Raw genomic sequence first — 45,121 nt, 5'->3', positions numbered from 1 at the left:
CACTTCCTCGACACCATTAAAATCATCGCTTACCGCGCCGAGTCGGCAATGGTTAACATTGTCCGTGAATTCCTACCCAAACCCGATCAGGCTCGAGCGTTTTTGCGCGCCTTATACGCCACCGAAGCCGACCTCTTGCCCGACTACCTCAACAAAACCTTGACCGTCCGTTTGCACCACAGCGCACGTGCACATACTGATGAGGTCATCGCTAAGCTCTGCGAGGAGCTCAATGCTACTGAAACCTTCTTTCCTCGATCAGAATTTCGTCTGATCTTTAAATTGGGGTCATCTTAAAATCGCTGGGATCAGGTGGTCTGTCCTTAAACAGAATGGCCGGGCTGCGGTGGTCGTGCCGGATAACGTGTTGTTCGAGGATGGGGCGGGTGAGGCTATCCGCCGCAAACTGCTGCATGAATGCGATGTGCATACTTTGCTGCGGTTGCCGACGGGCTTGTTTTATGCTCAAGGCGTGAAGGCCAATGTGTTGTTCTTCGACAAGAAGCCCGCATCTGAAACGCCGTGGACCAAGCAGCTATGGATCTATGACCTGCGCACCAATATGCATTTTACCCTCAAAACAAACCCGTTGAAGAGAGCGAATCTGGATGAGTTCGTGAAATGCTACCAGCCTGGAACAGGCATAACCGTACATCCACATGGCACCCAGAAATGGATTCCAGCGCGGAGTCCGGAATGACGGGGAAAGGGAAGGAGAAAGGCAGCGCCCTTCACCCCAACCCTCTCCCAAATGGAGAGGGGAGAGGGGAGAGGGGATAGGCGGTCGCTGGCGTGCCTTTGATTATGAGGAACTGATCAAGCGCGACAAGATCAGCCTGGATATTTTCTGGCTGAAAGATGAATCGTTGTCGGATTCCGATAATTTGCCCGCCCCGTACGTGATAGCGCAGGAGATTGTTGACGGTCTGGAAGTAGTAGCACTGGAGTAGTTTCGTGAGCTTCTCTGCGATACTGAATATCGATCAAGTCGTAAGACATGAAGAGGGGGTAGCATAATACTTGAAGCAGGCAGAAAAATACCATTGTTCTGATAAACGATTCAAACGCTACGCTTTATCATTCTGAACGATGATTGGTGGTGTCCGTTATTATCAATGGAGGAAAGCGGCCAGGTTTGCTATTCTTCGGATAAAAAGCGGGTCATTCAATTTTTCATTTTAATCGCATACCGAATACCGCAAAGAATGATAATACATAGCCTAAAACCGTTCACAATTTCTGACCGCTTCAAGTAATCACATGCGAATACTGCACATACTGGATCATTCTATACCGTTGCATAGCGGCTACACTTTCCGGACGCTGTCTATCCTGAAGGCACAACGCGCACGCGGCTGGGAAACATTTCATCTGACGGGCGCCAAGCAGGGTGCAACGCATCAGCTCGAAGAGACGATCGATGGTTGGCATTTTTACCGGACACCAGCGGGTAGCGGCTTGTTCGGCAGGTTGCCGATATTGAATCAGCTTTCGGTTATTCAGAGCTTGTCTCGGCGGTTGAATGAAGTTATCGGCACTGTCAAGCCCGATATTTTGCATGCCCATTCACCTGTATTGAATGCAATGGCAACGTTGCAAGCCGGACGGCGCTTCAACCTGCCTGTCGTGTACGAAGTTAGAGCTTTTTGGGAAGACGCCGCGGTCGATCACGGCACCAGCCGCGAGTGGGGGTTACGCTATCGTTTGACACGGGCACTGGAAAGTTATGCTTTGCGTCGCGCCGATGCCGTGACCACGATTTGTGATGGGCTGCGCAATGACATCGTGGGCAGGGGGTTGCCTGCTGAAAAAATCACCACTATCCCGAATGCGGTCGATATCGAGACGTTTTCGGTCGGTAAAGAAGCTGATGATACGCTTAAAAATCAACTTGGACTCGGTGGCAAGCGTGTCATTGGATTCATTGGTTCATTTTATGCCTACGAAGGCCTTGAAGTTTTATTGCGCGCTTTTCCTATGATGCGAGCGAAACATCCCGATCTGTGCGTGCTATTGGTGGGAGGAGGGCCACAAGACGCATTCTTGCGGCAGCTTGCCGTTGAGCTCGGAATTCGGGACAACGTAGTTTTTACTGGCCGTGTGCCTCACGATCAGGTCAAGCGCTATTATGATCTGATCGATATATTGGTTTACCCGCGTCTTTCCATGCGATTGACCGAACTGGTCACGCCACTCAAACCACTGGAAGCAATGGCACAGGGCAGGGTATTGGTGGCATCCGATGTCGGTGGGCATTTGGAGCTGATACGCGATGGTGAAACCGGCCTATTATTCAGGGCAGGTAATACGCAGTCGCTTGCCGACAAGGTTGACGAGTTGTTGAACGCTCCCCAGCGATGGCCAGGTTTGCGGCAGGCTGGGCGTCATTTTGTGGAAACAGAACGCAATTGGCGCGTCAGTGTGGCGAGATATGAACCGATCTATAAACAACTCATCGCCGGGCGGAGAAAGTCGATTGAAGACCACTGAGCTGCGTATCGGATTAGTCGGCCCCATGCCTCCACCGTCGGGAGGAATGGCGAATCAAACCGAACAGCTTGCGCGACTGCTACGACAGGAAGGGGTCAATGTCGATCTCATCCAAGTCAACCCGCCCTATTATCCAACGTGGGCAGGCAAGATCAAGGGGGTACGCGCACTGTTCCGCCTGCTACCTTATTTATACCGTTTGTGGCGTGCAGCGAATACCGTGCAGTTATTCCATGTGATGGCCAATTCGGGCTGGTCTTGGTATCTGTTTGCCACACCGGCTATCTGGATTGCGCGCATCAAAAAGAAGCCGGTAGTCATCAACTATCGGGGCGGAGAGGCGGATACATTTTTTGAAAAATCATTTTTCTGGGTAAAACCTAGCCTGGCGATGGCCGATGCCATTGTCGTTCCTTCGGGCTTTCTTGAAGCAGTATTCAGGAAAAGAGGCATTGCCACGTTGATCGTACCCAACATCATTAATCTCGATCGATTTTCGAAGCAAGCAAATAGGCGTCAGGGTATTGAGAAAACTCCCCATGTCATTCTGACGCGCAACTTAGAACCAATCTATGATAATGCGACTGCAATACGAGCATTTGATCTGGTTAGAAAAACTATTCCAGGGGCAAGGCTGACCATTGCAGGTTCTGGGCCGGAACGCACGGCGCTTGGCAGGTTAGTCGAAGAGCTAGGGATCCAGGATGCAGTCACGTTCGCGGGTCGAATCGATAATGAAGCGATTGCCGAGCTTTATCATCGAGCAGACATCATGGTCAATCCAAGTTTAGTCGACAATATGCCCATTTCAATTCTGGAAGCGCTCGCCTGCGGTGTCCCGGTTGTGAGTACCGACGTGGGGGGTATTCCTCATCTCGTTACCCATGAGAAAACGGCATTGCTGGTGCCTCCGCAAGATCCTGTAGCAATGTCAAACGCGATGCTTTCTTTGCTCAATGATCGCGATAAAGCAAAGCAAATAGCTGAAGCAGGTATGCTAACTGTACAACAGTACACTTGGCCGAATGTCAGGAATCGGTTATTAAGTGTATATGAATACATTCTTGCAAAAAGCATGAGGTAAATAAATGGGCTCTCATACCACGCTCACGCGCAAAAAAGGGGTTTATACATCATTGGTGTCAGGTTTATTGTTTCCTATTCATGAATATCTCAAGCGGCATGGGAGCGTCTCTGTTCGGAAACAGCTGGAAAAAACACAATGGTGGTCTAGAGCGCAAATCGAGCAACTGCAGTTGGACCGGCTACAACGATTGTTGAGCCATGCGCAGGCGCATGTCCCTTATTATCGGACATTGTTTGCCGAAATAGATTTCAAACCCACCGCAATCAAAGCGATGGCTGATTTGCAAAAGCTGCCACTGCTGGATAAAGCGAAAATTCGTAACCATATCGATGCGTTGAAATCAGAAAATGCCTATAAGCTCGCCCGCTTTAATACGGGGGGCTCGAGTGGCGAGCCCTTGATATTTTACATAGGTAATGAGCGCGTCAGTCATGACGTGGCAGCCAAATGGCGGGCTACTCGCTGGTGGGGTGTAGATATCGGTGATCCGGAGATTGTCGTGTGGGGTTCACCGATCGAACTTGGCACTCAAGATAGCCTTCGTGCGCTGCGAGATCGCTTGTTTCGCAGCAAACTGCTCCCTGCATTCGAAATGTCAGAACAGAAGCTAACTCTATTTCTGCAAGAAATACGATCCCATCGCCCCAGAATACTGTTCGGGTACCCTTCTGCGTTATCCCATATCGCACATCATGCCGACAAGGTAGGCATGCGTATGGATGATTTAGGAATTCAGGTTGCGTTCGTTACCTCAGAACGGCTTTACGACGAGCAACGTCAGCAAATCAGCAAAACTTTTGGGTGCGCTGTCGCGAATGGTTATGGTGGCCGAGATGCGGGTTTTATCGCGCATGAATGCCCAGCAGGCAATATGCATATCACTGCCGAAGATATTATCGTCGAAATTGTCGATCGCGATGGTGCTGTCTTGCCGATGGGTGAATCTGGAGAAATCGTCATCACTCACCTCGCCAGCGGTGATTTCCCATTTATCCGCTATCGAACGGGTGATATCGGCAGGCTTGATAACGAATCATGTGAGTGTGGACGAGGCCTTCCTTTGCTTAAAGAGATTCAAGGGCGTACGACCGATTTTGTGGTGGCACAGGATGGGACTGTGATGCATGGCTTAGCCTTGATTTATATCCTCAGGAATTTGCCACAAATCAGTGCATTCAAAATTCTTCAAGAAAGCTTGGATCTAACCCGTGTTTGGATCGTCAGCGAGAACACCCTTGATTCAACGATCAGCGAAATGATAAAGCATGAATTTCAAGCAAGGCTAGGAAAAGCGGTGAATATCGTAATCGAACAAGTCGCCGATATTCCAGTCGAGCGGTCTGGCAAATTCCGCTATGTCGTAAGCAAAGTTACTCCAAGCTGATTGGCAAAATTAGGGTATAGATAGATCAATAATAAAGAAGAAAAATTATGATGCGAATATGCCGTGTTCCTGTCCTCGCTTCAACAAATGTTGATAGGCCATTTGCTGAGCGTTATATCGCTTATACAGATTGGGGAAGTCTGGATAATCCCCATGTCGTGATTTGTGTTCATGGATTAACCAGGAATTGTCGTGATTTCGATTTTCTTGCAGCAGCGCTTGAAGACAACTTTAGAGTTATCTGTGTTGATGTTGTTGGACGCGGGCTGAGTAGCTGGCTAACGAATGCAGAAAATTATAACCAGCATTCCCTCTATTTATCTGATGCTATGCTGCTTATACAGCATATTTGCAACCAGTATCAGAATAACGTTCATTTATACTGGGTAGGTGTTTCTATGGGCGGGCTGATCGGGATGGCTTTGGCAAGTCAGGCGGGATTACCCGCATCTATAAAAGCACTTGTCATGAGCGATATTGGCCCGTTTATTCCCGCTAACGCCTTTGCCCGTTTGGGTGCCTATGTAGGAAAAGATCCGCGTTTCACTGATTTTGATGAATTCAAGGCTTACTTAAAGACAATATCAGCACCCTTTGGCCCTTTAACAGAAAAAGAATGGCACCATCTAGCCATCCATAGCGCGCGTAAATTCAGTGACGGCACCTATGGTTTTAACTACGACCCAAGCGTCTCAATCAGCTTTCAAAAATATGGCGCACAAGATCTCGATCTATGGAATTACTGGGACCCATTGTGTACGCCAACTTTAGTCATCAGAGGCCTGGAATCGGATGTTCTAATGGATGATACGTCAGAGGCGATGAAAATTCGCGGCCCCAAAGCGAATATCATTGATTTACCGAATGTAGGTCATGCGCCTATGCTCATCAATCGAGAACAAATCGCAATGGTTAAAAATTTTCTTCTGGAATTAAAGTGATTAGCATAAATGCAAATCACTTTAATTCCTTAATATGTTTAATTTAATTAAAGAAATACGCCTTAAAACAGTTATTGATAGATCGATCACCCATTCAATGATTTTATTACACTGTTATTGTTCGCGTATCCGGCGGGATTGGGAACGAAAAAACGATTTCCCAGTCTATTATTTATAAATTTTATGACATTTGAAAAAAGACAGCATGAAACTTTTTAAGAAAATACCCAACCCAAGAGAGATCAGACAAAAACTCGGTCTGAATCAGCAAGATTTCTGGAGTAAAGTCGGCGTAACTCAAAGCGGCGGTTCTCGGTACGAAAGCGGCCGTGAAATGCCGAAAGCTGTTAGAGAGTTGGTCCGTCTGGTTCATATTGACCGTATCGATTTAACTAAAATCAAACGGGATGATCTGATCGTCGCGGCGATGCTAAAAGCCCAATACCCTGATTTGTATAAAAGCTTAAAAAAATCAGCAAAACTAAAATAGCTTGGTTTAGCTATTGACTACGATTGAAATTGGCGAGTTTTGAGATTATTTTAAGGGTGGATTCTCACTTCAAGACCAAGCTTCTTGATTCGGGCTGCATATGATTCCATCCATTCCATTGATACTTTGGAGAGCCGGGGTGCTTCAGGCTGTAAAGAAGGGCGTGCCAACCCATAAAGTAATATGCCGGATATCGCGATACCTTCTTGTCGCAAGCAGTCTAGAAACTTGAGATAAGCATTCGTTTCCGCCTCAGAGGGCGGCATACCATCAGTTTCAAAGACACAAGTTTGTAGCCAGGTAGGGCACAATGATACGGCAAGCTTAATATTGCTGAACACTTTCTTCAAGCTCATTCGAGTATTGTTGATACGCTTGCGGCCATCTTCCGTTACGCTATCTAATTTAAACCATACTTCTCCATTCAGATTTGCCATGAGCTTTAACCCTTTTTGAACGTAAGTTCGGTCAATCAAGCTGCCATTAGTTATGAGCACTAGCTTTAGTTCTTTGGGTAAAGAGAGATCATGCGTGATTTGCCCAATCAGCTCGATCACCTTGTCAAACTCTTTTGCGCTGGTAGGTTCACCATTACCAGACAATGCGATATCGTTGATGCGGCGTGCTTCGGCGGGTACCTTTTCTAACATGAAGCGTCCGTGAAGTAATTCATGCAGAAAGGTGCGTAATTCATGCTCAAGTAGTGCTAAATCGATAGCAGGCGCTGATCCGCGCTTAAGATCTGGAACTTGGCAATAAATACATCGCCAGTTACAAGCATTATTCGGATTCAGATTGATGCCAACAGAAACCCCCGAAGCTCGACGTGAAATGACAGGGTAAACGTAGGTCATTTTCGCGCTGTCGCGACTATGGTCTGAAGTGGATAATAGTGTAGGGATGGTTTGCAATGATATAATTCGCCAAATGTTGATCACTCGTAGATTAGAGTTCGATGCGGGGCATCGGATCTCGACTCATAATAGCCAATGCCGTCATCTGCATGGACATCGCTATGTAATAGAAATTTCCCTGTCAGGCAATATTATCTCTGACGAAGGTGTACCCGAGCAAGGTATGGTACTCGATTTCTCTGCCATTAAACGGATTGCTAAGGAAATCATAGTTGATAAATGGGATCATGCATTTTTGGTCTATGCAGGTGATAAACCCGTCGTTGATTTTCTCCAATCGATTGAAGGCCACAAAACGGTTATTTTCGATAGTCAACCTACTGCGGAGAATCTCGCAGTTAAAGCTTTCCAACTATTGGATCGAGCATTCGAAGCAGCTTATGGTAGTCGGCTTAGATTAGAACAAGTGCGGTTATATGAAACGCCTAATTGCTGGGCTGATGCAAAAAGAGAAAAAATTGACCTTACCAATAATTCATAGTTTTTTAAAGCGACTTTTTTTATGTTTGTCGATTCTCACTGTCATTTAGATTTTCCTGATTTAGCTAATAATCTTGACGAAATTTTCGAAAATATGCAGCAAAATCAAGTAACACATGCGTTATGTGTGAGTGTTAACTTGGAAGATTTTCCACGTGTGCGAACTTTAGCTGAATCACATAATAATTTGTATGCATCTGTCGGTGTACACCCCGATTATGAAAATTTGACTGAACCGAGCGCTGCACAATTAGTCAAACTGGCCGAGCCGCCAAGAGTTGTCGCTATCGGAGAGACGGGCCTAGATTACTTCCGGCTCAAAGGGGATTTAGAATGGCAGAGAGCACGTTTTCGTCAACATATTCGCGCAGCGAAGCAATGTAACAAGCCACTTATTATCCATACGCGTGAAGCAGCAGTCGATACACTGCGTATTATGGCAGAAGAGGGTGCCGATCATGTCGGAGGCGTGATGCATTGCTTTACGGAAAGCCTTGAGGTTGCGCAGCAAGCCATTGAAATGAATTTTTATATTTCATTCTCAGGCATTGTTACCTTTAAGAATGCTCACATTGTCAAAGAAGTTGCAAAAACGATTCCTCTCGACAAGATACTGATCGAAACAGATTCTCCTTATTTGGCTCCCGTACCTTTCCGTGGAAAGACCAATCAGCCTGCATTTGTACGTCATGTAGCTGAAGAAATTGCCAAATTACGCGAAATAAGCTTGGAAGAGGTGGCAACGGCAACGACACATAATTTTTTCAGACTGTTCAAAGTGGCTTGAATAAGCAGCTTAATCGCTATTCCGGTATGGTATAGGGTAATGATTGGAACCGCAAAAGCGGACCATCAAGACTTTTCCAACATATCTTATCGGTATCAACATTTGCCGTTTGAATGACAGCAAGTGCATCATAGCCTCCCTCAGGTGAGGGGGCCGCGTTGACAATCATGCCGCATGCTTGTTCAGCCAGCTCAGTGCAGATTAATTGATCACCGGGTTTAACGGGTTCAGATGAAAGGATATTGACGCGATACATGCGGCGTTTCAATTTGCCGAGGTATTGCGTACGAGCCACAATTTCTTGCCCTGGATAACAACCTTTTTGGAAGCTTACGCCGCCAATAGCGTCCAGGTTGACCATTTGGGGGATGAATTGCTCTTGTGTGTCGGGGAGTATAACGGGAATTCCAGCTCTGATTTCGAACCAATCCCAGAATGCAGCACCAGCAGGTTTTGCTTGTGAAGCGATCTGAGACCAGATTGAAGCGGCTTTGTCTGGTGGGGTGATGATTTCATAACGATCAGCTTCTCTACACAGAATACTTGCATTTTCAGTGTGAATAACCGCCAGTGGAGCAAGAGAAGATCGATCTATCTGAAATAATTCTTCAACCACTGTACATGCTTTAGAGCCCGCAACCCCAATCCGTATGAGTGCATCGCTATCATCCTGTATCTGGACTTTTGCGCGCAATATATACATTGCAAGACGTTTCGAGATGGCTGCAAGCAGAATAACCGGAAGTTGCAAAATATATTCATTAACTGAAGCGCCTTGCCAGATAATGAAACTCGCTAAAATTCTGCCTTTTGGCGTACAGTAACTTCCATGTTGCGCAGTCTGTGGGGTGACTTTTCTCAGATCACAAGTAAATTGCCCTTGCAGAAAATTAAATGCATCGTCTCCACTAAAGCGGATTAAACCCATGTTAGACAGGTCGGCAAGAATAGTTGTATCAGTCTGAATATCTTTAAATTCCCTTATGCCGCCATTGAAGTGTGTAACATAGCCATTCTCAAAAATAGCTTTCTGATTCTGTAAGAAAATCTGCCAAGTCGTATTCATAAAAGTTATCTGATATGCCTGATTTGATCATTCCACTCAAACCATCAAGACAATTCACAATATTGGTATATTCCACTCATCTTCTCGTCGGTGCTATTTTATGGATATTAAGCGAATCATTTTCCATTAAGCTTATCGGATTAGCGATATTCACACTAAGCTTATGTTTCTATTTGTGGTTTCATGCTTGGTTGCGCTCGCCTTGGTCGATCGTATCACTAAGTTTTTCTGAAGAAAATGTCTGTAGAGCGCTGACTCGATCGAATGAACAAATTGACTTTATAATCAAGGGTGATACGTTTGTTTCACCCTATTTAACCGTATTGAGTCTAAAATCGCGTGTTTCATTCTTTTCTCGCACCATTGTAATTTTCCCAGATGGAATCGATCCTGAAAAATTTCGGGAACTAAGAGTTTGGTTAAGATGGAAATGGAAACAGCCGATAGCGTAAACAATCGAATGAGATTGTTTTTTTGAGTTGAGAATCACTATAGTCAAACTACGATTGTTAAACTTCCTCTTCCGCAGGTAATTCCCTTGCTTCTTCTTCTAGCATGACGGGGATGCCATCCCGAATGGGATAAGCCAGACGATCCGCTTTACAAATCAGTTCTTGCTCACTTTTTTTATAAACTAAAGGGCCTTTGCATAAGGGGCATACTAGGATATCTAAAAGTTTGGGGTCCATAAATTTTTCTCTTAATTTTTTTAAAATGACTTCACGCAGTCCTATATCAATCGCTATCTCTTCATGTAGCACCCAAAATTGCTCACTTGCTGATTTTAGATATTTTACTGCATCCTCTTCCCTCATCAGAATGATTTCATCGCCTTGAGTTTGTAACTGTTCTTTCGGAAATTGAAAATTGTCAAGGTAGGTATGTGACTTCACATTTAATTTTAGATACCGGACTTGTTCCAGAAAGCTCTGTGCGTGAGAGAAATCCGTTATCACATGAATAGGCTTATCCTTGAATGCTGCGGTAGTGGAACGCTTGTCAGGATCGAGCAAATTGACGAAGCATTCACTTTCAGGCTTCATATGGAATGTCCTGACATGATTCTTGGTATCAATCACCAATTTACTGCTTTTTTCATTCATAACTATTCCGTCCACTTTATTGAGACGCGAAAGACTGTCCCGCAGAGGACCAGCGGGTAACACTAAGCCATTACCAAAATTATGTTTGCTGTTATCGACTACAACGATCTCTACATCCCGGTGTAACCGAAAATCTAGCAGCGCGTCGTCACAGATCAATACATTGCATTCCGGATGAGCAGCCAGGAGAGCTTGTGCTACATTTATGCGATCATAACCGATCCATATAGGACACGCGCCTTTACTTTGGTATGCCAGTAATAAAGATTTACTACCTACTTCGCTTAGCTTGCTCGAAGTCGTTACTGGAAGGGGAGGGCCATAATTCTCGGAAAACCCTTGGCTAATGATCCCGGGGTGTAACCCGTACAGTTTTAATGAATTGATTAGCCAAATTATGAGTGAAGTTTTTCCTGAATCTCCGACTGTGATACTGTCGACGATAATGACTGGGATAGGCAACCTGACTGACCGTAATATATTGCGACGGTACAATAATTGCTTGAGCGCTATTATCGCTATTAAGAATAAGCTTAATGGCCAAAGTATTACATGGAGCGGAGTAATGCGTTGCCAATATAAGTCAGACCAATTCATTTAGCGGTTCTTTTCCTTAAGGGCGGCGTGCTTCCAGGGCCATTTCAGATGTCTAACCATTCAGGAAGCAAATTTATTGGCGAATTAGAGTCGTTCATTATTCACTCTCCATGCTCAAAATAGCAAGGCATTCATGTTATCGATCAAGTTTTATCAATAGCCGCTATACAAATAGTTTCAATGCTGTTTCGCTGCCGGCGGGAATATCGTTTGCAGCCATTACCGCTTGAATATTCATAAGTTGCTGCTTGCTTTTCCGGATTCCATTATCGTTTAAGGGAACACGATTATCATCCACCATGATGCCATTTAAAGTTAACGCAAATTGCCGTGCTAGACTAACCATTTGATCGAATATTTTTTCACCATTCGCAACTCTTGGAACATCAAACAAAAAAGTGATGCCATGAGTGGTGAGTGTTCGCATACTCGCAGGCAGGAAAGGCGTTGTTTCATAATTACTTAAAGAAAATAAAACGGTATTGTTATCATCGCGGAATCTGAATGCCCCCTCCGATTCAAGTCGAAATCCGGATGCTTCGGCCAAAGCACGTATTTTTGTGCCAACAAAAGCACCTCCATCCTTACTGATAATGTTAATACCCATTACCACATCGACATCTGCGCAAAATTTATCTAACGTTACGGCTTTGGTATGCGCCTCTGCAATATCGGGGCAATCGGCAATGGCTTCTATTTGCATTGCAAAATCTTCGACCATATCTCGAAATCGCGATAAATTGACTTCGCTTACAGGGCCTGCTCTATCCGCGAGCTGCAAACACCCTTTCAAATGGATATAACCGCCTTGAGTATGTAAGGTTTCAATCGTAATTTCTTCCCAGGTATGGCCGTCCTGATTCAGCCCAAGCCAACGTACAGGCTTACCAAAGTCAAATTTTTGCTGCAACAATTCAGTCAGTTTGTCATGCGTAATCAGCTTATTTGCGCGTATGCTCGTAATGTAATTAATTTTGCTATCAAAATTAACCGCTTTTTGTTCTTCTATCGTCTCATCCTCGACGATTAAACGATTTTCAGGCTCAAAACGTGGTGGTTCTTTAGTGATCCCAAGTTCAACCGGTGATTCAGCGGAAAATTCATTAACAAATTTTGGGGGAGTTTCATTGCCGAATTTTGGCTCAATTCGCTCATTTTCCCAGCTCGATTTGCTCGTTTTCAGCAGTGCATCTTCATGTTCATGCTCAAACGCCTGCTTGATTCTACGGCGATAGCGCGCTTGTTGTAACCAGTTAAAAAATACTACACCGCCAATAACGATAATGCCAATAATGATTAAGCTGATTTGTAAATCACTCATACGCTAGGTCGCTCATCCAATTTTAGTAAGTCAATATACTGAACTTTACTCATCTTAATTTCCTTTGTCACCTCGAGTTAGTTTCAAATGGTTTCTGCCGCTTTTTCGATATTTTTTGTTTTGTCCAGATCAACCGTCACGATCCTTGAGACACCTTGCTCTTGCATGGTAACACCAATCAAATGTTCCGCCATTTGGATAGTGGTTTTATTATGGCTAATAAACAAAAACTGTGTATCGCTCGACATTCTTTTTACTAAATCACAGAAACGCATAGAATTATTATCATCTAGCGGAGCGTCGACTTCATCAAGCAAGCAAAACGGTGCCGGATTAAGACGGAACAATGAAAAAACAAGCGCCAACGCCGTCAATGCTTTTTCTCCACCTGAAAGAAGATGAATAGAGTTATTTTTCTTTCCGGGTGGCTGGGCGGTTAATAGCATTCCAGCGTCGAGAATTTCATCGCCGCTTAACACCAATTTTGCTTGCCCACCACCAAAAATCGCCGAAAACAATTCGTTCAAGTGGATATTGACTTTATCAAAAGTTTTCAGCAAACGTTCGCGTGTTTCCCGATCGATCTGCCGGATTGCACCTTCCAAAGTTTCAACAGCCTCTTTTAGATCTAGCAGCTGTTCTTCAAGATACTGCTTGCGTGTTTGTGAGGCTTGCAGTTCTTCCAATGCGGCCAAATTAACAGGACCAAGCGCAGTTATTTCTGCGGTAACTTGGTTGATTTTGGTTTTTAATCTGGGCAAGTGCACATCATTCAAAAGTGGTAATAACGCTTCTTCATTCGCGCCTGATTCCAATAATTTTTCATTGTATTGATTTTCGATCAGACGCGCCTCTTGTTCTTTAAGTCTTGTTTGATTGATCGAATCTCTGTATTGATGTGTTTTTTGCTCTGATTGAAACCGGGTTTGTTCTGTCGTTCTTAGGCTAATGATTAAATTTTCTGATGCCTGACGTGCATCAATCAAAATTTGTTCTAGTTGCTTTTTCTTTGTTTTCGCTTCGCTTAGCTGAGAACTCATAGGCTCATCATCCAAATCGGCTTGCATGTTACCTAATTTCTTCAAATTCTCGGTTAAGCTGGCCGTATTATGGTTGATCGATTGGATGTCTTTTTCAATTTGATCAATTTTGTTTTGGCAATCTTTTTCATGAAAAATGGCGTCACGCATTTCCTCTGCTAATCTCTGTACCCGCTTACGTTGCTCAACGAGAGCTTGTTCAGCTTCTTCAGAGATCAGCTTAAATTCATTAAGTTGTTCTTCCAAAATCACAATTTGATTATTATTTTCGGTGAGTTTTTCTTCTGCTCGTTGCTTGTGTGCATATTCCTGCGCAATTTGATGCGAAATTTCCATCAATTCATTTTCGATCTGCTGATGTCGCTGCGTTACACGCTCCTGCAGTTGGATGAGCCGCATAGTTTCGAGTTGATATTGATGTTCATCTTGCTTCAGTTGCATGATATCGCTACGCAACTCAGCAAGGATCATTTCTTGTTGCTGATAGGTTTCATCAATTTCGGCCAAAGCAGCTTCCAAGATTGCATGCTGTGTTTCAAGCGATTGAATGGTTTCCTCGATTTGCGCTATTTCACGTTGTCGGGCCAGGATGCCATGCAATGATGAATCGGGCGCATAATAATTCAAACTGGCGTAAGTAAATATGTGTCCCTCGGGCGTTATGAGCATTTCTCCTGGATGCAGTTTTCTTTGTTGCTCAAAACCCACCGTCATATCGTCTAGGGTGTATACGCCACTCAACCATGCTTCCATGATAGGCTGAATGACCTCTGGGTTGCGTTGGTATATCAGGAAGGTGCTGAGGGGTTTCCATTGCTTTTGCTGGGATAATTGTGTTCGGGCAGGCTGATTTTTGCTAGGATCCGTTTCAAAAATACACCATTTCCCCGAGGGAAGATTATCTCTCCAACCTATGGCGATTTCCAGTTGATCGATGGCTATTGCGTTGATTCGTTCCCGTAAAATAGCTTCTAACGCATTTTCCCAATTCTTTTCAATCTGGATGTACTGCCACAAACGTGGCAGTACATCCAGTTGCTGCTGGGATAACCAGCTATCAAGTGCATCGTTATTCTCAAGCTTGCGTTGGAGATGCTGCAAGGCAGCACTCCTCGCTTTGGCCTGAGTAATCTCTTGTTGAATAGATTGTATTTTTTGTGAAGCTTCTTTTAGATTAAATTGAGTCACCTTTAGCTGTTCGGTTACTTCAGCCAGTGCGTGCTGCTTTTCTTCAAGTTGAGCAATAACTTGGTGGTGATTTTGTTCTAAATCCTCGAGCTTTTTGTCCTCAACTAGAGGGAGTGATTTTTTTTCCTGAACCAGCCGTTCTTGGCGTACAGTTAATTGTTGTATTGCTTTGTCAGCGTGAGCTCGATCGCTCTCATGCAATTTCTCTGATTGTTGTACCAATAGCAAATTTTTTTGCAAAGCGAGCCATTGCTCTTGTTTTGAACGAAAAAAGGATTCAACTTCAGGTAATTTTTCATTTTCCGTTTGGTAAATTTGGGTGATCTCTTGAGAAGTTGATTTGGCTAGTTCGATCTCATTATGCCAGGCGGCTAAATTATCGAGCAGTTCGGACAGTTGCTGCTGGTTGTTTTCAAGCTGTGTCTCGGTTACGGTAATTTGTTTCGCAAAATAGGCTTTATTTTCCTGGAGATGCTGAAGATTTTGTTCAATTCGAGCTACTTCTGCATTGATGGTGTAAAGTTCACCCTGAATGTGTTGGAGGTGTTCGCTTGCGGCATGTTGTTGCATTCGCATCGCTTCAAGCTTTTGATCTAATTCATGCAGAAAGGCAATTTCCTTTTCTAAATCGGTCTCCAATTGCTCAATGGCTTCCTCTGCATGGGTACGCTGAACAATGGCATCATTCCTTTGCGTCATCCACAAAACATGACGGGCTGTATTCAATTGCTCTTGTAAATCATTAAAACGCTGGGCAACAGTTGCTTGTTTTTCAAGGTGCTGCAACTGCTTTTCGAGTTCTCGAAGAATATCTTCCACACGTAAGAGGTTACTGTGCGTATCAACAAGTCGAAGTTCGGTTTCATGGCGGCGGTCTCGATATTTTGAAATGCCTGCAGCTTCCTCCAGAAATACACGCAACTCCATAGGCTTAGCTTCAATAATTCGCGAGATCATACCTTGCTCGATAATCGCATAACCACGTCCACTTACCCCTGTTCCTAGAAACATATCGGTAATATCCCGGCGGCGCACATGCATATTATTGATGTAGTAGGCTGATTCGCTATCACGCTGAATAACGCGCTTAATGGAAATTTCGCTATAAGCAGACCATTGCCCAGATAATTTTCCGAGCCTATTGTCAAAGATCAGCTCGACACTGGCACGTCCTACCGGTTTACGGCTAACTGATCCGCTAAAAATCACATCTTGGATGGATTCGCCTCTTAACGCCGTGGCCCTGGATTCACCTAATACCCAACGCACTGCATCGATCACATTGGATTTCCCACATCCATTGGGCCCTGCTATCCCGACTAAATTGCCTGGTATAGGGATGACGGTTGGGTCTACAAACGATTTGAAGCCGGCGAGTTTGATTTGAGAGAGACGCAATTGAGTAATCGATTAAATTGGTATAATTAAGCGAGCTAAGTCTGATCTAATTATTTTAACTGATTTAATGATCTTAACCGAATGAGTCGGAGAGACTAATCCTATGCCGAGTAAACCCTCAAAGAAGCTGGAAACATTTGACAATCCCTTTCCCGCGCGGGACTACCGGATTCATATGGAAATACCGGAGTTTACCTGTTTATGCCCTAAAACCGGTCAACCCGATTTCGCAAGGCTGATTCTAGATTTCATTCCTGATAAAAAATGTGTCGAGTTGAAGAGTCTGAAACTCTATATTTGGTCTTTTCGTAACGAAGGTGTATTTCACGAAGCTGTCACCAATCAAATTCTCGATGATTTAGTAGCTGTTATGAAGCCACGCTATATGCGTCTTACTGCTAAATTTTATGTGCGGGGTGGTATTTTTACCAATGTTATTGTGGAGCATCGGAAAAAAGGGTGGCTACCTGATCCCCCTGTTTTTTTAGATGCCATTGATGAACAATCTAATATTACTGGTAATTAGTTGTTTCTATGCCATAAATATCAACCGGATGGAGTAGCAACAATGACCGATTTCAGAGAGGAACGCGATACAATGGGGACCATTTTGGTTCCCACTCAAGCACTGTGGGGTGCGCAAACACAGCGTTCTTTGCTAAATTTTAAAATTTCCAGTGAAAAAATGCCCAGCGCACTTATAAGCGCACTTGCATTGGTAAAACGCGCGGCGGCAACTGTAAATTTTGAATTAGGCTTGCTTGATGAAGCTATCGCACAGGCGATTATTATGGCTGCAGACGAAGTGATTGCTGGCCAGCACGCCAACGAGTTTCCGCTTGCCGTATGGCAAACGGGTTCCGGTACGCAGACTAACATGAATATGAATGAAGTGTTGGCAAATCGTGCTTCTGAGTTATTGGGAGGAGGGCGAGGCAGCGAACGAAAAGTCCACCCTAATGATGATGTGAATAAAGCGCAATCTTCAAACGATGTTTTTCCAACCGCGATGCATGTTGCTGCGGCACAGGTTATCAATGATCAATTAGTACCTGCAATTCAGACATTGCGTCAAACGCTCCATACTAAATCTCAAGAATTTACGCGTATTATCAAGATCGGCAGGACTCACTTGCAAGATGCAACACCGTTGACTTTGGGGCAGGAATTCTCTGGTTACGTCTCGCAATTAGACCATGGACTGGCGCACATAGACGCTTCATTGCCTCATCTTTACGAATTGGCACTGGGTGGAACAGCCGTAGGGACGGGTCTCAATACACATCCGGAATTCGCGGAGCGTGTAGCGGTGGAAATTGCAAGTATCACAAAACTTCCTTTTATTTCTGCACCAAATAAATTTGAAGCGCTAGCGGCTAATGATGCATTGGTGCATGCGCATGGCACTCTAAAAACATTAGCCGCTTCTTTGATGAAGATTGCTAATGATGTTCGTTGGCTTGCGTCCGGTCCTCGTTGTGGTATTGGTGAAATCAAAATACCAGAAAACGAACCGGGCAGCTCGATCATGCCTGGCAAGGTAAACCCTACCCAATCAGAAGCAATGACCATGCTCTGCTGCCAAGTGATGGGAAACGATGTTGCGATTAACATGGGAGGCGCGATGGGTAATTTTGAGCTCAATGTAATGAAGCCTCTGATAATTCATAATTTCTTACAAAGCGTTCGCCTGCTCGCCGATGGGATGATCAGTTTCAATGATCACTGTGCAGTGGGTATAACAGCCAACACCGAGCGTATCCATAAATTGATGCAGAACTCTTTAATGCTCGTAACCGCGCTTAATCCCTATATTGGTTACGAGAAGGCTGCAGAAATCGCTAAAAAAGCATATCGTGAAGAAGTGTCGTTAAAAGAAGCTGCGCTTGCCCTGGGTTATGTTTCCGCAGAAGATTTTGATACTTGGGTCAATCCTGAAATGATGATTGGAAATAGCCAAACTCGCTTAACGTAACCAGTGGCAAAAATGCGGCTGCGGTCAAAATCCATAATTACTTTCCATAGACCATGAATCCAATCTTAACAAGCATCGTGTTGCTCATTATGAGTAACGTTTTCATGACTTTTGCTTGGTATGCGCATCTCAAGGAGCTGAATACTGCACCATGGTTTATTGCAGCAATTATAAGTTGGTTGGTGGCTTTTCTTGAATATATGTTTCAGGTGCCGGCTAATCGAATTGGCTACACCGTGATGAGCATTGGTCAACTTAAGATCATACAAGAAATTATTACATTGAGTGTTTTTGTGCCTTTTGCTTTTTTCTATTTAAAAGAACCGCTAAAACTAGATTATCTCTGGGCTGGGCTATGTATGCTAGGCGCCGTTTATTTTATGTTTAGAGACAAAATTGCTTAAGGTAACCGCAAAAAATCAGAGTTTTATGCAAGATGAGGCGTGAACAAAAAATGTTGAAGCGGCATCTGATTGATAGATAAAGAAACATTTCTTGTGAACAACGCTGTATTGTGACGGAACAGGGATTTTTAGCGGCACCCTTAACTAGACAAAGCAATGCTTTGGTTTGCAATATCTTACCGGTTGAAGACAGCTTCCCCTGGTACTTGGCAGCTAGGGTTGGCTAACTTACCCATTATTCCGGAAACAATACTTCGCCAGCATTCCATTGCAATCGAATATTGCGTAATTTAAACATTCGCGAGAATACTGGTAGCAGGATGATTACAATGATGCGGCAAAAAAACTCTCAAGGGATGAGCTGATGGAAGTAAATCGTTATAAGCGTGGGGAAGAAGCCCTTTCAAAAATTCATGGGCATATTGGCGAAAGTGTTATGGATGCTCTCAAAGCAATATCACCTGATTTCGCCCGCATGATAATTGAATTTCCCTATGGGGATATTTATTCGCGCGGAGTTTTGTCCCCTAAGGAAAGACAAATAGCAACAATTGCCTCACTTGTAACACTTGGAAACGCGACAACTGAATTGAAAGCGCATATTCAAGGCGCACTCAATGTGGGATGTTCTCGGCAAGAAATTGTTGAGGTAATTATTCAGATGGCCGTATATGCGGGATTTCCTGCCGCAGTCAACGCAATATTAGTGGCTAAAGAAGTTTTTGTAGAATCTGAAAAGGAGGATCGTTAAAATAACGACCGATAAAGCAGATATTTGCCATGCATGGCAAGATGAAAATGGTTATGCGGGATTTATTTGGTCATTGTGTAGTGATAATTGATGAAATTCATAAGCATTGATTAATTTTCAAGGCCGATTTGTGTCAGCTCAGTAGTAATCGATAGTAACGTATTAATAATATTAATATAATATAAAATCTGTTTTGCTGGCAGTTGAATATTGCTATAATTCGAATAATTTTCGGTGGGCTTATGAAGCCCATTTTTTATTTGTGGCGAAGCTATGGCGTTGTATGAGTTGCTGGATTCAATTTTGGCTGGTATGGGTTATGAATTGGTAGAGGTGGAACAGTCGGCACCCGGAAAATTATTGAGAGTGTTTGTTGATAAGCAAGAGGGCGGAGTGACAATTGATGATTGTGTTGCAATCAGTAATCATCTCAATAGATTATTAACAGTAGAAGGTATAGATTATAGTCGACTTGAAATATCCTCTCCAGGATTAGATAGACCCTTGAGAAAAGAGAGCGATTTTGCTCGCTTTATGGGAAAGCGGGTAAAGGTAAAACTACGCATAGCAATGCAAGGACAAAAGAATTTTGCTGGGTTTATTAGAGAAATTAATAACGGAGTGCTAGAACTCGAAGTAGAAGGGAGAAGACTACAAGTTGAGTTAGATAATTTAGATAAAGCTCGGTTGGTTCCGGAAATATAATTTAAAGATGCATAAAAAATTGGCTGGAGGAATATGAGCCGCGAGATTTTGCTATTAGTGGATGCCTTGGCACATGAAAAGAATGTTGACAAGGTGATTGTGTTTACTGCCCTGGAAATGGCACTTGCATCCGCTACCAAAAAACACTTTCATGAAGATGTTGATGTGCAAGTCGTTATTGAGCGGGAAACCGGAAACTACCGATGTTTTCGTAGCAGATTAGTGGTGGCCGATGAATCTGTAGAAAATCCTGCAAGGCAAATACCATTGAGCGAGGCTTTACAGTATAACCCTGATATCAAATTAGGTGAGCACATAGAGGAACCGTTGCAAGCAGTGGAGTTTGACCGAATTGGCGCTCAAGCGGCAAAGCAGATTATATTTCAGAGGATACGTGATGCTGAGCGTGAGCAGAATCTGAATGATTTTTTAGCGCGCAAGGAATTTTTGGTTGCTGGCACCATTAAGCGTATGGAACGAGGTAACGCTATTATTGAGTCCGGCAGGATCGAGGCGGTGCTCCCCCGGGATCAGATGATACCAAAGGAAAATCTCAGAATTGGCGATCGGGTTCGTGCATACTTACATAGAGTAGATCGTACAGCGAGGGGTCCTCAGTTAGTATTGTCACGAACCTCACCCGATTTTTTGGTCAAACTATTTCAATTAGAGGTTCCTGAAATTGAGGAAGGACTGCTCGAAATCAGAGCGGCCGCGAGAGATCCTGGTTCACGTGCAAAAATAGCTGTTAAATCCAATGATTCACGTATCGACCCGATTGGTACCTGCGTGGGGATGCGAGGATCACGCGTTCAAGCGGTTATTGGTGAGCTTGCCGGTGAACGAGTTGATATTGTTTTGTGGGCAGAGGATCCCGCTACGTTTGTCGTAAATGCGCTAGCACCTGCCGAGATCAGCAGTATCATGGTTGATGAAGATAAGCACAGTATGGATATCGTTGTCGATGAGGATAATCTTGCACAAGCAATAGGTCGCGGCGGTCAGAACGTACGACTTGCCTCAGAGTTGACAGGTTGGGACCTCAATATCATGACAATTGAGGAATCGCAGAAAAAAAACGAAGAAGAAACTTCTATGATCTGCAATCTTTTTATTGAGAAACTTGATGTGGATGAAGAGGTAGCAAAAATTCTAGTTGAAGAGGGTTTTTCTACGCTTGAAGAAATTGCATATGTACCCCTAAATGAAATGCTTGAGATTGAAACCCTCGATAAAGAGATTATTACCGAATTACGTAATCGAGCACGCAATGCCCTTCTGACGGATGCAATTGCTAACGAAGAAAAGTTTGAGCATTTGTCCGAAGACTTGCTTTCTCTTGAGGGTATGGACGCTCAACTAGTACGAGAATTGGCTGCTAAGGGCATAAAAACACAAGAAGATCTTGCCGATCTGGCGGCGGATGATTTAGTTGAAATGACGGGTATTGATATTGATCGTGCTAATAAACTCATTATTAAAGCGCGTGAACCGTGGTTTAATTAAAGTATCTATTAGCGAAACAAAATAGCTATTTTAATTCTGAAATCTGGGTTGTATGTATCGAAAAACTAAATGCCTATTCCAGAATTGCGGTTTTGTATTGAAATGAATTTAGGGTGAACAAAAGGTTGCTGATGAATCAAATGACTGTAGAAAAATTTGCCAATGAGCTAGACATGTCGCCAGATGTATTGCTTGAACAACTTCTGGCAGCGGGCGTAAAGAAGCAGTCGGTCGAAGATATTCTGACAGAAAAAGATAAAGCGCAATTACTTGATTACCTGCGTAAGGTTCATGGGGCGATCGAGTCTAAAAAGAAAATAACATTGACCCGTCGACAGACAACTGAAATACGGCAATCGGATGGAGCAGGAAAAGCGCGCACAATTGAAGTCAAGGTTCGTAAAAAACGGGTAGTTGCAAGACCTACTGAACAAGAATATGAAAAGGAAGTAACACCTGAAATACCGACGCCGGCCATACCCTCCGCGCCATCCCCATCACCGCAAAAAACCGTTATTGACGCTGCTCAACAAGCATTGCGAGAACAGGAGGCATTAAAACAAGCTGAGTTGATTGCGCGTCAAGCTGCGGAACTCAAAGAAAAGCAAGAAAAACGAAAAGGCGTCCTTGCTGAAACGAGAAAAGAAGCGGAAAAAGAGGTAAAAACAGAAGAAACGGTATCTAAGAAAGCGGAAGAAGTTATTCCACCCGTTTCAGAGGTAGCCACCGCGCCTCCAACAGAACCTCAGCAACCCAAGCCAGTATCGGCTGAAGGTACCCTGCATAAACCGGCTGCTAAACCAGAAGAAAAATTAGATAAAAAGAAAAAGCAGACCAAACAGGAAGATGTTTGGAAGGAAGAAGTCAGCAAACGTCGTGAAACTAAAATACGTGGGGATTTATCGGGAAATCAAGGCTGGCGAGTTCGTAAAGACAAGCATCACGCTAAATCAAATTTAAGTGAAACGCAGACACAGCACGGTTTTTCTGCGCCTACAGAGCCCGTCGTACATGAGGTGCTCGTACCTGAAACAATTTCAGTTGCAGCGCTTGCGCAGAAAATGTCTGTTAAGGCTGCGGAAGTTATAAAAGTACTCATGAAAATGGGAAGTATGGTTACCATCAATCAAATGCTAGATCAAGAGACGGCTATGATCGTTGTGGAAGAGATGGGCCACGTTGCGAAATATGCAGCGCCGGATAATCCAGAATCCTTTCTTGAAGAAATAAAGGCGCCAATTTCTGAATCCGAAATGGAACCTCGTGCACCTGTCGTTACGGTTATGGGTCACGTCGATCATGGAAAAACATCTTTGCTTGATTATATTCGCAGAACGCGCGTGGCAGGTGGGGAAGCTGGTGGGATTACTCAGCATATTGGTGCTTATCATGTTGAAACGGCGCATGGCATGATTACTTTCCTTGATACGCCAGGTCACGAAGCATTTACTGCCATGCGGGCGCGTGGTGCAAAAATTACTGATATTGTGGTATTGGTTGTTGCTGCCGATGATGGCGTGATGCCTCAAACCATAGAAGCCATCCATCATGCTAAAGCTGCGAATATTCCTATCGTAGTAGCGGTCAATAAAATGGATAAGCCAGAGGCCAATTTCGAACGTATCAAGCAAGAATTGGCTAATCATGGTGTCGTATCAGAAGATTGGGGTGGGGATACGATTTTTGTTGGGGTATCTGCAAAATCCGGTCAAGGTATTGATGAGTTACTTGAAAGCATTTTATTGCAAGCGGAAGTTCTCGAGCTTAAAACCATCAGGAAAGCACCTGCAAAAGGTGTGGTGATAGAGTCGCGCCTAGATAAGGGCCGCGGACCAGTAGCTACGATCTTGGTGCAGTCTGGTACATTGAAGCGAGGCGATGTTTTACTGACGGGAGCAGTTTTTGGCCGAGTAAGAGCCATGCTGGATGAGAAGGGTGCTTCTGTTGAAGAGGCAGGAACCTCTATCCCGGTAGAAATCCAGGGATTATCCGAAGTAGCAGTCGCTGGAGAAGCCGTGATAGCACTGGATGATGAGCGTAAGGCGCGAGAAATTGCTTTATTTCGACAAGGCAAGTTCCGTGATGTGAAGTTAGATAAGCGGCAAGTAGCCAAAATGGAGGATGTTTTCGGTCAAAAAGAAGACACCAAAACACTTAATCTCATAATCAAAGCAGATGTTCAGGGGTCGTGTGAAGCGTTGTCATATGCGTTACAGAAACTTGCTACGGATGAAGTAAGAATCAATATTATCCATAGCGGTGTCGGTGCGATCATTGAATCCGATATCAATTTAGCGTTGGCATCGAAAGCTGTAGTAATTGGCTTTAATACACGAGCCGATGCTGGGGCACGGAAGTTGATTTTGACAACAGGTGTTGATGTCCGATATTACAATGTGATTTACGAAGCAGTTGATGAAATTAAAAAGGCACTTTCAGGCATGATGATGCCAGAGCGCAAAGAAAGTGTCATTGGTCTAGTGGATATACGGGAGATTTACCGGATTTCGAAAGTAGGAACCGTGGCAGGCTGCTATGTCCTTGATGGATTGGTGAGACGAGATTCATTGATACGTGTATTGCGTGATGGCGTGGTTATCCATAGTGGAACGCTGGATTCCTTGAAACGCTTTAAAGACGATGTCAAGGAAGTTAAGGCTGGCTTCGAATGTGGCCTTTCGCTTAAGAATTTCAATGATATTCAGGAAGGAGATCAGCTTGAGGTGTATGAGATCATCGAAACAGCGCGTACTTTATAAAATCGCTTTAGCATTAAATTTTTATTAATGTCTAAAGATTTTTCACGATCACAGCGTGTTGCAGACCAGATACAGCGTGAGTTAGCTGATTTGATTAAAGCAGAAGTTAAGGATCCACGGATTGGTATGATTACAATAACCGCTGTTGAGGTTACCCGAGATTACGCACATGCAAAGATTTTTTATACGACGCTCAGTAGCAAGGAAGATAATATTCTTATTGAAGAAGGGCTGAAGCATGCAAGTGGATTTTTGCGGAGCCAACTTTCAAGTCGCATGAAACTTCGAGTTATTCCACAGCTTCATTTTATTTATGATGAATCTATTGAACGTGGCTTATATTTATCTCAATTGATAGATGAAGCTATCGGTAATAAAGACTAAGCCAACACGATCAAATAGAGCATAAATTTATCCTACTTCAGATTTGTGCTCCATCTCTACATTGTATCCCAAGGAAGCCAAATTTATTAAACGAAATCTCAGTGGTGTTTTGTTACTGGACAAGCCTTTAGGACAAACATCTAATCGTTCGCTACAAATTCTAAAGCGTTTTTTTCGTGCGGCTAAAGCGGGCCATACTGGAACGCTAGATCCTATGGCAACAGGTTTGTTACCGGTTTGCTTTGGGCAAGCGACAAAATTTTCAGCTATATTGCTGAATGCAGAGAAGACTTATCAGGCAACTTTTAAACTGGGTGCTATTAGCTCTACCGGTGATGCGGAGGGGGAAATCCGTGAAATCGTCCCTGCAAAGTTGATCGATAACAATCTTAACATGGCGTCAATCGATAAGGTGCTACAAGCATTTACCGGGAAAATCAAGCAAACTCCACCTATGTTTAGCGCGTTAAAACATCAGGGAAAGCCGTTGTATGAGTATGCCCGTAATGGTCAGGAAATTGATAGAAAACCGCGTGAGATTTTCATTTACGATCTAATCTTGAATTCATGGGTGAGCAATGAAATATCCATTACCGTGCGCTGCGGAATGGGGACCTATATTCGAACATTGGTTGAAGATATAGGAAAAGCATTAGGTTGTGGTGGCGCGTATCTCATAAGTTTGCGTCGGAGTCAAATTGGCCAATTTGAGTTGCATCAAGCCTATACCATCGATAAATTCCAGGGAGAGTTTTCCACTGAACATGATAAATTCTTATATTCTGTTGATAGCCTCCTTAGTCATTTTCCCATTATTACATTAAATGAAATTGAAACCTCTGCAATATTACAGGGACGATCAATAGCCAATAGAAGCAAAGAAACTTTGCTACCGTCAAGCAAGGTTAGGTTATATAGGAGTGGCGGGTCATTCCTGGGTATGGGTGAAATAACAGAGATAGGAACTGTGATACCTAAAAGATTAATTTCTCAAAATGATAAAGCCCTATCTACTTAATAACAGGAAGTTATAGAAACCAAAATAAATTAGAGCAATACAGATGAGAAATGTGAATCTGTTAAATCCATGTCGTAATCAAGTGCTAAAGAAAGTTCAGTGCGCTATAATGCAAAAATTTAATCATTAGCCATGCTGCAAGGCAACAATTTAGAGTGTGTTCGCGGTGATCGCGTTCTATTCAGTGGCATAAACTTTTCTATCAAGCCGGGGGAGTTAATGCAAGTCCGTGGACCTAATGGCAGCGGGAAGACGAGTTTGCTCAGAATGCTATGTGGCTTAGCTGTGCCGAATTCGGGTAAAGTGAGTTGGAATGGCGCTAATATTCGATCTATTAGTGAAGAATATTGTGGTGTCATTACTTATTTAGGGCACATGAGCGGTATAAAAGATGAGTTGACTGCTATAGAAAATTTACGAATTGCCAGTGCGCTATCCGGTGTGGAAGTCGATGAAAAGAGAGCTTGTGAAGCATTGCATCAGATGGGTTTAATAGAGCGCGAGAATTTATTTACCAAACTATTATCACAAGGCCAAAAGCGGCGCGTTTCCTTGGCGCGGCTGTTATTGGTGCGAACACAACTTTGGATTTTGGATGAACCTTTAACGGCTCTGGATGTTTCAGCAATCGAATTGATGAAAAATATATTGGAACGATATCTAGCACAAGGTGGCATGGTAGTCCTGACAACACATCAAGAAATAGACGTTTCTGCAGCAGTAACGCATCAATTATATTTGTCTTAACATGTTGATATGGGTGATCAGGCGCGATTTATTGTTGGCAATGCGCCGCCAGGCTGATGTATTAACAACTTTATTTTTTTTCGTTATCGTAGTAAGTCTGTTTCCGCTAGGCATTGGGCCAGAAATGAACATACTCCGAATCATGGCGCCTGGTGTCGTATGGGTTGCAGCGTTACTGGCATCTATGCTTTCGCTCGGGCGTATGTTTTCAAATGATTATTTAGATGGGACACTAGAACAGATATTGCTCTCACCGACTTCATTGTCTGTATTAGTATTAGGGAAAATGTTTGCGCATTGGCTAATTACAGGCGTACCTTTAGTATTGATGGCGCCAGTATTAGGTATTCAATATGATCTACCCTCCAGCGCACTTATTGTGCTGGCATTATCGTTATTGATAGGCACACCCATCTTAAGTTTAATTGGTGGGATAGGTGCAGCGCTAACCTTGGGGTTAAGGGGTGGAGGCGTATTGGTGTCGTTATTAGTATTGCCTTTATATATTCCTGTTCTTATTTTTGGAGCAGGTGCGGTAGAAGCAAGTACGGCTGGTCTGGGGGTTGATGCCCATTTTTCGCTGTTGGGTGCGTTCTTGTTGGTATCCCTTGTACTTGCGCCCTGGGCAACAGCGGCTTCGCTCAGGGTCTCTATGGAGTAAAGTTCGATTAAACTTATTATCAAAAAAATTTTATATGTCCATAAATTGGTATAAATATGCTTCGCCCGCAAGCTTTTATTTTTTAGCGGGCAAGATGATTCCGTTTTTTTCTGTGGCGGCAGTGATTTTTTTAGTTGTTGGTCTTTATATTGGTTTCTTTGTGGCACCGACTGATTTTCAGCAAGGTGAAGCATACCGGATTATTTTTATTCATGTGCCTGCTGCATGGATGTCAATGTTTCTGTACTTAGTTATGGCTTTTTGGGCAGGGATAGGTCTCGCCTTCAATACTCGATTATCTTCAATGGTGGCAACCGCCATCGCGCCAACAGGTGCCATGTTTACTTTTCTGGCATTATGGACGGGAGCATGGTGGGGCAAACCTATGTGGGGGACTTGGTGGGTGTGGGATGCACGGCTTACTTCAGAATTGATTTTGTTATTTCTCTATATTGGATTCATGTCGCTGCAAGCTGCTATTGATGATCCGCGCAGGGCAGATAAGGCAGGGGCAATAATAGCCCTGGTAGGGGTTGTTAATATACCGATTATTTATTTCTCAGTTCAATGGTGGAACACCTTGCATCAGGGTGCATCGGTAAGCCTTACCCAGTCACCTAAGATGGCAACAACAATGTTGGCAGGGATGTTGATCATGTCACTCGCAGCATGGATGTATTCGATTGTTATGGTATTGATGCGTACCCGAGTCATCATATTGGAGCGGGAGCGTCATACTGCATGGGTAGCAGAATTAAAGGGAGCAACTCGATGAATTGGAATAGTTGGTCAGATTTTTTTGCAATGGGTGGCTATGGGTTTTATGTATGGGGATCTTATATAGTTTCAGTCATCTGCATAGTAGGTGAAATTTGGCTGATATTGAATCGCCGCCGAACTTTGCAAAAGTATCTTGGTCTGAAAAACGAATCAACTATAAGTATAAGTGAGAAAAAAAATGAAACCACGTCATAAAAAAATGGCGATTATTGCCTTAAGTGTCACGGCACTTACCAGTGCTGCAATTTTAGTTTTAAATGTCTTCCAAAGTAATCTAGTATTTTTCTTTAGTCCTACTCAGGTGGCAGCGAATGAAGCTCCTGTAGGGAAAAGTTTTCGTATTGGCGGAATTGTCGAAGAAGGTAGCCTAAAGCGGATAGACAATAGTACAACAATTGCGTTTGCTGTTACGGATACATCGGAAGCGATACAGGTTGTTTATACAGGCATACTTCCTGATCTGTTCAAAGAAGGAAAAGGAGTTGTAGCACAAGGAAAAATAGCCGATGACGGTATTTTTTACGCTGACGAAGTGCTAGCAAAGCATGATGAGAATTATATGCCGCCGGAAGCGGCAAGCGCACTTGAGCAAGCGGCCAAAGCACAAAAAGCTTCATTAATTCAACAAGAACAATAAATTAAAATAGGCAGCTGATTTCAAATAATTATTTTTCAGGGATAGTAAATCGATCATGATTCCAGAACTTGGTAATTTTGCCCTTATACTTGCATTATTATTAGCTTTAATTCAAGGAACACTTCCCCTTATTGGTGCGGCACGCGGCATCCCCGCATGGATTGCGCTAGCTAGGCCAGTAGTGCAGGGTCAATTCGTATTTATTGCGATAGCCTTTGGTTGCTTGGCTTACTCGTTCATCAATAATGATTTTTCAGTGATTAATGTGGTATCAAACTCTAATTCTGAGCTACCACTTCATTTCCGTTTTGCGGCTACTTGGGGTTCGCATGAGGGATCATTATTGCTCTGGGCGCTCCTATTGGCAGGTTGGTCTATTGCTGTGAGTGTATTTAGCCGTCAACTGCCAGATGACATGGTAGCTAGAGTTTTGGGTGTGCTAGGTCTGGTCAGTGTTGGATTTTTGCTATTCATGTTATTTACGTCCAATCCTTTTGATCGCCTTTTACCAGCAGCGTTAGAAGGGAGTGATTTGAATCCCCTATTGCAAGATCCTGGTATGGTCATGCATCCGCCAATGCTCTATATGGGGTATGTTGGATTTTCGGTTGCTTTCGCTTTTGCTATTGCTGCGCTTTTGAGCGGCCAATTGGATGCAGCATGGGCGCGTTGGTCGCGCCCGTGGACGACCGCTGCCTGGATTTTCTTAACCATTGGAATTATGATCGGCAGTTGGTGGGCCTACTATGAATTAGGCTGGGGAGGTTGGTGGTTCTGGGATCCCGTAGAAAACGCTTCTTTCATGCCATGGTTAGTAGGTACCGCGCTAATTCACTCACTAGCAGTTACAGAAAAACGTGGAAGTTTTAAAAGTTGGACTGTTTTGTTAGCAATAGTAACTTTTTCATTGAGTTTGTTAGGGACATTTCTAGTACGCTCTGGGGTATTAACTTCAGTTCATGCTTTTGCGACTGACCCCGCTAGAGGTATATTTATTCTAGTGTTTCTTGTCGTCGTCATAGGGTTTTCATTGACGCTTTTTGCTTGGCGTGCGCCAAAAGTAGGGCTGGGTGGCGATTTCCAACTTGTTTCTAGAGAAACAATGTTACTTGCAAATAACGTATTATTATTGGTTGCTGCGGGAAGCGTTATGCTAGGTACGCTTTACCCGTTGTTAATTGATGCTTTGAATCTCGGAAAAATATCAGTTGGCCCTCCCTATTTTGAAGCAGTCTTTGTTCCATTGATGGCACCCGCCATTTTTCTGATCGGCTTGGGGCCTATCGCGCGCTGGAAGCAAGCAAATCTTCCGTCTCTAATTGTTCGTTTACGGTGGGCGTTTGCTGTTAGTCTTGTCAGCGCTTTAATTGCTCCGTTTTTTATGAGCGAATGGAAACCATTCGTTAGTTTTGGCTTGTTGCTAGCTTTCTGGATTATTGCGAGCATATTTGTGAATATTAAGCATCGATTACAAAGTAGTGGCCAGGGTGGATTATTTGAAAAATTAGCAAAACAATCTCGAAGCTATTACGGCATGCATTGTGCTCATTTTGGAATAGCGGTTTTTATTATTGGTGTTGCTTTAGTGAACGGCTACGAAACAGAAAAAGATGTTCGTATGGAAATTGGTAGCCATGTTTCTATTAATGATTATATATTTCGTTTCAATGGTACCTCGGATGTTATCGGTCCGAATTACAAGGCGGTTAGAGGTGAAATAGAAGTTCTAAAGAATGATAAAAAAGTACGAGACTTGTACCCAGAGAAGAGAACATACAACGCTTCAGGAATGGTTATGACTGAAGCTGCGATCGATACGGGCTTGTTTCGTGATTTGTATGTAGCATTGGGCGAGCCATTAGATAATGAAGCGTGGGTTGTTCGTGTTTATCATAAGCCATTTGTTGATTGGATATGGTTTGGCTGTATTTTAATGGCGCTTGGCGGTGCTTTAGCCATCTCTGATAGACGCTATCGCTTATCGGTTCGTAAGAAAAGAGAGACCAGCGAAACCATAGAAGAAAAACCAGCTAGCGCTGCTGTTGATACGAGTACTACTAGCATCGATGCGAATGCATCGATTGTTCCGGAGGGAAGAAAAGCATGATGCGCTTTCTACTGCCGCTGATTGCTTTTCTTGTTTTAGTTGTTTTTCTCGGGATTGGCTTGACGTTGAATCCACGTCAAGTCCCGTCACCGCTTATTGATAAGCCGGCGCCAGTTTTTGAGTTATATCAGTTACATAACCCAGAAAAAGTTTTGGTATCACAAGATAATCTTGGGAAAGTTTGGTTGTTAAATGTATGGGCTTCTTGGTGTGTGGCGTGTCGCGATGAACACCCATTACTGGTGCAGCTATCTCAATTAGGCATCGTGCCCATCTATGGGCTTAATTATAAAGATGAGCGAGACACTGCAATACAGTGGCTTAAACAATATGGCGATCCTTATACGGTCAGTGTCGTTGATCATGATGGCAGGGTAGGGATTGATTACGGTGTTTATGGTGTTCCAGAAACATATGTTATTGATAAACAGGGAATTATTCGCCACAAACATATTGGGCCTGTAACTGTTAAATCATTAGAAGAAAAAATTCTTCCTTTGATTAAAGAATTGCAGGGGTAAGTTTTATGTACAAAATTGATTTAATGCCATTTGCCAATTACTCTTGCAAATTAATTGGTTACATCAGATTTCTGTTTTTTATCGCATCGATTTTATTTACACTTAGTAGTTTTGCTAAAGAAGCGCAACCTACGGCGGAAGATCCTGAGCTTGAAAAACGTTTGATTTCATTGTCGGAGAATCTCCGCTGCTTAGTTTGTCAGAATGAAACTATTGCGGAATCACGTGCCGATTTTTCGAATGACATGCGGCGCGAAATTCGAGAACAAATGAAGGCAAATAAAAGCGATGCAGAGATTATAGAATTTCTAGTCGCACGCTACGGTGATTTTGTTCTTTATGATCCTCCTTTCAAATCTACGACATTTCTTCTATGGTTCGGCCCGCTCATCTTATTTATAAGTGGTGTGGCTGCGTTAATGTTTTATTTACGGCGACGGCGTACGCAAATTGAAGAAGATTCATTATCTGATAGTGAGCGCTTGCAAGCTGAGACTTTAATAAAAGCGATTGATAAGGAAAAAGTATGACTTCATTTTGGGTGGTCGCAGGTATTTTTATTGTTATAGCATTAATGTTTGTATTACCAACTCTGCTTAGAAACAGATCTATTAAAGCTAAGTTGACAGAACGAGAAGAGGCCAATCTAGCCATTTATCGTGATCAACTAGCTGAATTGGATAGTGATTTGCGTAATGACATCTTATCGAAAGATCAGTATGAGAAAAGTAAGCAAGAATTACAAAAGAGGATGCTGCAGGATGTTCAATCATCAAAAATGTCTATGAAAACACCTGCGAGAAAAACGTCCGGAATTGCTACAACGGCGATTGTTGTTTTAGCTGTTCCGATTGCTGCTGTATCGTTATATATGGTTTTAGGTGATACACGTGGCTTGCTTCCACAAGCTCAATTGGCAAATGCAACACAATTTCACTCGCCGGAAATGATGGCTATGCCGCCTGGGCACGCTGAAATTAGATCTGTTGTCGGTAATTTGATCGCGCGTTTGAATGAAAATCCTGACGATATAGAAGGATGGATGATGCTCGGACGGACCTATGCGATTATGGGGGAATTTGAGGAAGCGGCTGCGACATACGCTAGACTGGTAGCAATGATCCCCGATAGCGCACAACTGCTTAGCGACTATGCAGATGTACTAGCGATGACGAACAACGGCAGTTTAATAGGTAAGCCTGCAGAATTAATTAATCAAGCGCTCAAAGCTGACCCTGACTATCCCAAAGCACTTGCATTAGCGGGAACAGTTGAGTTTGAAAAAGAAAACTATGATCAAGCGGCTATTCATTGGGAAAAACTATTGAGTGTTATTCCTTCTGAATCTCAACTCGCTAAATCTGTAAGTGATAGCATTGCGCAAGCTAAATCCTTAGCAAAGGATGATGGAGATAAATCCGCGCCTGTACAATTTGCGCAAAACTCCAATATCAGTAGTGATTTGCCCGGCGACGCACGACAAAAAAATGTGGAAGATAACCGAAATGATCCCAGCGCTGTCGATATCAAAGGAACAGTATCACTAAGCCCTGATTTAGCAAATAAAGTATCACCTGGGGATACGGTGTTTGTATTTGCACGAGCTGAGACTGGACCTAAAATGCCACTGGCTATCTTAAGATTGACGGCACGAGAGTTACCAGCATCTTTCACTCTGGATGATAATATGGCGATGACGCCTGCGATGAAGATGTCTAGCTTTCCTAAGGTGGTCATTGGCGCCAGGATAACTAAATCAGGACAGGCAGTACCGGCTAGTGGAGATCTAGAAGGATTCAGCCAGCCTGTTAAACTAGGTGATCGTGAAGTCTCCGTAACAATTGATCAGGTAATACCTTGATTTGATTAACTTCTTAATAAAAAAATCTATTTCTCGTTATGCTTAATGCTGCGCCCGATTTTGAGCTTGAATCAACAGGAAATAAAAAATTCCGTTTAGCTACCTTGGGGAAAAATCTAGTCATTTACTTTTACCCAAAAGATGATACGCCAGGATGCACCGATGAAAGCCTACAATTTCGCGATCTTTATGCTGAATTTAGTAAAATTGGTTGTGAGATTATAGGAATTTCACGTGATAGTATTAAATCTCATGAGAAATTTAAAGAAAAACTATCATTGCCATTCGATTTGCTCAGCGACAGCGAAGAAACTGTATGCGAACTCTATAACGTTATCAAAATGAAAAATATGTATGGCAAACAGGTGCGTGGCATTGAGCGTAGTACGTTTGTGGTGGATAAAGAAGGAAACTTACGTAAAGAGTGGCGGGGTGTTAAAGTACCTAATCATGCTGCAGAGGTACTCTCCTTTGTTAAGGAGCTTTAAGCATTATAAATTATCTATTTTCATTGCCTTGGTAATAAATGTTTAATTGCGTTTTTCTCCTCTAAAAGCTCTTGATAGGTTGCAAACATTTTTAATTTAGCAATATTGTTAATTTCCAATCCCTGAACAATATGATAGGTACCTGCTTGGCAAGTAGCAGGGAACCCATAAATTACGCCTTCTGGAATATCATAGCTGCCATCTGACGGAATGCCCATCGTAACCCAATCATCTTTCTTTGTATCAAAACACCAGTCCTGAATATGGTTAATAATTGCATTTGCAGCACTAGCCGCACTGGAAGAACCTCTCGCTTCAATGATTGCTGTACCCCGATTCTGAACAGTGGGAATAAAGTACGCCTCTACCCATGATTGATCTTCTATAAGCGATAAAATCTTTTTTCCGTCTATTTCAGCATGACTCAGATCAGGAAACTGAGTAGACGAATGATTACCCCAGATAATCATTTTTTTGATTTTTGAAACTGGCTGGCCTAGTTTCAATGCGATTTGGGAAAGCGCACGATTATGATCCAATCTGAGCATAGCAGAAAAGCATTTAATGGGTAAATCTGGCGCATTTTTCAGGGTAATGTAAGCATTAGTATTAGCTGGATTACCTACCACAAGCACTTTTACATTACGATTCGCAGCCTGATTGAGTGCTTTGCCCTGTATGCTGAATATTTCAGCGTTAGCAGAAAGTAGATCTTTACGCTCCATTCCTTTCGCTCTCGGACGCGCGCCGACCAGTATAGCAATATCAATGTCAGTAAAAGCGATTAGAGGATCGTCAGTTGTGACAATATCCATCAATAGTGGAAATGCGCAATCATGTAATTCCATGACGACGCCATTAAGGATATGTTGTGCTGCAGCAATATCTAAAAGATGCAAAATGATAGGCTGATCATTTCCAAGCATATCGCCAGCAGCAATTCGAAAAAGCAGGTTGTAGCCAATTTGACCGGCTGCACCCGTTATCGCAACGCGAACAGGAGGTTTCATACTTCAGTTCAACAGAAGAGGTTTGCAACTCATCATATAAAAATGCATAAATTAAGTAATGTAATTATACTCGGAGTACGCCATACTTTCTCTTGGATTTTTGGAATAATCAAAAATACATGTAATATTAGATACTTATAACCAAAAACGAAGCCAGTGTGAAGTTGTGTAGAGGGATAAAAAAATGATGTAAACTATTTTTTGTGTCGGAATCACTGTACGGACAGTGGCTCATAGACACCATAAAATGGTAAAATTAGTAGAGATCGCTTTCTGTTCATGTTACTAAAACCGATTAAACTGAGTATTTCTTTGCGAAACAACGGGTATTAGCAAGTATAGCTATTGCTAGCTAAGCTATTTTTTACCTTGCATGAGTCTATGTTGACCAATCGCTTCGAAGCTAGCCAATGATTTAAGTCACGGTTTATTGGATATCAAGATCAAGGTGTCGATAAATTGATTTCATCTTCAATATATAAACATAGGAAAGGCATGTTGTCACATCTAGAGCGTTTGATCATGATGGGTACGTCAATCCTGATTAAACTGATCGGTCAAATTAGAGTATTTTCTCTTCAAATCAAACTGCTATTGTTTAGATTGTTTCCAACAAATTCTGCCACCTATTGGCATTTGAATCGTACGCTATTGCTCCTGCCGAGCTTGTTGATTACGTCTTGCGCAATGGGGCCCGATTATTTAAGGCCTACTATCGATAATTCAGAGAAATTTCGAATGAATGAGGTTGAAGGGCAGTCCATTGCCAATCTCACATGGTGGGAGCTTCTTCACGATGAGGAATTACAGCGACTCATTAACCAAGCTTTACTTGAAAATAAAAATCTCAAGCAAGCTATAGCTAGCGTTGAGGAGCTACGTGCACGACTCAGTGCCGCGCGTATGGATTTCCTACCTCAAATGGAAATAAATGCTAATGCGCCCGTCGCTGGAAAGCTTGGTGGGTTTTCTGTGCCAGGCTTTCCAACGCCTTATAATTATTATGGACAGACACTTCTCAACTGGGAAATAGATATCTGGGGACGAATCCGGCGCGCCAATGAAGCTGCACAAGCTGATTTACTTGCGCGTGAGGAAAACCGTCGAGCAATTGTATTATCGTTAGTTAGTGATGTAGCACAATCTTATTTCGATTTACTGCAATTCGATATGCAATTGGAAATTGCGCGGCGTGCATTGTTATCATGGGAGGAATCGGTTGCCATTTCTCAGGCGCAATTAACAGGGGGTATCATTTCTCGTCTTGATTTAGATCAATTCGAGGCGGAGCGGGCGAATGCGGCTGCACGCGTAGCTGAACTCGAACGATTATTAGTTCAAAAAGAGAACGAGCTTAGCGTCTTGATAGGAAGAAACCCTGCTCCGATTGTACGCGGGCGTTCATTGACCGATCAGCTTATGCCGCCTGAAGTGCCAGCAGGTCTACCTTCGGAGTTGTTGCAGCGTCGTCCAGATGTGCTTCAGGCTGAACAAATATTGATAGCCGCAACTGCGCGAATTGGGGTGACTAAAGCGGCGCGGTTTCCCAAATTTTCACTGACGGGTTTTCTAGGCGTGGCCAGTCCATCCCTGTCTAATTTATTACTTTCAGATAGCAAATTTGGTGTCGGTGGAATCGGGCTGGCAGGGCCCTTGCTGAATGCACAAAGTTTGGGCTTTGAGCAAAAAGCAGCCGAAGCGCAAGCGAGACAAGCATTAGCACAATATGAGCAAACGGTGTTGGTCGCATTCAAGGAAGTAGAAGATGCGCTCGTAGCGATTCGTACTGCTAATGAACAGCGTAAAGAACGATATGCTCAAGTTAAGGCACTACGATCCGCGCTAAATATCGCCGACCTCCGTTATGAAGGCGGAATTACCAGTTATGTTGACGTGCTTCTCGCTAAACGGAATCTATTCGATGCAGAATTTGAACTCATGGCAACCCATCGACTTCATCTCGCTTCAGTTGTTCAACTTTATAAAGCATTAGGAGGAGGGTGGATACCATAATTATTAAAACTTGCTATTTTTAAAGAGAATAGCGGGTCTAGTAGAGTAGATAAAGGGGGGCAGGTTTTCTTGAATAATCTTCGTAACATATCTTAGCCTTCATTTAAATGTTCATTTTTATAATTATAAAGAGTCAAATCTATGCACCGACCCATTCAATGGTTAACTTCATTATCTTCTATTGCCGGTTGTACAGGCATTGGGCTTTTAATCCTTTTATTAATTGGATGTGTTCAGAATTCCCCGGACGATACGCCAACTCCTGCTCCTCAAGTAGAAGTCATTACCGTTACTACCCAAACCATTGAAGATGAACCAGAGTTCATTGGCCAGACTGAAGCGTTCAGACCGGTTGAGATACGATCCCAAGTAAGCGGGATTATCAAAGAAGTATATTTTGTGGAAGGCCGCAACGTTAAGAAAGGCGATAAACTATACCTCATTGATCCTGTACCTTTTAACGCTATTTATCTTAGTAGTAAGGCAAAGGTTGCTCAAGCACAGGCTCGCTTGAACCAAGCTAAGCAAGATCTTGCGCGTGTACGGCCGCTCCTGGCAAAACAAGCCGTAAGTAAAAAGAATGTGGATGATGCAGAAGCAGAAGTATTGGCAGCTAAAGCAGCCTTGGAAGCCGCACAAAATGATTTGGTCAAGGCAAAATTTGATCTTGATAATACCTTGATAACCGCCCCAGTCGATGGACGTATAGGCCGGAGCCATTTTTATGAGGGGCGTTTGATTTCTGCTCAAACAACGTTATTAGCAACCATCGATCAACTCGATCCGATGTATGTCAATGTGAGCGTTCCAGAAAGCTATCTCTTACGTCGCCGCCGCGAGCTTGCCGAACACAAAATTGAAAGGCCTGATATTTTTAAGCTCCGGGGAGTAATGACATTTTCTGACGGGAGTGTTTATCCCGAGGAAGGTGTTTTAGATTTTGCGGATGTAGCGATACGTCCCGAAACGGGCACACTCCAAGGGCGCTTTAAATTTCCTAACCCTGAAGGACGAGAATCTCCAGGACAATCCTATTTTTATCCTGGGCAATTCGTCAGGATTCGTCTTAAAGGTTATATTCGAACGAATGCAGTTCTCGTGCCCCAACGCGCTGTTCAGCAAGGACCAACAGGTTCCTTTGTTTACGTCATTGACAAAGGAGGACGGGCAGAGCTTAGACCGGTACAGGTCAGCGCATGGCATGGTAAAGAATGGCTAATCGAGAAAGGCTTACAAGCGGGTGAACGTGTGGTTGTAGAAGGGTTTCACCGCATTTTGCCGGGCATTGAAGTAAATGCTGTTCAACATCAAAAAACACAATCGTTATCAAACGACCTTACTGAGAAAGTAAGCGAGCATAAATAGTATGAACTCTCATTTTTTTATTGATCGACCTATATTTGCGTCGGTTCTTTCAATTATTATCGTCGTGATCGGGTTGATCGCGTTACATTCCTTGCCTATCGCACAATTTCCGCAAATCACCCCACCAGTCGTACAAATCGAGGCTGATTACCCAGGTGCAAGTGCTGAAGTGGTTGCTGAGGCGGTAGCCCGTCCCATCGAAATTCAGTTACCCGGTATCGATAATCTTCTTTATTACGAATCGACGAGTACGAACGATGGCCATATGACGATGAAGCTCACATTCGAGATCGGAACCGATATCGATATCGCTCAGGTACAAACACAAAATCGGCAACGTTTAGCTGAACCCCAATTACCAGATAAAGTCATTCGTCAGGGCGTAACCGTAAAAAAAGTATCGCCAGACATACTCGCAGTCATTGCGTTAAGCTCGACCGATCCCCGGCATGATAATGTTTTTATTTCAAATTACGCTTTGCTCCGAATCCTGGATAATATTAAGCGACTGCCTGGGGTAGGTGATACGGTTGTTTTCGGAGGACAGAATTATTCCATGCGGCTGATTCTCGATCCAGTCCGCATGGCTCAGCTCAATCTTACGCCGACCGATATTGCTTCTGTTGTACGAGAACAAAATCGTGATTTTCCTGCTGGTAGGATAGGGCGTGAACCAATGCCCAATGCAACAGAACTGACTATACCGGTCATTACTCGTGGCCGCATGAGCGAAGTCAAGGATTTCGAGGATATGATCATTCGCGCATACCCTGACGGCTCCATGGTGCGGATGCAAGACGTTGCACGTGTTGAACTGGGTGCGCAATCCTATGATCTCGAAGGACGATGGAATGGCCAACCGAGCACTTTTTTGCTGACCTTCCTTGCTCCAGGTGCGAATGCACTCGATACGGTTCAACGGGTACGGCAAGAAATGGAACAACTCGCCCATAATTTCCCTGCGGGTATGTCATATGATATCCCTTATGACACTACACAATTCATCGAAGTATCCATTAAAGAGGTTGTAAAAACACTCGGTGAAGCGACTTTACTCGTCATTCTGGTCGTTTTCCTTTTTCTGCAAAGTTGGCGTGCAACGCTGATTCCAATTGTCGCGGTCCCAATTTCATTAATTGGAACGTTTGCTGGTATGTCGGCATTGGGTTTTTCAATCAATACGCTGACCCTTTTTGGGATGGTCCTTGCGATCGGTATTGTTGTAGATGACGCCATTCTGGTGGTGGAAAATGTGGAACGACATATCACAAAAGGAGGCCTATTGCCGCGTGACGCCGCGAAAAAAGCAATGGACGAAGTAACAAATCCAGTTATTGCCAGCGTACTAGTTTTAGCGGCTGTATTTGTACCTGTCGCGTTCCTCGGCGGAATCACGGGCGAGTTGTATAAGCAATTCGCGATTACCATTGCACTGTCCGTCACCATTTCCGGTATTGTGGCGCTGACGTTGAGTCCTGCCCTCTGTGCTCTGGTGCTGAAACCCAGTCATGGAGCACCCAAGGGATTTTGGAAGCTATTTAATCACTCGTTTGATTGGCTGCAAGCACGCTATGTCGGAACGGTCGGCATCCTCTTAAAACGATCGGTGATGGCGCTGCTGATCTTCTTAACTTTAATCGTGATCGGGCTGGGGTTATTCAGGACGATCCCGGGAAGCTTTCTTCCAGAAGAAGATCAGGGATATTTTATTACCGTCGTCCAGTTACCGGATGGTGCTTCCCTTGCTCGAACAATCGAAGTTCTCGGCAAGATAGAGAATTATTTTCTATCGATTCCAGCAGTGCATTCGACTGATGCATTGACTGGCCAGAATTTTGTATTCGGTACGCGTGGGACAAATCAAGCTACGATGTTTGTTCCCTTGCAGCATTGGGACACACGCGAGCATCCTGAAGAACAGGTGCAAGGTCTGGTTGCATCAGCTTATCAAGAATTTGCCAAAATACCCGAAGCGTTGATTCTTGCTTTTAATGCGCCTTCAATCAGCGGATTTGGCGCTACCGGGGGATTCTCAGTCCAGCTTCAAGATCCTGGTGGAGGAGATTTTGCTGAATTTGCTGCTGTTGCCCAGGATTTTGTGACTAAAGCCATGGCACACCCGGCCATAGCGGTTGCCAGCACCAATTTCCGCCTGAGTGCGCCACGCTTATATGCCCATGTGGATCGTGAGCGGGCTAAAGCGTTGGGTGTCCCGATATCCGAAGTATTCGATACCATGCAAGCTTACTTTGGAAATTTATATATCAATGATTTTGTTAAATTTGGGCGCATCTACCGCGTGCAAACTGAAGCATTGCCAGAGTATCGATCTAATCCAGATGATATCAGCAAAATTTATGTTAGGGCTCAAAGTGGTGATACGTCAACCATGATCCCTCTGGATTCGGTCGTGACTACTGAATTTAACAGTGGGCCCGATCCGGTAACACATTTTAATGGGTTCAACTCTGCGATGGTTCTCGGAGCTGCAGCACCAGGATACAGCTCCGGACAAGCGCTTGATGCACTTGAGCAAGTTGCCGCCGAAGTTTTGACACCCAAAGGTTACACCATTGATTGGAGCGGTATATCTTTCCAAGAAAAGAAGGCCGGCGGTCAATCAGTATTGGTGTTTTTGTTTGCGTTGCTCATGGTTTTTCTGGTATTGGCCGCTTTATACGAGAGCTGGTCCATTCCTTTCGCTGTCATTCTTGCCATTCCGTTTGGTGTGGTAGGAGCACTACTAGCTATCTGGTTTCGAGAACTGACGAACGACATTTATTTTCAAATCGGTTTGGTGACTTTGATTGGGCTGGCAGCCAAGAACGCCATTCTAATTGTCGAATTCGCCAACCAACGTTATGCAGCAGGTGTAACGCTGACTGCAGCGGCGCTCGAAGCAGCACGGCTTCGATTTCGGCCTATTATTATGACTTCCATGGCTTTTATTCTCGGTGTTCTGCCACTCGTGATTGCAACCGGTGCAGGTGCAGCAAGTCGGCATTCAATTGGTACAGGCGTATTTGGCGGAATGCTGGCAGCAACATTTCTTGCCATCTTTTTTGTGCCTTTATTTTTTGTACTCATTGGTAAGATCAAGCGCCCAGAAAAGCCGCAAATACCCGAAAAGAAACAAAGTGTGGAAGATGAAGAGCCTGTGCGCAGAGAGTTACCCTAGAAATAACACGCCTGGCCGGGCAACAAGAATGTCGTTATTACTGCAGCTAATCTATAAACCGATGGTTACACTGTAACTATCATCAATAAGTTACGGTGTAACATTTAATTGGTTTTCTCATGTATTTTTAACCACTCTTTTAACGCTTCATCCATACGAGTTTGCCAGCCAGCACCTGAAGCACGGAATGAATCTACTACCTCTCGGGATAAACGAATAGTGATCCGTTTCTTTGTCGTAGCAGCCAGTGGCCTGCCAACGCGTTTTAACTGCTTAAATTCAGAATCGGATAGCTCATAAGTATCAGGATCGGAAACGATACCAGCGCTTATTGCAGCTTCTTCTTCCGGTGTGGGTAGTTTCACTTTCCGTCCGGATTTAGATTTAAGAAACATAATACTTTACCTCTCTTTGATTTGCTTTTCTTAGGCTTATGATACGCCGCTCATTACCTCGATCAGTAAAAACCACACAGTACAACCGATCGCCAAGAAGTGCATAACCTATCATGCGCTTTTCTCCATAATCTTTGCGATCATCCATCTTGGCTAGCAACGTATCCCATTCGATCATAAGCGCCAAGCTCAACGGCACACCATGTTTAGCTAAATTTATGCTGTCCTTGGTCAAATATAATCTTCATATTAAATATTGTATGTACAATAATTAATGAAGTCAATGAGGCAATAGTTACACTGTAACTTAATCGCCATAGTTACAATCTAACTTAGCCGCAAGCTCATTGATTGCCTGCTCGATGAGTTCTCTTTTAGTCTTACCTGTTTTCTTGACCAATCTACGTAAATTAGCCGCTGTATGTGGTTCTAATAGAACCTAAACACGAGACAAATTAGTACCATAAACATCTTTCAAAGCACGCTCACGATAAGCGCATTGTCTTTCTGCGTTGCTCAATGCCATTTCAATATCTCCAAAACGTTATACTGTAACGAAAAAAATAACACTGTTACGCTGTAACGCCAAGAAATAATTATGCCGTAACGAGAAACAATTGAATTAATTTTCCTGAAACCTTCCACTGCTGTAAATGACGTCAAGGGCGCGCGTAGCGCGTGCATTTCACCCTTGACGGGGCACGCGCTCACAATACGCTCATGCAACGGGGTAGGGTTTGAGAACCCGCCCCCGATGCCTAGCGGCGAGTGAGTGCTCGTTCTGAATTAAACCGCAAGGTATACGGTATCGCACCCTATGTGCCAGCCACTCAGGTCATTACACACCATTGCGGTATTGAGTATCTGTATTTATTAAACTACACTACTTCATAATGATTGAAATAAAGCAAACGGAAGTGTTCCGAAAATGGCGACAGCATTTAAAGGATGGGCGCGCGCTTGCTATGATTGCTTCGCGCTTAGACCGCCTTGCGTTTGGTCATTTTGGAGATGTAGAACCCATAGGCCAAGGGATTAGCGAGTTGCGCATTCATTATGGCCCAGGATATCGAATCTATTTTCAGAAACGGGGCGACTTGATTATTGTCTTACTTTGTGGCGGAGACAAAAGGACTCAAGTAAAAGATATTATGACGGCGAAGCGGCTAGCTGATGAATGGAGTAAACAAAATGGTTGAAAAACTAACTACCTATGATCCTGCTGAAGATTTAACTTCTGATGAAGCGATTGCCATTTTCATGGCAGAAGCATTTCAAACTAATGACACTGGTTATATTGCGCATGCCCTTGGCGTCGTCGCCCGCGCTAAAGGCATGACACAAATAGCGGAAAAAACTGGCCTTTCTCGCGAACAACTATACCGTTCCTTCAGCGAAAACGGCAATCCCACCCTTAAAACAACTCTGGCGGTCATGAAAGCTCTAGGAATTGAACTTACTGCCAAAATTCCAAGTACTGAAAATAAAGCGGTTGTATAAGCTTCATAGTCATTACTAGCTTTATCATCATAAAGGGCGTCAAGATCGCTCGTGGCGCTTGCATTTCACTTTTGACGGGGTACGCGCGCTCATGTAACGGGTGGGAATTGAAAACCCGCCCCCGATGCCCAGCGGCGAGCTAAATTGGCGATTAAATAAATGCGTTGAAAGAGATGAACCAATTTACGCTCATGATTTAAAGTCAATTCCGTATTTGTATTTAAGTAATAGAAAATTTTAAATTCTTGAACTTAGTTTCCGATAATTCTTTTATCGAAAATAAAAGAATTAATGCTATGAATATTATTGGTGGAAGAACAACCTGTGGTGAGTATGCAAAAGTATTTTTTGGGATTATGTTGTCTGCGGTTGTCTTTTCAGCATTGTTAACTCCACTTAATCTTCAAGCTAATGAAATTAAATATAAGGAAATTAATGTCAAGGAATGCAAGAGGTACATAAATTCCATGTTTGACGAAAACCCGAATACTCCTGAAAACAAGTATTTTAATAGGGAAATTGCAGTAAAAGATTGCATTAATGAAATGGATGATAACTATAAAAAGGGACTTCCTAGTTATGCAACCCATACACCTCGCGATATAGAGATTTACAGAGAAGAAAAGCAAAAAAAGAGTACTTTAAAATTTCGTGCAAAAAATAAGGATACGCTTAACAGAATAAAAAATAGTTGTGCAGAACCAATTTTTCATATGTATGTAGGCATGTACACAGAAAAGACAAAGGGAGCATCTAAGAAAGATCAGGTAAAAACATTACGGTCGTTATTGCATTCAATTGAACCAAACTCAATTCTTGAATCGATAATAGCGCATATTTCATACGTAATGCTAGATGAAATTTATTCCAGCATAGGACCAACTAGTGATACTGAGATCCCAAAACGGGTAATCTCATTTTATGAAAAATGTACTGAAATATATGAGCAAGCTTTATTTCTACGTTAGAGTTCTCAAAATAATTAAATATATAAGTTACAGTAGCACAGCGAGCAGAGTATCTGTCGTGAGTATAGCCATTTCGTATTTAACTTTAGAGTTATTTCAACAATATTAACTTCTTGCCATTCTAATTTTCTTCCGTTTTCCTTAATCTGTTTCTCGATCTTGCTTATCATCATTGCAAGATGCCTGCATATGAGCATTGCGTTGCGTATTGATGCAATGTGTTTCAGTAGGTCTGCTTTTTCTTGAATTCTCTCTTGCCATTTAGTTGCCGCGCTAGTGCCAGCATAAGCACCAGCAAACGCCGAAAAAAGTGAAATTACTACGTTAGTTAAGCAATAGGTTATCGAAATAGATTGTCATTATTAACTTTATAAGATATATCTTGAAAGATTAAACTAGCAGTCAATTTAGTAGGCTCCATGTATTTCGTATGACTTATTGTTCTAGAATTATAAAAAAAAAACTCCTCTACAGCATCATCCCAAACCGACTTTCAAGAATCAATTGCCGCTTGTAAAAATCAGCCCTTATTTCTAACTCTTTAATCTCAGTTATTCTTTCTTCCAGTTGCCGCTTTAACATCCTGATTTCACTTTCCAGGGCGGCCACTTGTTGACACCTAAAGAACATCGATCGGATATGATGCGCCGTGAACCCGTTCCGCCATTCAGGAACAAACAATAAATTTTTCCTGAAGTAGAACCCTTGCCAGTCTTTGCCCAATAAAGCACTAACGTCACCCTCGACATATAACTTTAAAAGACGGATAGCAGATTCAGGAACCTTCGTAATACCGCGCTTCCAGTGTCTGACCTTATCAGGACTTTCACCTGTAACTTCTTCGATTAGCTGACTATTAGTATATTTTGTTATGTCATCCATCTCGTTTGCCTCCTTTAGGCAATATCATTGCAAAACATAAAAGAAAGTAAATCAAATAGCCTCGTCAGAAAAATTCGTGGGTAGTTTTAGGCACAGGTAGTTCGCCAAGGGTATGATACAGAGCAATTTCAGTAGCATGAAAGGTTCGAAAGCCATAGGCTTTTCTCGTAATCAGTTTTGCTTTGGTATTGAAACCCTCGACAATTCCGCTGGAAAACTG

The 45,121-nt window shown here is 43.2% G+C and carries 46 protein-coding genes and 2 pseudogenes; 36 read left to right on the top strand and 12 right to left on the bottom strand.

Annotation, left to right across the window (positions count from 1 at the left end):
• The 8 genes from C8R30_RS15965 to C8R30_RS12355 form a co-directional block, all read left to right on the top strand.
• Positions 1-297, top strand: a 297-nt coding sequence (locus tag C8R30_RS15965; RefSeq protein ID WP_219908877.1) for a putative transposase, incomplete at its 5' end; no start/stop codon positions are given.
• Positions 298-352: 55 nt separating this feature from the next.
• Positions 353-700 (top strand): N-6 DNA methylase, encoded by a 348-nt coding sequence (locus C8R30_RS12385; protein ID WP_276527290.1) that lies wholly within the window; start codon positions 353-355, stop codon positions 698-700.
• Positions 660-950, top strand: coding sequence for a hypothetical protein (locus C8R30_RS16210; RefSeq protein WP_219908876.1), 291 nt, complete (start codon positions 660-662; stop codon positions 948-950). Before C8R30_RS12385 ends, C8R30_RS16210 begins: the two co-directional genes overlap by 41 nt.
• Positions 951-1,260: 310 nt before the next feature.
• Entirely contained in the window at positions 1,261-2,490 is a 1,230-nt protein-coding gene (locus C8R30_RS12375; protein WP_107790236.1) for a TIGR04063 family PEP-CTERM/XrtA system glycosyltransferase, read from the top strand.
• Positions 2,477-3,574: a glycosyltransferase family 4 protein gene (locus C8R30_RS12370; protein ID WP_258192036.1), complete on the top strand. Its 1,098-nt coding sequence runs from the start codon at positions 2,477-2,479 to the stop codon at positions 3,572-3,574. The genes C8R30_RS12375 and C8R30_RS12370 overlap by 14 nt, the downstream gene beginning before the upstream one ends.
• Before the next feature lie 4 nt (positions 3,575-3,578).
• Positions 3,579-4,961, top strand: a complete 1,383-nt coding sequence (locus tag C8R30_RS12365; RefSeq protein WP_107790234.1) for a phenylacetate--CoA ligase family protein — start codon at positions 3,579-3,581, stop codon at positions 4,959-4,961.
• Between the two features lie 47 nt (positions 4,962-5,008).
• A complete protein-coding gene (locus C8R30_RS12360; RefSeq protein ID WP_090666307.1) occupies positions 5,009-5,902 on the top strand; it encodes an alpha/beta fold hydrolase in 894 nt (297 codons plus the stop codon).
• Between the two features lie 205 nt (positions 5,903-6,107).
• Positions 6,108-6,392 (top strand): helix-turn-helix domain-containing protein, encoded by a 285-nt coding sequence (locus C8R30_RS12355; protein ID WP_090666309.1) that lies wholly within the window; start codon positions 6,108-6,110, stop codon positions 6,390-6,392.
• Positions 6,393-6,442: 50 nt separating this feature from the next.
• Here the strand turns inward: C8R30_RS12355 and C8R30_RS12350 are convergent, their stop codons facing one another.
• Entirely contained in the window at positions 6,443-7,246 is an 804-nt protein-coding gene (locus C8R30_RS12350) for a radical SAM protein (RefSeq protein WP_090666311.1), read from the bottom strand.
• Between the two features lie 73 nt (positions 7,247-7,319).
• Here C8R30_RS12350 and queD point away from each other — a divergent pair, with 73 nt between their 5' ends.
• On the top strand, positions 7,320-7,787 hold the full coding sequence (gene queD, locus C8R30_RS12345) for a 6-carboxytetrahydropterin synthase QueD (RefSeq protein WP_090666402.1): 468 nt from the start codon (positions 7,320-7,322) through the stop codon (positions 7,785-7,787).
• A 21-nt stretch (positions 7,788-7,808) separates the two neighbouring features.
• Positions 7,809-8,573, top strand: coding sequence for a TatD family hydrolase (locus C8R30_RS12340; protein WP_090666313.1), 765 nt, complete (start codon positions 7,809-7,811; stop codon positions 8,571-8,573).
• Positions 8,574-8,589: 16 nt separating this feature from the next.
• Here the strand turns inward: C8R30_RS12340 and ygfZ are convergent, their stop codons facing one another.
• Positions 8,590-9,639, bottom strand: a complete 1,050-nt coding sequence (ygfZ, locus tag C8R30_RS12335; RefSeq protein ID WP_107790233.1) for a CAF17-like 4Fe-4S cluster assembly/insertion protein YgfZ — start codon at positions 9,637-9,639, stop codon at positions 8,590-8,592.
• Positions 9,640-9,653: 14 nt separating this feature from the next.
• Here ygfZ and C8R30_RS16685 point away from each other — a divergent pair, with 14 nt between their 5' ends.
• Positions 9,654-10,091, top strand: a complete 438-nt coding sequence (locus C8R30_RS16685; protein WP_420812408.1) for a protein YgfX — start codon at positions 9,654-9,656, stop codon at positions 10,089-10,091.
• 57 nt (positions 10,092-10,148) lie between these two features.
• Here C8R30_RS16685 and C8R30_RS16450 read toward each other — a convergent pair whose 3' ends face one another.
• The 4 genes and pseudogenes from C8R30_RS16450 to smc form a co-directional block, all read right to left on the bottom strand.
• On the bottom strand, positions 10,149-10,328 hold the full coding sequence (locus C8R30_RS16450; RefSeq protein WP_239654068.1) for a Trm112 family protein: 180 nt from the start codon (positions 10,326-10,328) through the stop codon (positions 10,149-10,151).
• A 24-nt stretch (positions 10,329-10,352) separates the two neighbouring features.
• Positions 10,353-11,339 (bottom strand): annotated as a pseudogene (gene lpxK / locus C8R30_RS12330) (tetraacyldisaccharide 4'-kinase); the annotation flags it as partial.
• A 163-nt stretch (positions 11,340-11,502) separates the two neighbouring features.
• On the bottom strand, positions 11,503-12,660 hold the full coding sequence (locus C8R30_RS12325; protein WP_090666318.1) for a cell division protein ZipA C-terminal FtsZ-binding domain-containing protein: 1,158 nt from the start codon (positions 12,658-12,660) through the stop codon (positions 11,503-11,505).
• A gap of 83 nt (positions 12,661-12,743) precedes the next feature.
• Positions 12,744-16,286, bottom strand: coding sequence for a chromosome segregation protein SMC (gene smc / locus C8R30_RS12320; RefSeq protein ID WP_107790231.1), 3,543 nt, complete (start codon positions 16,284-16,286; stop codon positions 12,744-12,746).
• Positions 16,287-16,389: 103 nt separating this feature from the next.
• Between smc and queF the strand changes: the two genes are divergently transcribed.
• The 19 genes from queF (at position 16,390) to C8R30_RS12225 (ending at position 33,590) form a co-directional block, all read left to right on the top strand.
• Positions 16,390-16,812 carry a preQ(1) synthase gene (gene queF, locus C8R30_RS12315; protein ID WP_090666321.1) on the top strand — a complete coding sequence of 141 codons (423 nt, stop codon included), beginning with the start codon at positions 16,390-16,392 and terminating at the stop codon, positions 16,810-16,812.
• Positions 16,813-16,854: 42 nt separating this feature from the next.
• Complete coding sequence (gene fumC / locus C8R30_RS12310; RefSeq protein WP_090666323.1) at positions 16,855-18,261, top strand: class II fumarate hydratase; 1,407 nt, start codon at positions 16,855-16,857, stop codon at positions 18,259-18,261.
• Positions 18,262-18,314: 53 nt separating this feature from the next.
• The gene (locus C8R30_RS12305) at positions 18,315-18,665 is read left to right on the top strand and encodes a DMT family protein (protein ID WP_090666325.1); all 351 of its coding nucleotides are present in this window, start codon (positions 18,315-18,317) and stop codon (positions 18,663-18,665) included.
• A gap of 364 nt (positions 18,666-19,029) precedes the next feature.
• Positions 19,030-19,416 (top strand): carboxymuconolactone decarboxylase family protein, encoded by a 387-nt coding sequence (locus C8R30_RS12300; RefSeq protein WP_090666327.1) that lies wholly within the window; start codon positions 19,030-19,032, stop codon positions 19,414-19,416.
• A gap of 273 nt (positions 19,417-19,689) precedes the next feature.
• On the top strand, positions 19,690-20,121 hold the full coding sequence (gene rimP / locus C8R30_RS12295; protein ID WP_090666329.1) for a ribosome maturation factor RimP: 432 nt from the start codon (positions 19,690-19,692) through the stop codon (positions 20,119-20,121).
• Between the two features lie 33 nt (positions 20,122-20,154).
• A complete protein-coding gene (gene nusA, locus C8R30_RS12290) occupies positions 20,155-21,627 on the top strand; it encodes a transcription termination factor NusA (RefSeq protein WP_090666331.1) in 1,473 nt (490 codons plus the stop codon).
• 131 nt (positions 21,628-21,758) lie between these two features.
• Positions 21,759-24,386: a translation initiation factor IF-2 gene (gene infB, locus C8R30_RS12285; protein ID WP_090666332.1), complete on the top strand. Its 2,628-nt coding sequence runs from the start codon at positions 21,759-21,761 to the stop codon at positions 24,384-24,386.
• 27 nt (positions 24,387-24,413) lie between these two features.
• The gene (rbfA, locus tag C8R30_RS12280) at positions 24,414-24,770 is read left to right on the top strand and encodes a 30S ribosome-binding factor RbfA (RefSeq protein WP_107790230.1); all 357 of its coding nucleotides are present in this window, start codon (positions 24,414-24,416) and stop codon (positions 24,768-24,770) included.
• A 61-nt stretch (positions 24,771-24,831) separates the two neighbouring features.
• A complete protein-coding gene (gene truB / locus C8R30_RS12275; RefSeq protein ID WP_090666336.1) occupies positions 24,832-25,788 on the top strand; it encodes a tRNA pseudouridine(55) synthase TruB in 957 nt (318 codons plus the stop codon).
• 132 nt (positions 25,789-25,920) lie between these two features.
• Positions 25,921-26,535 (top strand): cytochrome c biogenesis heme-transporting ATPase CcmA, encoded by a 615-nt coding sequence (gene ccmA, locus C8R30_RS12270; RefSeq protein ID WP_090666338.1) that lies wholly within the window; start codon positions 25,921-25,923, stop codon positions 26,533-26,535.
• A 1-nt stretch (position 26,536) separates the two neighbouring features.
• On the top strand, positions 26,537-27,196 hold the full coding sequence (ccmB, locus tag C8R30_RS12265) for a heme exporter protein CcmB (protein ID WP_090666340.1): 660 nt from the start codon (positions 26,537-26,539) through the stop codon (positions 27,194-27,196).
• A gap of 34 nt (positions 27,197-27,230) precedes the next feature.
• A complete protein-coding gene (gene ccmC / locus C8R30_RS12260) occupies positions 27,231-27,971 on the top strand; it encodes a heme ABC transporter permease CcmC (RefSeq protein WP_090666342.1) in 741 nt (246 codons plus the stop codon).
• Positions 27,866-28,171: a heme exporter protein CcmD gene (gene ccmD, locus C8R30_RS16570; protein WP_338065858.1), complete on the top strand. Its 306-nt coding sequence runs from the start codon at positions 27,866-27,868 to the stop codon at positions 28,169-28,171. The genes ccmC and ccmD overlap by 106 nt, the downstream gene beginning before the upstream one ends.
• The gene (ccmE, locus tag C8R30_RS12250; RefSeq protein ID WP_090666346.1) at positions 28,155-28,613 is read left to right on the top strand and encodes a cytochrome c maturation protein CcmE; all 459 of its coding nucleotides are present in this window, start codon (positions 28,155-28,157) and stop codon (positions 28,611-28,613) included. The genes ccmD and ccmE overlap by 17 nt, the downstream gene beginning before the upstream one ends.
• A 55-nt stretch (positions 28,614-28,668) precedes the next feature.
• Positions 28,669-30,720 (top strand): heme lyase CcmF/NrfE family subunit, encoded by a 2,052-nt coding sequence (locus C8R30_RS12245; RefSeq protein ID WP_090666348.1) that lies wholly within the window; start codon positions 28,669-28,671, stop codon positions 30,718-30,720.
• The gene (locus tag C8R30_RS12240; RefSeq protein WP_090666350.1) at positions 30,717-31,241 is read left to right on the top strand and encodes a DsbE family thiol:disulfide interchange protein; all 525 of its coding nucleotides are present in this window, start codon (positions 30,717-30,719) and stop codon (positions 31,239-31,241) included. Before C8R30_RS12245 ends, C8R30_RS12240 begins: the two co-directional genes overlap by 4 nt.
• 5 nt (positions 31,242-31,246) lie before the next feature.
• Complete coding sequence (locus C8R30_RS12235) at positions 31,247-31,771, top strand: cytochrome c-type biogenesis protein (RefSeq protein WP_239654048.1); 525 nt, start codon at positions 31,247-31,249, stop codon at positions 31,769-31,771.
• Positions 31,768-33,102, top strand: a complete 1,335-nt coding sequence (gene ccmI / locus C8R30_RS12230) for a c-type cytochrome biogenesis protein CcmI (protein ID WP_107790229.1) — start codon at positions 31,768-31,770, stop codon at positions 33,100-33,102. Before C8R30_RS12235 ends, ccmI begins: the two co-directional genes overlap by 4 nt.
• Positions 33,103-33,140: 38 nt before the next feature.
• A complete protein-coding gene (locus C8R30_RS12225) occupies positions 33,141-33,590 on the top strand; it encodes a peroxiredoxin (protein ID WP_090666354.1) in 450 nt (149 codons plus the stop codon).
• Between the two features lie 20 nt (positions 33,591-33,610).
• Here the strand turns inward: C8R30_RS12225 and C8R30_RS12220 are convergent, their stop codons facing one another.
• Positions 33,611-34,600 (bottom strand): malate dehydrogenase, encoded by a 990-nt coding sequence (locus tag C8R30_RS12220; protein ID WP_090666356.1) that lies wholly within the window; start codon positions 34,598-34,600, stop codon positions 33,611-33,613.
• A 495-nt stretch (positions 34,601-35,095) separates the two neighbouring features.
• Here C8R30_RS12220 and C8R30_RS12215 point away from each other — a divergent pair, with 495 nt between their 5' ends.
• From C8R30_RS12215 to C8R30_RS12205, 3 genes are all read left to right on the top strand, one after another.
• Positions 35,096-36,613, top strand: a complete 1,518-nt coding sequence (locus C8R30_RS12215) for an efflux transporter outer membrane subunit (protein WP_239654049.1) — start codon at positions 35,096-35,098, stop codon at positions 36,611-36,613.
• A gap of 141 nt (positions 36,614-36,754) precedes the next feature.
• Positions 36,755-37,978, top strand: a complete 1,224-nt coding sequence (locus tag C8R30_RS12210) for an efflux RND transporter periplasmic adaptor subunit (protein ID WP_107784377.1) — start codon at positions 36,755-36,757, stop codon at positions 37,976-37,978.
• A gap of 1 nt (position 37,979) precedes the next feature.
• The gene (locus C8R30_RS12205; protein ID WP_107790228.1) at positions 37,980-41,156 is read left to right on the top strand and encodes an efflux RND transporter permease subunit; all 3,177 of its coding nucleotides are present in this window, start codon (positions 37,980-37,982) and stop codon (positions 41,154-41,156) included.
• A 104-nt stretch (positions 41,157-41,260) separates the two neighbouring features.
• Here C8R30_RS12205 and C8R30_RS12200 read toward each other — a convergent pair whose 3' ends face one another.
• From C8R30_RS12200 to C8R30_RS16680, 3 genes and pseudogenes are all read right to left on the bottom strand, one after another.
• Positions 41,261-41,551 (bottom strand): BrnA antitoxin family protein, encoded by a 291-nt coding sequence (locus C8R30_RS12200; protein WP_090666361.1) that lies wholly within the window; start codon positions 41,549-41,551, stop codon positions 41,261-41,263.
• Positions 41,541-41,786, bottom strand: a complete 246-nt coding sequence (locus C8R30_RS12195; protein WP_090666363.1) for a BrnT family toxin — start codon at positions 41,784-41,786, stop codon at positions 41,541-41,543. Before C8R30_RS12195 ends, C8R30_RS12200 begins: the two co-directional genes overlap by 11 nt.
• Positions 41,787-41,858: 72 nt before the next feature.
• Positions 41,859-41,969, bottom strand: a pseudogene (locus C8R30_RS16680) (hypothetical protein); the annotation flags it as partial.
• A 475-nt stretch (positions 41,970-42,444) separates the two neighbouring features.
• On the opposite strand from C8R30_RS16680, the gene C8R30_RS12185 reads away from it, so the two are divergent.
• The 3 genes from C8R30_RS12185 (at position 42,445) to C8R30_RS12175 (ending at position 44,019) form a co-directional block, all read left to right on the top strand.
• Positions 42,445-42,750, top strand: a complete 306-nt coding sequence (locus tag C8R30_RS12185; RefSeq protein ID WP_090666365.1) for a type II toxin-antitoxin system RelE/ParE family toxin — start codon at positions 42,445-42,447, stop codon at positions 42,748-42,750.
• A complete protein-coding gene (locus C8R30_RS12180) occupies positions 42,743-43,051 on the top strand; it encodes an addiction module antidote protein (protein WP_090666367.1) in 309 nt (102 codons plus the stop codon). The genes C8R30_RS12185 and C8R30_RS12180 overlap by 8 nt, the downstream gene beginning before the upstream one ends.
• Before the next feature lie 245 nt (positions 43,052-43,296).
• Positions 43,297-44,019: a hypothetical protein gene (locus tag C8R30_RS12175; RefSeq protein WP_146162694.1), complete on the top strand. Its 723-nt coding sequence runs from the start codon at positions 43,297-43,299 to the stop codon at positions 44,017-44,019.
• Between the two features lie 468 nt (positions 44,020-44,487).
• Here the strand turns inward: C8R30_RS12175 and C8R30_RS12170 are convergent, their stop codons facing one another.
• Positions 44,488-44,901, bottom strand: a complete 414-nt coding sequence (locus C8R30_RS12170) for a DUF3653 domain-containing protein (protein ID WP_107790226.1) — start codon at positions 44,899-44,901, stop codon at positions 44,488-44,490.
• Positions 44,902-44,965: 64 nt separating this feature from the next.
• Positions 44,966-45,121, bottom strand: a 156-nt coding sequence (locus C8R30_RS12165; RefSeq protein ID WP_143068222.1) for a transposase, incomplete at its 5' end; no start/stop codon positions are given.

This window comes from Nitrosomonas nitrosa (genome assembly GCF_003051105.1).
GTDB lineage: Bacteria > Pseudomonadota > Gammaproteobacteria > Burkholderiales > Nitrosomonadaceae > Nitrosomonas > Nitrosomonas nitrosa.
The sequence above is the reverse complement of the archived record's forward strand: the minus strand, read 5'-3'. Positions and strand labels throughout refer to the sequence as shown.

Excerpts from the sequence above, each read along its gene's own strand:
- C8R30_RS16210 (WP_219908876.1), top strand. The coding sequence starts at position 660 with ATGGCACCCAGAAATGGATTCCAGCGCGGAGTCCGGAATGACGGGGAA.
- C8R30_RS12375 (WP_107790236.1), top strand. The coding sequence starts at position 1,261 with ATGCGAATACTGCACATACTGGATCATTCTATACCGTTGCATAGCGGC.
- C8R30_RS12365 (WP_107790234.1), top strand. The coding sequence starts at position 3,579 with ATGGGCTCTCATACCACGCTCACGCGCAAAAAAGGGGTTTATACATCA.
- C8R30_RS12360 (WP_090666307.1), top strand. The coding sequence starts at position 5,009 with ATGATGCGAATATGCCGTGTTCCTGTCCTCGCTTCAACAAATGTTGAT.
- C8R30_RS12355 (WP_090666309.1), top strand. The coding sequence starts at position 6,108 with ATGAAACTTTTTAAGAAAATACCCAACCCAAGAGAGATCAGACAAAAA.
- C8R30_RS12350 (WP_090666311.1), bottom strand. The coding sequence starts at position 7,246 with ATGACCTACGTTTACCCTGTCATTTCACGTCGAGCTTCGGGGGTTTCT.
- queD (WP_090666402.1), top strand. The coding sequence starts at position 7,320 with ATGTTGATCACTCGTAGATTAGAGTTCGATGCGGGGCATCGGATCTCG.
- C8R30_RS12340 (WP_090666313.1), top strand. The coding sequence starts at position 7,809 with ATGTTTGTCGATTCTCACTGTCATTTAGATTTTCCTGATTTAGCTAAT.
- ygfZ (WP_107790233.1), bottom strand. The coding sequence starts at position 9,639 with ATGAATACGACTTGGCAGATTTTCTTACAGAATCAGAAAGCTATTTTT.
- C8R30_RS16685 (WP_420812408.1), top strand. The coding sequence starts at position 9,654 with ATGCCTGATTTGATCATTCCACTCAAACCATCAAGACAATTCACAATA.
- C8R30_RS16450 (WP_239654068.1), bottom strand. The coding sequence starts at position 10,328 with ATGGACCCCAAACTTTTAGATATCCTAGTATGCCCCTTATGCAAAGGC.
- C8R30_RS12325 (WP_090666318.1), bottom strand. The coding sequence starts at position 12,660 with ATGAGTGATTTACAAATCAGCTTAATCATTATTGGCATTATCGTTATT.
- queF (WP_090666321.1), top strand. The coding sequence starts at position 16,390 with ATGCCGAGTAAACCCTCAAAGAAGCTGGAAACATTTGACAATCCCTTT.
- fumC (WP_090666323.1), top strand. The coding sequence starts at position 16,855 with ATGACCGATTTCAGAGAGGAACGCGATACAATGGGGACCATTTTGGTT.
- C8R30_RS12305 (WP_090666325.1), top strand. The coding sequence starts at position 18,315 with ATGAATCCAATCTTAACAAGCATCGTGTTGCTCATTATGAGTAACGTT.
- C8R30_RS12300 (WP_090666327.1), top strand. The coding sequence starts at position 19,030 with ATGGAAGTAAATCGTTATAAGCGTGGGGAAGAAGCCCTTTCAAAAATT.
- rimP (WP_090666329.1), top strand. The coding sequence starts at position 19,690 with ATGGCGTTGTATGAGTTGCTGGATTCAATTTTGGCTGGTATGGGTTAT.
- nusA (WP_090666331.1), top strand. The coding sequence starts at position 20,155 with ATGAGCCGCGAGATTTTGCTATTAGTGGATGCCTTGGCACATGAAAAG.
- infB (WP_090666332.1), top strand. The coding sequence starts at position 21,759 with ATGAATCAAATGACTGTAGAAAAATTTGCCAATGAGCTAGACATGTCG.
- rbfA (WP_107790230.1), top strand. The coding sequence starts at position 24,414 with ATGTCTAAAGATTTTTCACGATCACAGCGTGTTGCAGACCAGATACAG.
- ccmA (WP_090666338.1), top strand. The coding sequence starts at position 25,921 with ATGCTGCAAGGCAACAATTTAGAGTGTGTTCGCGGTGATCGCGTTCTA.
- ccmB (WP_090666340.1), top strand. The coding sequence starts at position 26,537 with ATGTTGATATGGGTGATCAGGCGCGATTTATTGTTGGCAATGCGCCGC.
- ccmC (WP_090666342.1), top strand. The coding sequence starts at position 27,231 with ATGTCCATAAATTGGTATAAATATGCTTCGCCCGCAAGCTTTTATTTT.
- ccmD (WP_338065858.1), top strand. The coding sequence starts at position 27,866 with ATGGATGTATTCGATTGTTATGGTATTGATGCGTACCCGAGTCATCAT.
- ccmE (WP_090666346.1), top strand. The coding sequence starts at position 28,155 with ATGAAACCACGTCATAAAAAAATGGCGATTATTGCCTTAAGTGTCACG.
- C8R30_RS12245 (WP_090666348.1), top strand. The coding sequence starts at position 28,669 with ATGATTCCAGAACTTGGTAATTTTGCCCTTATACTTGCATTATTATTA.
- C8R30_RS12240 (WP_090666350.1), top strand. The coding sequence starts at position 30,717 with ATGATGCGCTTTCTACTGCCGCTGATTGCTTTTCTTGTTTTAGTTGTT.
- C8R30_RS12235 (WP_239654048.1), top strand. The coding sequence starts at position 31,247 with ATGTACAAAATTGATTTAATGCCATTTGCCAATTACTCTTGCAAATTA.
- ccmI (WP_107790229.1), top strand. The coding sequence starts at position 31,768 with ATGACTTCATTTTGGGTGGTCGCAGGTATTTTTATTGTTATAGCATTA.
- C8R30_RS12225 (WP_090666354.1), top strand. The coding sequence starts at position 33,141 with ATGCTTAATGCTGCGCCCGATTTTGAGCTTGAATCAACAGGAAATAAA.
- C8R30_RS12220 (WP_090666356.1), bottom strand. The coding sequence starts at position 34,600 with ATGAAACCTCCTGTTCGCGTTGCGATAACGGGTGCAGCCGGTCAAATT.
- C8R30_RS12215 (WP_239654049.1), top strand. The coding sequence starts at position 35,096 with ATGTTGTCACATCTAGAGCGTTTGATCATGATGGGTACGTCAATCCTG.
- C8R30_RS12210 (WP_107784377.1), top strand. The coding sequence starts at position 36,755 with ATGCACCGACCCATTCAATGGTTAACTTCATTATCTTCTATTGCCGGT.
- C8R30_RS12205 (WP_107790228.1), top strand. The coding sequence starts at position 37,980 with ATGAACTCTCATTTTTTTATTGATCGACCTATATTTGCGTCGGTTCTT.
- C8R30_RS12200 (WP_090666361.1), bottom strand. The coding sequence starts at position 41,551 with ATGTTTCTTAAATCTAAATCCGGACGGAAAGTGAAACTACCCACACCG.
- C8R30_RS12185 (WP_090666365.1), top strand. The coding sequence starts at position 42,445 with ATGATTGAAATAAAGCAAACGGAAGTGTTCCGAAAATGGCGACAGCAT.
- C8R30_RS12180 (WP_090666367.1), top strand. The coding sequence starts at position 42,743 with ATGGTTGAAAAACTAACTACCTATGATCCTGCTGAAGATTTAACTTCT.
- C8R30_RS12170 (WP_107790226.1), bottom strand. The coding sequence starts at position 44,901 with ATGGATGACATAACAAAATATACTAATAGTCAGCTAATCGAAGAAGTT.